The 57,671-nt window shown below is 42.2% G+C and carries 49 protein-coding genes and 1 riboswitch; of the genes, 24 read left to right on the forward strand and 25 right to left on the reverse strand.

Translation table 11 applies throughout. The annotated features are described in order from the left end of the window. The 4 genes from BSCG_RS02575 to BSCG_RS02560 form a co-directional block, all read left to right on the forward strand. On the forward strand, positions 1 to 463 hold a 463-nt coding region (locus tag BSCG_RS02575; RefSeq protein WP_032849821.1), incomplete at its 5' end, for a homoserine O-acetyltransferase/O-succinyltransferase family protein. Beyond that, on the forward strand, positions 460 to 2,289 hold the full coding sequence (locus BSCG_RS02570; RefSeq protein ID WP_008777367.1) for a peptidase U32 family protein: 1,830 nt from the start codon (positions 460 to 462) through the stop codon (positions 2,287 to 2,289). The genes BSCG_RS02575 and BSCG_RS02570, both read left to right, overlap by 4 nt. Next, positions 2,286 to 3,479, forward strand: coding sequence for a zinc ribbon domain-containing protein (locus tag BSCG_RS02565; RefSeq protein WP_175285339.1), 1,194 nt, complete (start codon positions 2,286 to 2,288; stop codon positions 3,477 to 3,479). Before BSCG_RS02570 ends, BSCG_RS02565 begins: the two co-directional genes overlap by 4 nt. A gap of 36 nt (positions 3,480 to 3,515) precedes the next feature. Continuing rightward, positions 3,516 to 4,034, forward strand: a complete 519-nt coding sequence (locus tag BSCG_RS02560) for a GNAT family N-acetyltransferase (protein WP_015531319.1) — start codon at positions 3,516 to 3,518, stop codon at positions 4,032 to 4,034. Positions 4,035 to 4,567: 533 nt separating this feature from the next. Here the strand turns inward: BSCG_RS02560 and BSCG_RS02555 are convergent. From BSCG_RS02555 to BSCG_RS02535, 5 genes are all read right to left on the reverse strand, one after another. Next, a complete protein-coding gene (locus tag BSCG_RS02555) occupies positions 4,568 to 7,033 on the reverse strand; it encodes a TonB-dependent receptor (protein WP_032849824.1) in 2,466 nt (821 codons plus the stop codon). Between the two features lie 90 nt (positions 7,034 to 7,123). Next, complete coding sequence (locus BSCG_RS02550; protein WP_004306407.1) at positions 7,124 to 7,726, reverse strand: response regulator transcription factor; 603 nt, start codon at positions 7,724 to 7,726, stop codon at positions 7,124 to 7,126. A 16-nt stretch (positions 7,727 to 7,742) separates the two neighbouring features. Next, positions 7,743 to 9,395, reverse strand: a complete 1,653-nt coding sequence (locus BSCG_RS02545; protein WP_008777371.1) for an NAD(P)/FAD-dependent oxidoreductase — start codon at positions 9,393 to 9,395, stop codon at positions 7,743 to 7,745. Between the two features lie 66 nt (positions 9,396 to 9,461). Beyond that, a complete protein-coding gene (radA, locus tag BSCG_RS02540) occupies positions 9,462 to 10,829 on the reverse strand; it encodes a DNA repair protein RadA (RefSeq protein ID WP_008777372.1) in 1,368 nt (455 codons plus the stop codon). A gap of 86 nt (positions 10,830 to 10,915) precedes the next feature. Next, positions 10,916 to 11,953: an asparaginase gene (locus BSCG_RS02535; RefSeq protein WP_008777373.1), complete on the reverse strand. Its 1,038-nt coding sequence runs from the start codon at positions 11,951 to 11,953 to the stop codon at positions 10,916 to 10,918. A 401-nt stretch (positions 11,954 to 12,354) separates the two neighbouring features. On the opposite strand from BSCG_RS02535, the gene thrA reads away from it, so the two are divergent. Genes thrA through thrC form a run of 3 tightly spaced genes read left to right on the forward strand, consistent with a single transcriptional unit; the run spans position 12,355 to position 17,321 of the window. Further along, positions 12,355 to 14,790: a bifunctional aspartate kinase/homoserine dehydrogenase I gene (thrA, locus tag BSCG_RS02530; RefSeq protein ID WP_008649997.1), complete on the forward strand. Its 2,436-nt coding sequence runs from the start codon at positions 12,355 to 12,357 to the stop codon at positions 14,788 to 14,790. Between the two features lie 7 nt (positions 14,791 to 14,797). Next, positions 14,798 to 16,006 (forward strand): cofactor-independent phosphoglycerate mutase, encoded by a 1,209-nt coding sequence (locus BSCG_RS02525; protein WP_004309068.1) that lies wholly within the window; start codon positions 14,798 to 14,800, stop codon positions 16,004 to 16,006. A 13-nt stretch (positions 16,007 to 16,019) separates the two neighbouring features. Beyond that, entirely contained in the window at positions 16,020 to 17,321 is a 1,302-nt protein-coding gene (gene thrC, locus BSCG_RS02520) for a threonine synthase (protein ID WP_008777374.1), read from the forward strand. A 132-nt stretch (positions 17,322 to 17,453) separates the two neighbouring features. Here thrC and BSCG_RS02515 read toward each other — a convergent pair whose 3' ends face one another. Genes BSCG_RS02515 through BSCG_RS02505 form a run of 3 tightly spaced genes read right to left on the reverse strand, consistent with a single transcriptional unit; the run spans position 17,454 to position 20,950 of the window. Beyond that, positions 17,454 to 18,080, reverse strand: coding sequence for a thiamine diphosphokinase (locus tag BSCG_RS02515; RefSeq protein ID WP_008649998.1), 627 nt, complete (start codon positions 18,078 to 18,080; stop codon positions 17,454 to 17,456). After that, positions 18,077 to 18,688, reverse strand: coding sequence for a nicotinamide riboside transporter PnuC (gene pnuC / locus BSCG_RS02510; RefSeq protein WP_004299130.1), 612 nt, complete (start codon positions 18,686 to 18,688; stop codon positions 18,077 to 18,079). The genes BSCG_RS02515 and pnuC overlap by 4 nt, the downstream gene beginning before the upstream one ends. 12 nt (positions 18,689 to 18,700) lie before the next feature. Further along, positions 18,701 to 20,950 (reverse strand): TonB-dependent receptor, encoded by a 2,250-nt coding sequence (locus tag BSCG_RS02505; RefSeq protein WP_008777375.1) that lies wholly within the window; start codon positions 20,948 to 20,950, stop codon positions 18,701 to 18,703. Between the two features lies 1 nt (position 20,951). Further along, positions 20,952 to 21,048, reverse strand: a riboswitch (TPP riboswitch). Between the two features lie 127 nt (positions 21,049 to 21,175). Between BSCG_RS02505 and BSCG_RS02500 the strand changes: the two genes are divergently transcribed. Next, a complete protein-coding gene (locus BSCG_RS02500) occupies positions 21,176 to 22,084 on the forward strand; it encodes a mechanosensitive ion channel family protein (protein WP_008777376.1) in 909 nt (302 codons plus the stop codon). A 107-nt stretch (positions 22,085 to 22,191) separates the two neighbouring features. Here BSCG_RS02500 and BSCG_RS02495 read toward each other — a convergent pair whose 3' ends face one another. Both BSCG_RS02495 and BSCG_RS02490 read right to left on the reverse strand, forming a co-directional pair. Beyond that, entirely contained in the window at positions 22,192 to 22,431 is a 240-nt protein-coding gene (locus tag BSCG_RS02495; RefSeq protein ID WP_004306417.1) for a hypothetical protein, read from the reverse strand. 68 nt (positions 22,432 to 22,499) lie between these two features. After that, on the reverse strand, positions 22,500 to 23,786 hold the full coding sequence (locus BSCG_RS02490) for an O-acetylhomoserine aminocarboxypropyltransferase/cysteine synthase family protein (RefSeq protein WP_004299135.1): 1,287 nt from the start codon (positions 23,784 to 23,786) through the stop codon (positions 22,500 to 22,502). 178 nt (positions 23,787 to 23,964) lie between these two features. Between BSCG_RS02490 and BSCG_RS02485 the strand changes: the two genes are divergently transcribed. The 6 genes from BSCG_RS02485 (at position 23,965) to BSCG_RS02460 (ending at position 29,054) form a co-directional block, all read left to right on the forward strand. Continuing rightward, positions 23,965 to 24,435, forward strand: coding sequence for an Lrp/AsnC family transcriptional regulator (locus BSCG_RS02485; protein WP_004299136.1), 471 nt, complete (start codon positions 23,965 to 23,967; stop codon positions 24,433 to 24,435). Between the two features lie 71 nt (positions 24,436 to 24,506). Next, entirely contained in the window at positions 24,507 to 25,133 is a 627-nt protein-coding gene (locus tag BSCG_RS02480; RefSeq protein ID WP_008777377.1) for a CatB-related O-acetyltransferase, read from the forward strand. Between the two features lie 13 nt (positions 25,134 to 25,146). Then, positions 25,147 to 25,677: a GNAT family N-acetyltransferase gene (locus BSCG_RS02475; protein ID WP_008777378.1), complete on the forward strand. Its 531-nt coding sequence runs from the start codon at positions 25,147 to 25,149 to the stop codon at positions 25,675 to 25,677. 80 nt (positions 25,678 to 25,757) lie between these two features. Next, on the forward strand, positions 25,758 to 26,492 hold the full coding sequence (locus BSCG_RS02470) for an alpha/beta hydrolase (RefSeq protein WP_004299138.1): 735 nt from the start codon (positions 25,758 to 25,760) through the stop codon (positions 26,490 to 26,492). 93 nt (positions 26,493 to 26,585) lie between these two features. Then, positions 26,586 to 27,959, forward strand: a complete 1,374-nt coding sequence (locus BSCG_RS02465) for an MATE family efflux transporter (protein ID WP_004299139.1) — start codon at positions 26,586 to 26,588, stop codon at positions 27,957 to 27,959. A gap of 138 nt (positions 27,960 to 28,097) precedes the next feature. Next, the gene (locus BSCG_RS02460) at positions 28,098 to 29,054 is read left to right on the forward strand and encodes a GNAT family N-acetyltransferase (RefSeq protein WP_004299140.1); all 957 of its coding nucleotides are present in this window, start codon (positions 28,098 to 28,100) and stop codon (positions 29,052 to 29,054) included. A gap of 47 nt (positions 29,055 to 29,101) precedes the next feature. Here BSCG_RS02460 and BSCG_RS02455 read toward each other — a convergent pair whose 3' ends face one another. Then, a complete protein-coding gene (locus BSCG_RS02455; RefSeq protein ID WP_004299141.1) occupies positions 29,102 to 29,320 on the reverse strand; it encodes a hypothetical protein in 219 nt (72 codons plus the stop codon). 249 nt (positions 29,321 to 29,569) lie between these two features. Between BSCG_RS02455 and BSCG_RS02450 the strand changes: the two genes are divergently transcribed. Further along, complete coding sequence (locus BSCG_RS02450; RefSeq protein ID WP_004306421.1) at positions 29,570 to 30,766, forward strand: PLP-dependent aminotransferase family protein; 1,197 nt, start codon at positions 29,570 to 29,572, stop codon at positions 30,764 to 30,766. Here the strand turns inward: BSCG_RS02450 and BSCG_RS02445 are convergent. The 4 genes from BSCG_RS02445 to BSCG_RS02430 all read right to left on the reverse strand — a co-directional run bounded on the left by BSCG_RS02445 (position 30,758) and on the right by BSCG_RS02430 (position 34,814). After that, positions 30,758 to 32,170: a PLP-dependent aminotransferase family protein gene (locus BSCG_RS02445; protein ID WP_008770674.1), complete on the reverse strand. Its 1,413-nt coding sequence runs from the start codon at positions 32,168 to 32,170 to the stop codon at positions 30,758 to 30,760. The two genes, BSCG_RS02450 and BSCG_RS02445, sit on opposite strands and share 9 nt — an antisense overlap. A gap of 598 nt (positions 32,171 to 32,768) precedes the next feature. Further along, positions 32,769 to 33,239 (reverse strand): GyrI-like domain-containing protein, encoded by a 471-nt coding sequence (locus BSCG_RS02440; protein ID WP_004306423.1) that lies wholly within the window; start codon positions 33,237 to 33,239, stop codon positions 32,769 to 32,771. Between the two features lie 31 nt (positions 33,240 to 33,270). Further along, complete coding sequence (locus BSCG_RS02435; protein ID WP_004306425.1) at positions 33,271 to 34,401, reverse strand: GyrI-like domain-containing protein; 1,131 nt, start codon at positions 34,399 to 34,401, stop codon at positions 33,271 to 33,273. After that, entirely contained in the window at positions 34,398 to 34,814 is a 417-nt protein-coding gene (locus BSCG_RS02430; protein WP_004306427.1) for a DUF3788 domain-containing protein, read from the reverse strand. Before BSCG_RS02430 ends, BSCG_RS02435 begins: the two co-directional genes overlap by 4 nt. A gap of 198 nt (positions 34,815 to 35,012) precedes the next feature. Between BSCG_RS02430 and BSCG_RS02425 the strand changes: the two genes are divergently transcribed. After that, positions 35,013 to 35,633, forward strand: a complete 621-nt coding sequence (locus tag BSCG_RS02425; RefSeq protein ID WP_008777379.1) for a hypothetical protein — start codon at positions 35,013 to 35,015, stop codon at positions 35,631 to 35,633. Positions 35,634 to 35,706: 73 nt separating this feature from the next. On the opposite strand, the gene BSCG_RS02420 is transcribed toward BSCG_RS02425, so the two are convergent. The 5 genes from BSCG_RS02420 to BSCG_RS02400 all read right to left on the reverse strand — a co-directional run bounded on the left by BSCG_RS02420 (position 35,707) and on the right by BSCG_RS02400 (position 40,591). After that, on the reverse strand, positions 35,707 to 36,552 hold the full coding sequence (locus tag BSCG_RS02420; RefSeq protein ID WP_004299151.1) for a 23S rRNA (adenine(2030)-N(6))-methyltransferase RlmJ: 846 nt from the start codon (positions 36,550 to 36,552) through the stop codon (positions 35,707 to 35,709). A 54-nt stretch (positions 36,553 to 36,606) separates the two neighbouring features. Beyond that, entirely contained in the window at positions 36,607 to 37,083 is a 477-nt protein-coding gene (locus tag BSCG_RS02415) for a DinB family protein (RefSeq protein ID WP_004299152.1), read from the reverse strand. 103 nt (positions 37,084 to 37,186) lie between these two features. Then, complete coding sequence (locus BSCG_RS02410) at positions 37,187 to 39,319, reverse strand: cation:proton antiporter (protein ID WP_008777380.1); 2,133 nt, start codon at positions 39,317 to 39,319, stop codon at positions 37,187 to 37,189. Positions 39,320 to 39,578: 259 nt separating this feature from the next. After that, positions 39,579 to 39,944 (reverse strand): MmcQ/YjbR family DNA-binding protein, encoded by a 366-nt coding sequence (locus BSCG_RS02405; RefSeq protein WP_008020106.1) that lies wholly within the window; start codon positions 39,942 to 39,944, stop codon positions 39,579 to 39,581. Between the two features lie 74 nt (positions 39,945 to 40,018). Beyond that, on the reverse strand, positions 40,019 to 40,591 hold the full coding sequence (locus tag BSCG_RS02400; protein ID WP_008640756.1) for a Crp/Fnr family transcriptional regulator: 573 nt from the start codon (positions 40,589 to 40,591) through the stop codon (positions 40,019 to 40,021). Positions 40,592 to 40,745: 154 nt separating this feature from the next. On the opposite strand from BSCG_RS02400, the gene BSCG_RS02395 reads away from it, so the two are divergent. From BSCG_RS02395 to BSCG_RS02385, 3 genes are all read left to right on the forward strand, one after another. Next, positions 40,746 to 41,066, forward strand: a complete 321-nt coding sequence (locus BSCG_RS02395; protein WP_004306435.1) for a DMT family transporter — start codon at positions 40,746 to 40,748, stop codon at positions 41,064 to 41,066. 299 nt (positions 41,067 to 41,365) lie between these two features. Further along, positions 41,366 to 43,078 (forward strand): GAF domain-containing sensor histidine kinase, encoded by a 1,713-nt coding sequence (locus BSCG_RS02390; protein WP_032849826.1) that lies wholly within the window; start codon positions 41,366 to 41,368, stop codon positions 43,076 to 43,078. A 167-nt stretch (positions 43,079 to 43,245) separates the two neighbouring features. Beyond that, positions 43,246 to 44,325 (forward strand): linear amide C-N hydrolase, encoded by a 1,080-nt coding sequence (locus BSCG_RS02385; protein ID WP_008777382.1) that lies wholly within the window; start codon positions 43,246 to 43,248, stop codon positions 44,323 to 44,325. Positions 44,326 to 44,538: 213 nt separating this feature from the next. Here BSCG_RS02385 and BSCG_RS02380 read toward each other — a convergent pair whose 3' ends face one another. Next, positions 44,539 to 45,189: an HU family DNA-binding protein gene (locus tag BSCG_RS02380; RefSeq protein WP_008640760.1), complete on the reverse strand. Its 651-nt coding sequence runs from the start codon at positions 45,187 to 45,189 to the stop codon at positions 44,539 to 44,541. Positions 45,190 to 45,536: 347 nt separating this feature from the next. On the opposite strand from BSCG_RS02380, the gene BSCG_RS02375 reads away from it, so the two are divergent. From BSCG_RS02375 to BSCG_RS02360, 4 genes are all read left to right on the forward strand, one after another. Further along, the gene (locus BSCG_RS02375) at positions 45,537 to 47,630 is read left to right on the forward strand and encodes a BT4734/BF3469 family protein (protein ID WP_008777383.1); all 2,094 of its coding nucleotides are present in this window, start codon (positions 45,537 to 45,539) and stop codon (positions 47,628 to 47,630) included. A gap of 497 nt (positions 47,631 to 48,127) precedes the next feature. Continuing rightward, a complete protein-coding gene (locus BSCG_RS02370; protein ID WP_008777384.1) occupies positions 48,128 to 48,658 on the forward strand; it encodes a methylated-DNA--[protein]-cysteine S-methyltransferase in 531 nt (176 codons plus the stop codon). Next, complete coding sequence (locus BSCG_RS02365) at positions 48,655 to 49,509, forward strand: methylated-DNA--[protein]-cysteine S-methyltransferase (protein ID WP_008777385.1); 855 nt, start codon at positions 48,655 to 48,657, stop codon at positions 49,507 to 49,509. The genes BSCG_RS02370 and BSCG_RS02365 overlap by 4 nt, the downstream gene beginning before the upstream one ends. 82 nt (positions 49,510 to 49,591) lie before the next feature. Beyond that, on the forward strand, positions 49,592 to 50,170 hold the full coding sequence (locus BSCG_RS02360; protein ID WP_008777386.1) for a DJ-1/PfpI family protein: 579 nt from the start codon (positions 49,592 to 49,594) through the stop codon (positions 50,168 to 50,170). Between the two features lie 54 nt (positions 50,171 to 50,224). Here BSCG_RS02360 and BSCG_RS02355 read toward each other — a convergent pair whose 3' ends face one another. Next, on the reverse strand, positions 50,225 to 50,590 hold the full coding sequence (locus BSCG_RS02355; protein ID WP_004309084.1) for a DUF6463 family protein: 366 nt from the start codon (positions 50,588 to 50,590) through the stop codon (positions 50,225 to 50,227). 334 nt (positions 50,591 to 50,924) lie between these two features. On the opposite strand from BSCG_RS02355, the gene BSCG_RS02350 reads away from it, so the two are divergent. Beyond that, positions 50,925 to 51,437: a GNAT family N-acetyltransferase gene (locus BSCG_RS02350; RefSeq protein ID WP_004309086.1), complete on the forward strand. Its 513-nt coding sequence runs from the start codon at positions 50,925 to 50,927 to the stop codon at positions 51,435 to 51,437. 90 nt (positions 51,438 to 51,527) lie between these two features. Here BSCG_RS02350 and BSCG_RS02345 read toward each other — a convergent pair whose 3' ends face one another. The 3 genes from BSCG_RS02345 to BSCG_RS02335 form a co-directional block, all read right to left on the reverse strand. Further along, complete coding sequence (locus BSCG_RS02345) at positions 51,528 to 52,013, reverse strand: flavodoxin domain-containing protein (RefSeq protein ID WP_008777387.1); 486 nt, start codon at positions 52,011 to 52,013, stop codon at positions 51,528 to 51,530. A 244-nt stretch (positions 52,014 to 52,257) separates the two neighbouring features. Beyond that, positions 52,258 to 54,096, reverse strand: coding sequence for a RagB/SusD family nutrient uptake outer membrane protein (locus tag BSCG_RS02340; protein ID WP_008777388.1), 1,839 nt, complete (start codon positions 54,094 to 54,096; stop codon positions 52,258 to 52,260). A gap of 15 nt (positions 54,097 to 54,111) precedes the next feature. Further along, positions 54,112 to 57,207, reverse strand: coding sequence for a SusC/RagA family TonB-linked outer membrane protein (locus BSCG_RS02335; RefSeq protein ID WP_008777389.1), 3,096 nt, complete (start codon positions 57,205 to 57,207; stop codon positions 54,112 to 54,114). Positions 57,208 to 57,671: the final 464 nt, after the last annotated feature.

Genomic DNA, 57,671 nt, shown 5'->3' on the forward strand with positions numbered 1-57,671 from the left:
TTATGGAGTTCCTAAATATCCGTTGAAAGAGAAGATGTTCGGTATCTTTGAACATCGGGTATTGGAACCTTTCCACTCCATCTTCCGTGGTTTTGATGATTGTTTCTATGTGCCGCATAGCCGTCATACAGAAGTACGCAGGGAAGACATTCTGAAAGTTCCGGAACTGACGTTGCTTTCCGAATCGGAAGATGCCGGTGTCTATATGGCAATGGCACGGGGCGGTCGTGAATTCTTTGTCACGGGACACTCCGAATATTCTCCGCTGACACTGGACACGGAATACCGTCGCGATCTCGATAAAGGCTTGCCGATAGAGATGCCCCGCAATTATTATATAGACAATGATCCTGAAAAAGGCCCGTTGGTACGTTGGCGTGCTCATGCCAATTTGTTGTTCTCCAATTGGCTGAACTACTTCGTTTATCAGGAAACACCTTACAACATCAACGATATTCAATGATAAAGCAGCGTAAAATAGAACTTCTCGCTCCGGCGAAAAATCTGGAATGTGGCATTGAAGCTATCAATCATGGGGCAGATGCTGTATATATCGGTGCTCCGAAGTTCGGTGCCCGTGCGGCGGCTGTGAACTCATTGGAAGATATTGAAGCATTGGTGCAGCATGCCCATTTGTATCATGCACGTATTTATGTCACGGTCAATACGATTCTGAAAGAAGAAGAGTTGAAAGAGACGGAGGGGATGATTCATGCACTTTATCGGATTGGCGTAGACGCGCTGATTGTGCAGGACATGGGGATCACGAAGTTGAATCTTCCTCCGATACCGCTTCATGCCAGTACACAAATGGACAACCGTACACCGGAAAAAGTAAAATTCCTTTGGAAGGCGGGTTTCCGGCAAGTAGTCCTGGCGCGGGAACTATCGTTGCGTGAAATAAAAAAGATACACGAAAATTGTCCGGAAGTGCCTTTAGAGGTATTCGTACATGGGGCACTTTGTGTCAGCTATAGCGGGCAGTGCTACGTCAGCCAAGCCTGTTTCGGCCGTAGTGCCAACCGGGGGGAATGTGCGCAATTCTGCCGGTTACCTTTTAGTCTGGTAGACGCGGACGGGAAAGTGATTGTCAAAGACAAACATCTGCTTTCCCTGAAAGATATGAATCAAAGTGACGAACTGGAGCAATTGCTGGATGCCGGAGCTTCCTCGTTCAAGATAGAAGGGCGGCTGAAAGACGTTTCTTACGTGAAGAATGTAACGGCCGCTTATCGTCAAAAGCTGGATGCCATCTTTGCCCGTCGTCCGGAATATGTAAGGGCTTCTTCGGGTACGTGCAATTTCGAGTTTAAGCCGCAACTGGATAAGAGTTTCAGCCGTGGATTCACACATTATTTCCTGCATGGACGTGACAAAGAGATTTTCTCTTTCGACACTCCCAAGTCGTTGGGCGAGGAGATGGGGACTGTGAAGGAGATTCGCGGCAATTATCTGACGGTTGCGGGACTTAAATCCTTTAACAATGGAGACGGTGTTTGTTATATCGACGAACAGGGACGTTTACAGGGATTCCGCATCAACCGGGTGGACAGCAACAAACTATATCCACAGGAAATGCCTCGCATCAAGCCTCGTACCACATTATATCGTAATTTCGACCAGGAATTTGAACGAGTGCTTTCCCGTAAGTCTGCCGAAAGGAAAATCGCAGTGCGAATGTTGCTTGCCGACCATCATTCCGGTTTCTCTTTGACATTGACTGACGAAGATGATAATAGAGTCACAATCACCCTTCCACGTGAAAAAGAGCCGGCCCGGACTCCGCAGACGGACAACCTGAAAACGCAACTGTCCAAATTGGGGAATACGCCTTTCGAAGCAAAAGAAATAGAAATCTCTTTTACCGACAACTGGTTTCTGCCGGCTTCGGTATTAGCCGATTTCCGCCGGCAGGCAATCGACCGGTTAATAACTGCCCGTCGAATCAATTACCGTCAGGAATTGTCGGTATGGAAGTCAACCAATCATGCTTTTCCACAAACGACGCTAACCTATCTGGGAAATGTCATGAATACTCGTGCAGCCTCTTTCTATCAGGAGCATGGGGTTCAACAGGTAGCAGCGGCTTACGAAAAAGAAGCGGTGGAAGATGCGGTACTGATGTTCTGCAAACATTGTTTGCGTTACAGTATGGGATGGTGTCCCATCCATCAACGGGTACGTTCACCTTATAAAGAACCCTATTACCTGGTGTCAAATGACGGCAAACGTTTTCGTCTGGAATTTGATTGTAAGAATTGTCAAATGAAAGTAAAAGCGGCTCAATGAGAATCATTATTCACAATTTTCACCACAGTTTTCACCACAGAGGACGCAGAGGACGCAGAGGACACAGAGGATATAGTGGAGGTAACATCTTCACTCATTCTTCTGATACAGACTGTTTGAGTGTTTTTTGGAAAAAGTGTAGAAAGTTTTTCTCTTTACCTTCTTTCCCCTTTTTACCCTCTTTATCCTTTTTATCCTCTGTGTCCTCTGCGTCCTCTGTGGTGAAAATAGTGATGAAAACAGTGATGAACCTCCTACTATGTTTACTTTTGCTCTCATCTTGTTATTATAAAGCACCGGCTTTGGATTCGGAAGAACTGTCGAAGAAGACGAAAGACTCGTTGACTTACTTGTACGAACGGCATTATACATGGAATACAAACTTGGAAGTAGTCGATGATTCCATCTCTTTGGAATGTCTTCCGATAAAAGATACTTTTATTCAGTTGAATAAAGGGGATAGGGTAGTGGTGGCAGAGTTTGCGGTTCACCCTGCCGATAGTGTAGACAGTGTTTGGGTGAAGCTGGCTCATACACAGGATGAACAGGGCTGGGTACGTGAAAAAGAACTCAAGAAGTCATTTGTGCCGACTGATAGTATTTCGCAGGCCATTCATCTTTTCAGTGATACGCATGCTTCTTATTTCATTATCATCTTCGCTTTATTCGTCGGTGTATATCTGTTTCGCGCTTTTCGTCGAAAGCAGTTGCAGATGGTCTATTTTAATGATATAGATAGTGTTTATCCGTTATTTCTCTGTTTGTTGATGGCCTTCAGTGCAACGATTTACGAATCGATGCAGGTCTTTGTGCCGGAAACGTGGGAGCATTTTTATTTCAATCCTACTTTGTCGCCGTTCAAAGTTCCTTTTATTCTCTCTGTCTTCTTGTTGAGTATTTGGCTGTTTTTGATAGTCGCTTTGGCGGTGCTGGATGATTTGTTCCGACAGTTGACTCCCGCTGCAGCTATCTTTTATCTGCTGGGGTTGATGTCTTGTTGTATTTTCTGCTATTTCTTCTTTATCCTGATGACACATATTTATATCGGTTATCTGTTCCTTGCCTTTTTTATGCTGGTTTTTGCGAAGAAAGTCCATCGGAACATTGGGTATAAGTATCGTTGTGGGCGTTGTGGGGAAAAGTTGAAGCAAAAAGGTGTATGCCCCCATTGTGGAGCTATCAATGAGTAATTTTATTATCTGTTTTATTCTTGAATAACTTTTCAAATGATGGAAATCAGATCTACCGAAATAAAAGATCTCCCTTTAGTGATGGAGATTTATGACTATGCCCGTGCCTTTATGCGTGCAACCGGAAATACTACTCAATGGATTGACGGTTATCCTTCTGAAGTATTGATTCGTCAGGAAATTGAAGATGGACATAGCTTTGTCTGCATAGATGAACAGGGAGAAATTTTGGGGACTTTTTGTTTTATCTTGGGAGACGACCCTACTTATCAACAGATTTATGAAGGAACATGGCTCAATAATGAACCTTATGGAGTGATTCATCGGCTGGCAACGAACGGAAAACAGAAGGGGGTATCGGAAACCTGCTTGAACTGGTGTTTCGAACGTTGGCCCAATCTCCGGGTAGATACTCATCGGGACAATAAAGTCATGCAGCATATATTGACGAAGTATGGCTTTCAACGTTGTGGTATCATTTATGTAAAGAACGGTACAGAGCGTATCGCTTATCAAATGACGCGTGTACCTGATGGAACAGAGAAACTTGCTTGATTGTGGTGGAGTGTAGTTGAAGTGTATTAGATGTAGACAAGATAATCTTAGATATAAGCAAACCAATAGGAAACTGTAGGTAAAGTAATGCCAGGACACCGGTATAGTTCCGTTAAGATGCCGGTATAGTTGTGTGAAGGTACCGCTATCTTTACCTTCCCACGGCCGTGGTGACTTCTTCCCACAGCCGTGACGAGATCTCTCCACGGCCGTGAAGAGAAGCTACCACAGCCATGGAAAGGTAAAGATAGCGTAAGGGTTAAGAGAACAATGCCTATTGGATTAATTAAGTATAACGGCTTTATAATGCATACTTCATAGAGGCATACGTTCTTCTATCACGTATTTTATGCCATCGATCTATAAGAGACAGGCTGACAATAAAAGTCCGAATCTTTTATTGTCAGCCTGTTTTTGGGTTATTGTCAGCACTTATTGTCAGGTGTCAATGGATTGATAATCATTGTTCTATATGGATAAAATCTTTAGCTGACAATAAAATGACTAAATAATATCTCTATGAGTGAAAATGATTAGAACCGGCAGCGGAGATCTACTCCAAATTGCATTGGGCGTCCTTTTTGCATAAAACCTTTGTTCATTGTTTCGAAATAGAAGGCGGCATATTCTTTATTCAAGAAGTTGCGTGCCCAGAAACTAATCATTGCGTCACCGATTTCCAGATTCGTTCTCCAGTTGAGTGTGCCATAGAAAGATTGGCTGACATCGTTTTGTTCAGTCCAGTAGATGCGTCCGGCAGCGTTATAATTAGCTTGGAATACAACCCGGTCGAAGATAGAGCGCGGACTGCAGGTGATGGCGTATTCTCCTCCGATATTCAGGGTATGTTTGGGAACAAAGGGAACATATTTGCCATTATAATCTGCAGTTACTTTAAAAGTGCCGTCTTTTTGCTCTTCGGTGATTACATAATCCGTAAAGGTGGCATACGTATATCCGTAACTGACGTTCAGGCTAAGTTCTTTTGTCACACTGGCACGAAGGGCTGCTTCTGCACCATAGCTACGGCTTTTTCCTGCATTGATAGTGATACGTCCCAGACCACTTTCCGCAAATTGGGAGAGTTGTTGGTCGCGGGTATCCATATAGAATGCTGCGACGTCGGCCCAAAGTCTGCCTTCCCATAAAGTAAGGTGGCTACCTGCTTCGTAGTTCCACGAATATTCGGGTTTGTAAGTAGTGGATGCTTTTACATCAATCTCTTTTGTAGGCACCATTTGGTCCATCATTTTAATAATGGTTGTTCCCCAGGTGGGGTCTTGCCCTATTGTCGGACTTTCTTTGATGGCATTCATCATCGAATTTTTCAATTCTGTTTGTGATAAGTCAGAGAACATTTGGATGTTATATCCTCCCGAACGATATCCCCGGGTGACGGTGGCATAAACGTTATTTTGATTCTTCCATTCATATTGAATAGCAAATTTGGGTAGAAGCTGTACATAATCAGTAGAGAGCTTGCCAACGAAAGAGGCCGGGGCTTTCATATTCTGATCGGACAGGTTGATTTGGGTGGGGCCCATTGCCATGTGAAAATCAAAACCAAAGTCGATAGGAGTGCTAAGAGAATTATACTTCATACTGATTTTCTCGTAATCGAGCCGGAGGCCGGCTGTAACGGACAGTCCTTCTATGAACAAGTTGTTGAAAGTAGACTGATGATAAAGTGCACCGCTAAGAGTCGGGGTATCGAAAGTTCCTCCTACGCTTAATGACGGGTTATGTACGGTCATTCCCATGGTGGGAGCTCCGGGTTTGGCAGATACTTCTTCAAAAGCTGCATTGGCGTTGTTTTCAATGACCGACTTCACTCCTTCTTCTTTAAACAGAACAGGACCTGTAGTATGCAGCCATTGATAGAATCCGAAAGCTCCCGTAGCCCACTGCCATCTTTTTCCGGGTTTGGCTTTCAACACAATCTCTTCGGAAATGGTGTTTGCACGTTGCTTTTGCTCAATATTGAAAATATCTCTTTCTGTGAAATCCTGATCGAGAAACATGCGGTCGTTCAGGTTCTGATAACCTGTCACGGCACTTAATATAAAGTTGTTGGCTTGATATTCGATGTTAACACCGGAGTTGAGCAATCCACGGCGGTAACTGCTGCGGTCGTTATATGAAATCTTACCGATATAATCTGCCCGGTCTTCTGTCATTTCTTTACCATTTTCTTTCGCTTTAGCTATCGCACTGGGGGTAATCCCGGTATAGTAATACGGATATCCGCCCTGATCGCTATATTCATAGCTAAGGGCCATATCTATTTTCAGGTTCGAACTAGGCAGGTAAATACCACGGAAACGTCCGCCACCGGCATTGCTCTTGTCTACCTTTTCGTTGTTTCTTGCCGAATTTTCAAAGAAGCCACCTGTGTGTTCGTAGAAACCTCCGGTAGAAAAAGCGAAGCGGTCGGATGTCCGGTGATAGTGGGTGAGTGACACATTATAATTATTGTAGGTCGCTGCTCCCATGCGGATATCAGTACCTTGATAAGTGAAAGGCGATTTTGTGTGCACTTTGATAAGTCCTCCCATCGTATTACGTCCGTAGAGAGTACCTTGTGGTCCTCGGAGAATGTCAATACGTTCGATATCAGCATAGTTGAAGTCGAAAGCGGATTTGTCGATATAAGGGATGTTGTCTACGTAAAGTCCTACGGACGGAGTGTTGATACGTGAGCCGATTCCGCGGATATAAATGGAAGTGGTCAGTTTGGAACCATAATCGGGGATAAACAGATTAGGGACGATGCCTGTCAGGTTTTTCACAGAGTTCACCTGATTGGCGCGCATATTATCTTGCGATAAAACAGTGGCTGCCACCGGTAATTCACGCAACTTACGATTCTCTTTCGGAGTGGCAATCACTACCACTTCTTCGATGTCTACTATTTTTAGTGAGTCTTTCGGGAAATCTTCCGCCCATGCTGTACCTGTCGTCAGGAGCGTGAGGGCAATCATAATATTCTTTGTCTTCATCTGCTGTTAATTTATCTGGTGCAAAGTAACGGCAAATATAGATGACGGTCAATCCTCATTTATTAGGATTATGACTTATTTTTTAAGAGGTCAGATTCGGTCAGCTTCGATATATCCGTTCATTACAGCATAAATAGTCAGCCCGGAGACGGACTTAATGCCTAATTTCTCCGTGATATTTTTTCGGTGAGTGATAACGGTAGTCAGGCTGATATTCAGTTTATCTGCTATTTCTTTGTTGATTAATCCTTTGGTTATCAGTACGAGCACTTCTATTTCACGGGCGGATAGAATTTCCTGATGAGGCTGCATCGGAGGCATGGGTGGCATATCTTTTACCGGATAACCGTCATGGTGAGCATGTTGGTGAAGTTTCAATATGTTTTTCACCAGCTCTTCTTCGGATTCGTGAATGTTGAGTACAGGTACGCCGGACAGTTGGAATTGCGGACTGTCGCTTGCCAATACAATCGTTTTTCGTTTCCGGGGGAGAAAGAAAGCATTGTGCTCCACGTAAATCTGTGCGGAAATGAAATAGTGGGCATACATATCGGGAGTATCGTCCATCAGTTCGCTGAAGTGATGAAAAGTCCGTATGGTTGCCATAGGAATCATTTCCTCCAGGATTCCTTTCAGACCGAGACAGGTCAATGTATTGGCTTCTACGATTGCTATTTCGGGTTGATAATTCATTTTAGTGTAAGTTTAATTAATGATTGAAATAGTTGGCTGCTGCTTCTGCACATCGTTCGCCGTCCACCCCGGCAGACACAATTCCTCCGGCATAGCCTGCGCCTTCTCCGCAAGGAAATAATCCGCGAACGGTGACATGTTGTAGAGTATCCTTATCGCGTATGATACGAACGGGGGAAGAAGTTCGTGTTTCCACACCAATCATTACTGCCTCATTTGTCAGGAATCCGTGACTGCTTCGTCCGAATTGTTGGAAACCAAGAGATAGCCTTTTGCTAATAAATGATGGCATCCAGAAATGAAGTGGAGACGAAATCAATCCCGGACTATAGGATGACTCGGGCAGATCGTAACTCAATTTCTTGCGGGTAAAATCCAGCATGCGTTGTGCCGGAGCAGTCTGTCGTCTGCCTCCCTGCAACCAGCATTGACGTTCCAATTCCTCTTGAAAGTGAAGAACAGATAGTAACTGTGAATTAATCTCTGAAAGTTGTGAACTTTTCAAATTCGGGTTTAGTGCCATCAGCTGTTCATCTTGTTGCGCAGCCAATTCTTTATTCCTCATTTTTAATTCTTCATTTCCCAAATCTTCCGGTTGAATTTCCACTACCATTCCCGAATTACTCCACCGTGACCCACGGTTGGCAGGAGACATGCCGTTTACTACCACTTGTTCCGGTCCGCTGGCGGCAGGAACGATGAAACCTCCGGGACACATACAGAAACTATATACTCCTCTGCCTTCTGCCTGTGTTACAAAGCTGTATTCAGCAGCGGGCAGGTATTTGCCCCGTCCATTCTTATTATGGTATTGTATTTGATCGATCAACATTGCCGGATGCTCCAAACGGACACCGACTGCAATGCCTTTCGCTTCAATCGCCACATGATTCGCAGCCAGCCAACGATATACATCTCTCGCCGAATGTCCGGTTGCCAGTATCACGGGTCCGAGAAAAGTCTTTCTTGTATTTGTTTCGATACCTTTGACTTCATCGTTCTCAATAATCAATGCATCCATTCGTATCTGGAAATGTACTTCTCCGCCACATTCGATAATGGTGTTCCGCATATTTTCAATGACACGTGGCAATTTGTCTGTTCCGATATGCGGATGCGCATCCACCAATATCGAAGTTGAAGCTCCATGCTGGCAAAATACGTTCAGAATCTTATCTACATTTCCTCTCTTCTTGCTCCGGGTATAGAGTTTCCCATCCGAGTAAGCTCCTGCACCTCCTTCTCCGAAACTGTAATTCGATTCTGGATCAACAGTGTGTTCCCTGCTGATTTGTGCCAGGTCTTTTTTACGTTCGCGCACGTCTTTTCCACGTTCGATGACGATAGGGCGTAATCCAAGTTCAACAAGGCGTAATGCAGCGAATAATCCGCCGGGACCTGCGCCAACGACAATCACTTGCGGTTTTCCTTCTACATTATTATATATAGTACGTTCGTACTCATCTTCTTGCGGCATTTCCTTGATGTATGCCCTTACCTTCAGATTGACGAAGATAGTCCGCTGGCGTGCATCAATACTCCGTTTCAAGATTCGGGTAGCGGTGATGTCACGTAAATTCAGACCTTTTTCTTTAGAAAGATATTCCTTTAATTTCTGTTCGTTTGCTGCGATTTCGGGAAGTATACGGAGTTGGTATTCTTGTGTCATTTAGTTATTATTGATATTGTTTTCGATTATCCAATTAGAAAAACGGGCTATTTATGCATCAGTGTCTTATCCGAATAAAGCCCTGAACGCCTCTTCTACTTTTCTCACCGGTACTAATTCTATCTTCAGTTTTTGGGTATCGATCCCTTGCAAGTTATATTTAGGTAGCAAGAAACGTTTGAAACCTAACTTTTCAGCTTCACCGATACGCTGTTCAATTCGATTCACAGGACGTATCTCTCCCGACAATCCGATTTCTCCCGCCATGCAAACTTCCGGCTCAATGGCTGCATCCATATTGGAAGAAAGGATTGCACTGATAACCGGCAGATCGATAGCCGGATCATTCACTTTCAATCCTCCGGCAATATTCAGGAACACATCTTTCTGTGCCAACTTAAATCCCACCCGCTTTTCGAGAACAGCTAGCAGCATATTCATTCTTCTCAAATCGAAACCGGTTGCCGAACGTTGCGGATTTCCGTAGACTGCAGAGCTTACCAAAGCCTGTGTCTCAATCAAAAACGGGCGAATCCCCTCAATGGCGGAGGCAATGGCTACCCCGCTCATCCCTTCATGATCCTGACTTAGCAAAAGTTCGGAAGGATTACTCACTTGGCGCAACCCATCCTGACGCATTTCATAAATACCTAATTCTGCCGTACTACCGAAACGATTCTTGATACTGCGTAGAATACGATACATATAATGTTGGTCGCCCTCAAATTGAAGAACAGTATCTACGATATGTTCCAGCACTTTAGGTCCTGCAATACTTCCTTCCTTATTAATATGTCCGATCAGCAATACAGGCGTATGCGTTTCTTTCGCAAAACGAAGAATAGACGCCGAACACTCTCTGACTTGCGCTATACTTCCGGGAGACGATTCGATACTTTCGGTGGAAATAGTCTGTATAGAGTCGATAATCACTAAATCGGGATTCGTATTCTTGATATGCACATAAATCTGTTCGAGTGAAGTCTCGCAAACGATGAGGCAATCGCTGGAAGTGTCAGAGAGACGGTCAGCACGAAGTTTCAGCTGTCGTGCACTCTCTTCACCGGATACATAAAGAATCTTCTTTTCCGGCATGTGCAGTACGGTCTGCATGACGAGCGTCGATTTACCGATTCCCGGTTCGCCGCCTATCAGGACAAGAGAACCCTGTACAAGTCCGCCTCCCAATACACGATTCAGTTCATCATCGTGCATATTGATACGTGGCTCGTCGTCTGCCTCTATATCGCTAAGTGCCAGTGGCTTGGGCTTTTGTGTTTCAATGCCCGACACCGGACGGCGGTTAGTGGGTTCTTTCCGTACGATTTCTTCAACATACGTATTCCATTCTCCACACGACGGACATTTACCCACCCATTTGGGTGAATCCTGTCCGCAATTACTGCATACATATACGGTTTTCTCTTTTGCCATCGAAATTCCTTTCTTCTTGTAGGGTACAAAAATAGGGATAATTTATTAGAAATAAGTTATCCCTGCCTAATAGAAATAGATGAAGCCTACAGAGTTATCTCTCCCGCTATCGAACGGTTCATCCGGTCGCGTACCTCATCCGGGGTATATCCATGTCCCAGTAAGAACATTAATTTAGTGACTGCCGATTCCGTTGTACTGTCATATCCGGAGACAACGCCTGCCTGCAATAACTGGTATCCCGTTTCGTAACGTTCCATTTCTACCATTCCTGCGCTGCATTGTGTTACGTTGACAATCACAATTCCACGTTCACTGGCCTGACAGAGCCGGCGTATAAACCATTCCTTTCGGGGAGCATTCCCCGAACCGTATGTTTCGAGCACAACCGCCTTTAAACCTTCAATCCCCAGAATGGTGGCAATTACATTTTCCTGGATGCCCGGAAAGAGCTTCAGTACCACTACATTGGTATCCAGCAAATAGTGCGGTTTCAATTCCCGTTCTTCACCATTTCCGTGAATTTGTACATTATTATATTTAATATGGATTCCCGCTTCCGCCAATACCGGATAATTGAAAGAACGGAATGCATTGAAGTTTTCTGCATTCATCTTTGTCGTACGGTTTCCCCGCATCAGGTGATTTTCAAAGAAGATGCATACTTCGGGCACCAGTGTCCTTCCTTCCTTGTTTTGTGCAATGGCAATCTCGATACTGGTCATCAGATTTTCCTTTCCGTCCGTGCGGAGTACGCCGATGGGAAGCTGTGAGCCTGTGAGAATGACGGGTTTGTCCAGTCCTTCCAGCATAAAACTTAGGGCGGAAGCGGTATAAGCCATCGTGTCCGTTCCGTGCAGGATGACGAAGCCGTGGTAACGATTGTAGTTGTCATGAATAATGCGTACCAGCTTCCGCCACATATCCGGTTCCATGTCCGACGAATCCATCGGAGGATCAAACTGATAGGTGTCAATTGGAAAATTGAACTTTTGCAGTTCGGGGATATACTTTTGCAGTTGCTCGAAGTTAAAGTTCTCCAGAGCACCTGTCGCGGCATTCTCAATCATACCAATTGTTCCACCGGTGTATATTAACAATACGGAAGTATTTAATGGGCTCATAAGCTGATTTTGTGCGATTGTTTTCGCAAATATAATAATAGATTTGATAAATAAGTAACAAAATGTCATAAAAGTGAAGGCGGATGACCGGATAAAGCGCAGGCGAAAGATTCTTTTTATCAGAAAAAAACCGAAAAAAGTGATAGATTGAACGTTTTTATTATTACTTTTGCGACACTTATCAAAAACAAGAGTAGAAACAAGGACTATGATGAAGTACTATCCACATACAGTCACATCCATGTGTACCATGACCCTTAGGGGTTAATGGATAGTTTTTGTGTATCTACGTGATTCACGCTTGTATAAGCAGGCAAAATTCAAATTCAATTTTATTCGTAAACAACCAATCGTTCTGTAAAAAGCAAACTGCAGGACATTGCATTTAAATAAGTATCTTCATGAAAGTAATGAAATTCGGCGGAACATCCGTAGGTTCCGTGAACAGCATTTTAAGCGTAAAGAGAATTGTAGAGTCGGCAAATGAGCCGGTAATTGTAGTTGTTTCCGCATTGGGAGGCATCACTGACAAATTGATAAATACATCGAAGATGGCGGCAGTGGGAGATTCAGCCTATGAGGGTGAGTTCCGCGAAATCGTTTACCGTCATGTGGAGATGATTAAGGAGGTGATTCCTGCCGGAGAAAAGCAAGTATCGTTGCAACGTCAGATTGGCGAACTACTGAACGAATTGAAGGATATCTTTCAGGGAATTTACCTGATTAAAGACCTTTCCCCGAAGACTTCGGATACAATCGTCAGCTATGGTGAACGCCTTTCATCGATCATCGTCACTGCACTGATTGAGGGAGCAAAATGGTTCGATTCGCGCACTTTTATCAAGACGGAAAGAAAGCATAGCAAGCACACGCTGGATACCGAATTGACTAATAAACTGGTGAAAGAGGCTTTCCAGTCTATTCCTAAAGTAGCGCTGGTGCCGGGATTCATCTCTTCGGATAAAACGACAGGGGATGTAACAAACCTCGGACGCGGTGGCTCGGACTATACGGCTGCCATTGTTGCTGCGGCGCTAGATGCGACAAGTCTGGAAATCTGGACGGACGTAGACGGATTTATGACGGCTGATCCGCGTGTCATTTCGACTGCTTATACGATTACGGAATTGAGTTACGTAGAAGCGACCGAACTTTGTAACTTCGGCGCAAAGGTGGTTTATCCGCCGACTATCTATCCCGTATGTCACAAGAATATTCCTATTATAATAAAGAATACATTCAACCCGGATGGAGTGGGAACGGTTATCAAACAAGAAGTTTCCAACCCGCAGAGCAAGGCTATCAAGGGGATTTCCTCCATCAACGACACAAGTCTGATTACTGTTCAGGGTCTTGGTATGGTAGGTGTGATCGGTGTAAACTACCGCATTTTTAAAGCATTGGCAAAGAATGGAATCAGCGTGTTCCTCGTCTCACAGGCTTCATCGGAAAACAGTACTTCTATCGGTGTGCGTAATGCCGATGCCGACCTGGCTTGTGAAGTGCTGAACGAAGAATTTGCGAAAGAAATAGAGATGGGGGAGATTTCTCCGATTTTGGCGGAAAGAAATCTGGCAACAGTGGCTATTGTAGGTGAGAATATGAAACATACACCGGGTATCGCAGGTAAACTTTTCGGTACACTGGGACGTAATGGTATCAACGTTATCGCTTGTGCACAGGGAGCTTCGGAAACTAATATCTCTTTTGTGGTCGATTCCAAATCCTTGCGTAAATCATTGAACGTAATCCACGACTCTTTCTTCCTCTCCGAATATCAGGTATTGAACCTCTTTATCTGTGGTGTCGGTACGGTAGGGGGTAGTCTGGTAGAACAGATTCGTTGCCAGCAACAAAAGCTGATGATGGAAAACGGACTGAAACTCCATGTAGTAGGCATCATTGATGCAGCCAAGGCAATGTTCAGCCGTGAAGGTTTCGACCTCGCCAACTTCCGTGAAGAACTGTTGGAAAAGGGTAAGGACAGCAGCTTGCAAACCATCCGCGACGAGATTATCGGAATGAATATCTTTAATTCTGTATTTGTAGACTGTACGGCCAGCGCTGACATCGCATCGCTTTACAAAGATTTCCTGCAACACAATATCTCTGTGGTAGCAGCCAATAAGATTGCGGCTTCTTCCGCTTATGAAAACTATCGTGAACTGAAAACGATTGCCCGCCAACGGGGTGTGAAGTATCTGTTCGAAACAAACGTAGGTGCAGGTCTTCCGATCATCAATACAATTAATGACCTGATTCATAGCGGTGACAAGATTCTGAAGATTGAAGCGGTGCTTTCCGGTACACTGAACTATATATTTAATAAAATCAGCGCCGATATTCCTTTCAGCCGTACCATCAAAATGGCACAGGAAGAACGCTACTCTGAACCGGACCCACGTATTGACTTGAGTGGAAAAGATGTGATCCGTAAACTGGTGATTCTGGCACGTGAAGCCGGATACCGTCTGGAACAGGAAGATGTTGAAAAGAACCTCTTTGTTCCGAATGACTTCTTCGAAGGTTCTCTGGAAGATTTCTGGAAACGTGTTCCAAGTCTCGACGCAGACTTTGAAGCCCGTCGCCAGGTATTGGAAAAAGAAAACAAGCACTGGCGTTTCGTCGCCAAACTGGAGAATGGAAAAGCCTCCGTCGGCCTGCAGGAAGTAGGAGCCAACCATCCGTTCTACGGCTTGGAAGGCAGCAACAATATTATCCTGCTCACTACGGAACGCTATAAAGAATATCCGATGATGATTCAAGGATACGGTGCCGGTGCCGGCGTAACGGCTGCCGGAGTATTTGCCGACATCATGAGCATCGCAAATGTTTAAACGCCTTATGAAACATATTATCATATTGGGAGACGGAATGGCCGATTGGCCAGTGAAGTCATTAGGGGACAAGACGCTCCTGCAATATGCAAAGACGCCTTATATGGATAAGCTAGCTCGCATGGGACGTAACGGCCGCCTGATTACTGTGGCGGAAGGTTTCCATCCGGGTAGTGAAGTTGCCAATATGTCCGTGTTGGGATATAATTTGCCAAAGGTATATGAAGGTCGCGGACCGCTGGAAGCTGCCAGTATTGGTGTGGATCTGAAACCGGGTGAGATGGCAATGCGCTGTAATTTGATTTGTGTGGAAGGAGATATTCTGAAGAATCACTCCTCCGGACATATATCTACGGAAGAAGCAGATGTATTGATTCAATATTTGCAAGAAAAACTGGGCAATGACCGCGTACGCTTTCATACAGGAGTTCAGTACCGCCATCTATTGGTTATCAAGGGAGGTAATAAAGAACTGGATTGTACACCTCCGCATGATGTACCTTTGAAACCTTTCCGTCCATTGATGGTGAAACCATTGGTTCCGGAAGCACAAGAAACGGCAGATCTGATTAACGACCTGATTCTGAAATCACAGGAACTGCTGAAAGATCATCCATTGAATCTGAAACGTATGGCAGAAGGTAAAGATCCTGCGAACAGTATTTGGCCCTGGAGCCCCGGTTACCGTCCGCAGATGCCTACTTTCTCCGAGACTTTCCCACAGGTAAAGAAAGGAGTAGTCATCTCGGCTGTCGATCTGATAAACGGAATCGGTTATTATGCTGATTTACGTCGCATCGCAGTAGAGGGAGCAACCGGACTTTATAATACGAACTATGAAAACAAAGTGACCGCTGCCTTGGAAGCATTGAAGACGGATGATTTTGTTTATCTGCATATCGAAGCCAGTGATGAGGCCGGACACGAAGGAGACATCGACTTGAAACTTCTCACTATCGAGAATCTTGATAAACGTGCCGTAGGTCCTATTTATGAAGCAGTGAAAGATTGGGACGAACCGGTAGCCATTGCTGTATTGCCCGATCATCCTACTCCCTGTGAGCTTCGTACTCATACATCTGATCCCATTCCGTTTCTTATCTGGTATCCGGGTATCGAGCCGGACGAGGTGCAGACGTATGATGAAATAGCCGCTTGCAACGGTAGTTACGGACTTCTGAAAGAAGACGAGTTTATAAAAGAATTCATGAAATAAGTCACCACAGATTATGAAATATTATAGTACGAATAAACAAGCACCTGTTGCCTCACTGCAAGAAGCGGTGGTAAAAGGGCTTGCTGCCGACAAAGGGCTGTTTATGCCTATGTCTATCAAACCTCTTCCACAGGACTTTTACGATACGATTGATAGTTTATCCTTTCAGGAAATTGCTTATCGCGTAGCCGATGCTTTCTTCGGTGAGGATATTCCTGCCGATACGCTGAAACAGATTGTATATGATACATTAAGTTTCGATGTACCTTTGTTTAAGGTGGCAGATAACATCTATTCACTTGAACTTTTCCACGGACCGACGTTAGCATTTAAAGATGTAGGCGGTCGTTTCATGGCGCGTCTTTTGGGATACTTCATTAAAAAAGAAGGACAAAAGAATGTCAATGTATTGGTAGCTACTTCCGGTGATACGGGAAGTGCTGTTGCCAACGGCTTTCTGGGTGTGGAAGGTATTCATGTGTATGTGCTTTATCCGAAAGGAAAAGTGAGCGAAATACAGGAGAAGCAATTCACTACGCTCGGACAGAATATTACTGCGCTTGAAGTGGACGGAACATTTGATGATTGTCAGGCATTGGTGAAATCTGCTTTCATGGATAAAGAATTGAATGAACACCTTTCGTTGACTTCTGCCAACTCCATCAATGTAGCCCGTTTCTTGCCGCAGGCATTCTATTATTTCTATGCTTATGCACAATTGAAACGTGCCGGAAAAGCTGATAATGCTGTAATCTGTGTACCTAGTGGAAACTTCGGAAATATCACCGCCGGATTGTTTGGCAAGAAGATGGGTTTACCCGTGAAGCGTTTCATTGCTGCTAATAACCGCAACGATATTTTCTATCAATATCTGCAGACAGGTAAATATAATCCCCGTCCGTCTATCGCAACGATTGCTAATGCTATGGACGTAGGCGATCCGAGTAACTTTGCCCGCGTACTCGATTTATATAGTGGTTCACATGCTGATATCTCTGCCGAGATTTCAGGAACAACTTATACCGATGAGCAAATCCGCGAAACGGTGAAGGAAACCTGGAAAGAACATCATTATCTCCTTGATCCTCATGGTGCTTGTGGATATCGTGCGTTGGTAGAAGGCTTGAAAGAGGGAGAAACAGGTGTATTCCTTGAAACGGCTCATCCTGCTAAGTTCCTCGAAACAGTGGAAAGCATTATTGGAGAAGCGGTAGAAATCCCTGCCAAATTGCAGGAATTTATGAAAGGCGAGAAAAAAAGCCTTCAAATGACAAAAGACTTTGCGGACTTCAAGAAGTATTTGTTGACGCTTTAATCCTCTTCTTCCTATGAATGAATTTGTGCCACCTTGTTGGCACGGTTGTGCCATCGAAGTGTCACGGTCGTGCCAACAAGGTGGCACAATTGTGACAATAGGGTGGCATAAACCGGATAATTGCAATATAGTTTATATAGAAGCTAAGAATACTAAATATTCTCCCGTACAATGAACAGTAAACTCATTTGCTGTTGCTTCATTAAGCGTTCCTTGCCACCAATTAGTAAAATCACTAAGAGGATAAACTAATCCCTCTCCTTGCAATCCTTTCGCTCCGAAATTGAAAATAGAAACTTGTTGCCCCGGATGAGAGGCGAAGGTTTGCGTGTCTTTGGCGGGGATAAACATACCATAATCGGTAATGGTACGTACCTCGATACCATCTTTCATGTAGTCGATCAGCAGACTGATGTTTCCTAACGTATGATCTTCCCGTTTGCCGGTGGCTCCGACGATGGCAATTCTCCGGAATCCTTTCTTTTGCAGGAAATGAACGGCTTTGGTTTGGTCGTTCGTTTCTTGATTCGCTATCTGATGTACAATAGGGGAGAAAAGTTCTTTATATTCCGGGGAAAGAGAATCCCCGTCACCGATAATTACATCGGGGGTATGCCCACGCAGGATATATTCATTGGCAGCCCCGTCACAGCAAACTACAAATTCTGCATTTTCCAGCATTTGCAGGGGAAGAGGATGGCTGGGATATTCGCCATTGGCAAGTATCACGGCTTCGGGAGTATAGTGTTCGTATTTCATTGTATGCTCATTAATTTTTTCCACTTAAAGTAGCCAAAGATAGCTATAATGGAGTAAAGTCCGTATAAAGCGGAAGTAAAATAAAGGTCTTTGTAGATATAAAGTCCGCAGCAGACAATATCCACAAAAATCCAGGCAAACCATTGCTCGACGTATTTGCGTGCCAGCATCCACATACCGACAATGCTCAATGCGGTAGTAAAGCTATCTAGCCAGGGAACATTGCTATCCGTATATGCTATCAGTATCCATGCAATACCGAGGAAAGAAACGACGAATACCAGAAAAAGAGGCAAGTAACATTTTCCCGGAGTATGTACGATAGGAAGATCTTTAGGGGTGTCACCGGTTGAAGCATCTGCTGTCGTCAGTTGACCTTTCTTTTTCCTGTGTCCCCACATCCAGAAGAACCAGCCGTAGATGGCAGCTATCAGGTAGTAGATATTGATGCCAAAGTCAGCATACAATCCGGCTTTGTAATATACGAAGATGTAGATGGCAGGCATCACAATACCCGCTATCCAAAGGTAGATACTTGCCCGGTATTCTAACCAAAGGTAGACTAGCCCGACAATCGTACCGAATATTTCCAGAAAATTCAATTCCATAACTCTGTGTGATTAAAAGCGGAAAGAAACATGTCCCATAACGTTTGTTCCTGCTTGAGCTGCATATCCGGCATAGTTTCCCCGATTTTCCAGCGTATCGGTGTAGTCACTTGATGCCCAGCCGTTGTTTTCATATTTTTCATTAAACAGATTGTATACAGTAAATCCTATGGTGACTTCTTTCAGTACTTTCTTGGGACGGAAGCTGTACGCCAGATTGAGGTTGCTGACAAAATACTTATCAAGAGTCAGTTCTTCAACTTCTGCGTTTGTCATATACTGTTTGCTCACGAACTGTGATTGCAGGGCAGCTTCGAATCCCTTATAATTGAATGAGAAACGATTGTTGAGTAAGAAGTCCGGTGAGAAAGCAATGTGAGTGTCTTTATGCTTTATCTGAATAGTCGGGAGAGAAGTAGAGCTACCGTCGTCATTATAGTGGTAGCCCGGCAGGCTCTCTACGAAATCCTGAATACGGTTTTTGCTCCATGTAGCGTTGATATCCCATTGAAACCATTTGCACGGTTTGATTCCCAGCATGATTTCGATTCCCATGCGATAACTGTCCGGCACGTTTTCGGTCAGTGCTTCACCTATATCGTTTAAGGCTCCGGTCAGAACCAGTTGGTCGGTATAGTCCATGTAGTAGAAGTTTGCACCTGCTGTCAGCCATTGGTTGGCGAAGGTATATCCTGCTTCATAGTCGAGCAGCTTTTCTGCTTTGGGGTACGAGTCCGGATCACCATCCGTATAATTGTTTCTTGTTGGCTCTTTTTGAGCAACCGAGAAAGAGGAATAGACACGATGGTTGGAAGTGATGTTCCAGTTTAATCCTACTTTCGGATTAAAGAAATCGAACTTTTTATCTACTGCCAGTGGACGCAGCGCATTCTTACTCCAGTCATATTTATCATTGTTTCCGTCGATGGTATAGTTGATGTGGCGATACTGGAGATCGGCATAAGCACTTAGTCCTCTAGTAAGATCGTAGTTCGCTTTCAGATAAATATTTCCATCGGTCTTCTTGGATTTGTTGCGGTAATATTCATGGTCGGGAGATAGAGAACCTACGTAGTTTTTCACCCAGGAAACTCTTCCGAAGTTATTGCCCCGGTATTGATTTAATCCGCCGCCCAGGGATGCACTTAGCCTGTTGGCTGTGTAATTGAGAGAAAAAACGCCGCCGCCGAATTTGTTGTCCATCTTCTTTTGACGGACTAAATCGCTTTTAGATACTTCGGTTCCATCTATTGTAAATGATTTTAAACCATATTCTATCAGGTATCTGCCGTCTTTGTACTCTTCGTAATAACCGTCACCTTTGGTATAATGTAAGGCAACGTTCAGATTCCAGGCTGTCGAGAAAGTATGATTGAAGAGAAGCTGATAATTCTTTTGCAGATAATTATCTGTTTGGTCGTCGTAATAATATTTTTTGCCGTTGGCATCAGTGTACATTTCCCCGCAAGGATTGTAGCGTCTGCCGAATTTTTCCATTTGCTCTTTTGTTGCGTATCCCCAAGCATGATATGTTTTTTCTTTTCCGGCAAATGCAATGAGCTTCACAGATGTGTTTTCTGCAAAATAACCTCCTTGCAGGTAGTAAGAGTTCAAGTCCACCGAAGCACGGTCTATGTATCCGTCCGTACCGATATTGGAAAGGCGGGCGTCAAACGTCCAGTGGTTATTGAGTAGGCCGGTTCCCACTTTCACTGTTTCCTTGTGCGTGTTGAACGAACCGTATGAACCATTGAATTCGGCGTATGGTTTCATAGATGCACCTTCGGTTTGCATATTGACACTGGCTCCGAAAGCACCTGCTCCGTTCGTCGATGTACCTGCTCCGCGCTGCACCTGCATATCTTTTACGGAAGAAGAAAAGTCGGGCATATTCACCCAGAACAGGTTATGGCTTTCGGCATCGTTCATCGGTATGCCGTTTACCGTGATGTTGATTCGTGTGCCATCGGTTCCACGTACGCGAAGTGTCGTATAGCCGATACCAGCTCCTGCATCCGATGTGGTCAGTGTGGAAGGAGTCATACTTAGCAGATAGGGGATATCCTGTCCGAAGTTTACCTTTTTGAGTTCTGCTTTGCCTATATTGGTGAATGCCACGGGAGTTTTGGCTGTGGCACGTGTGGACACTACCTGCACCTCTTGCAGGTTTACTACTCTCATACTATCCTTTGCACTCGTCTGTGCATGAACAGTGATACCTGCGCCCAATAAGGCGACGGCCATCCATACAATTCTTTTCATTTTTGCTTACTAATTAGTTCTCTACGCCGGCATTACCCGGATCAGATTCTATGGGTATGTTCTCAGCCCGTCATGTTAAGGCACCCCTACCAGTGAATCGGTGACAAAAATACTGCTTTTGCAGGAGGAAAGCAAAAAAAACTTTTAGATTCACTAAAAACAATATAACTTTGTAAATTGTTGAAATAACAAAACTGCATTTATTCACTTAATATATATTTAATTATGCTACTATTATTGCAAGCAACACAAGCTGCGGACTCTGTGCAAGTGGCTGCAGACGAATTAATGAAAGAGGCGATTGCCAATGCTGACGGATTGGATAAGCTTTCGCTGATTACTCAACAATTGATAGACTTCGGTATTCGTGCCGGAGAACGTATATTGATTGCGGTCCTTGTCTTTGTCGTCGGACGTTTCCTCATCTCGCTGCTCAACAAATTCATCAGGCGTCTGATGGATAAACGAAAAGTAGATGTAAGTATCAAAACTTTCGTTAGAAGTCTGGTCAATATTCTGTTGACAATCCTGTTAATCATTTCTGTTGTCGGTGCCTTGGGAGTTGAGACAACTTCATTTGCGGCTTTATTGGCTTCCGCCGGTGTCGCTGTCGGTATGGCTTTATCCGGCAATCTGCAGAACTTTGCCGGGGGACTGGTTATTCTTTTGTTCAAACCTTATAAGGTCGGTGACTGGATAGAAACACAGCAGGGATCAGCCGGTACAGTAAAAGAAATTCAGATATTTCATACCATCCTTACTACTGCGGATAATAAACTGATTTATATACCCAATGGTTCATTGAGCAGTGGGGTAGTTACCAACTACAGTCATCAGGAAACCCGCCGTGTAGAATGGATTATTGGTATAGATTATGGAGAAGATTATGAGAAAGTACAGAAAATCGTTTATGAAATTCTTGCTGCTGATAAACGCATCCTGAAAGAACCGGCTCCCTTTGTAGCTCTTCATGCGCTGGACGCCAGCAGTGTGAATGTAGTGGCACGTGTATGGGTAAATAGCGGAGATTACTGGGGTGTTTATTTCGATATAAATAAAGCGATTTACGAAACCTTCAATGAAAAAGGTATCAACTTCCCTTTCCCACAACTTACAGTACATCAGGGAAATTAATTATTATACGCTGATTATTCCAAAAAAAACGAGGGAGTTTCACATTGAGTGGAGCTCTCTCGTTTTTTGGAAAACTTGTCTGGTGTGATTGAATAAATTTCTTTCTTTTATTTAATGCCGAAATCTTCGGCTAGTTCATATCTATCTTCTTTGATTCCCAGTACATGATTGATCTTTCTTCTTTTCTCAAGATCTTTAAAGTAGTTTTCCACAACCTGATAGAGATCGAAATTAGTGGTTGAGCCTGCGGCTAAATCGAGTGATTCCACCATCTTTTCTACGGCTTGATGGATTTTCTCTGCGTCTATCAGATGCAGTTCGTTGCTGTGTATTAAATATTTTTCCATGACTGCAATGTTTTTAATGTTATATAGGTATAACATCTTGCAGTCATGGAAAGTTCAATGATTGAATGTTAGATTTTGGCAAGCGCCTGATCCAAATCCGCAATCAGGTCATCAATATGTTCCGTTCCAATTGATAAACGTACGGTGCCCGGATAAATCTCCTGTTCGGCGAGTTCCTGTGCATTGAGCTGTGAATGGGTAGTGCTTGCCGGGTGGATCACCAATGATTTCACATCGGCAACATTGGCAAGCAGGGAGAAAATCTCCAGGCTGTCGATGAAGCGGTGTGCTTCCTCTTGTCCGCCTTTTACCTCGAAAGTAAAAATGGAACCGGCACCATTCGGGAAGTAACGTTGATACAGTGCATGGTCAGGATGATTGGATAATGACGGATGGTTCACTTTCTTCACTTTCGGATGATTGTTTAAGAAATTCACTACCTTCAATGCATTTTCTACATGGCGTTCTACGCGCAAGGAAAGAGTTTCCAAGCCTTGCAACAGGATAAAAGCGTTGAATGGACTGATGGTGGCACCTGTGTCGCGCAGCAGAATAGCCCGGATACGGATGGCATAGGCAGCCGGACCGGCTGCATCAACGAAGCGTACGCCATGATAGCATGGATCAGGTTCGGTTAGTTGTGGAAATTTGCCGGAAGCTACCCAGTCGAATTTGCCCGAATCTACAATGACTCCTCCTAATGACGAACCGTGTCCGCCAATGAATTTTGTTGCGGAATGTACTACGATATCTGCTCCGTGTTCGATAGGGCGGATTAAATACGGGGTACCAAATGTGTTGTCAATAATCAAAGGTATTTTGTGGCGGTGGGCTATTTCAGCTACTGCCTCTATATCAATGATATTTGAGTTCGGATTTCCCAATGTCTCGATAAATACGGCTTTCGTATTTTCCTGAATGGCTTTTTCAAAGTTCGATAAATCACTTGGATCAACGAATGTTGTTGTGATGCCATAACTGGGTAAGGTATGAGCCAGTAAGTTATAGCTTCCTCCATAAATAGTTTTGGCTGCCACAATATGGTCGCCTGCACGAGTGATGTTCTCGAAAGCATAAGTGATAGCAGCGGCACCCGAAGCAACTGCCAGCCCTGCTACTCCTCCTTCAAGAGCGGCTACGCGTTGTTCAAAAACTCCTTGAGTGGAGTTGGTCAGACGACCGTAGATGTTTCCCGGGTCCTGCAGGCCGAAACGTGCGGCTGCGTGAGCGGAGTTGTGAAATACATAAGAAGTAGTCTGATAAATAGGTACTGCACGGGCATCTGTTGCCGGATCTGCTTGTTCTTGTCCTACATGAACTTGTAAAGTCTCGAAATGTAAATTCTTTGTTGCCATAATCGTATATTTTTTAAGTTTAATATTCTTTCTTTATTTTCTTGCAAAGTTATTGGATGAAGATATATCGAACAATATATATCTAAAATATAGAAAATAATGCTATTTTTGTGCCATTATATGGAATAATATAACTGTGCTATTCCTAGAAATCACCTTTTAGAAGAATATTTTTCTTATGGATACTTTTGATAAACTGGATAGAGTCGATTTGCAAATACTCCGTACTTTGCAAGAAAACGCCCGATTGACGACAAAAGAGTTGGCTGCACGGGTGAGCCTTTCTTCAACTCCTGTTTTTGAACGTCTTAAACGGTTGGAGAGTGGAGGATATATAAAGAAGTATATTGCCGTATTGGATGCGGAAAAGCTGAATCAGGGATTTGTCGTATTCTGCAGTGTGAAGCTTAGACGTCTGAACAGGGATATAGCAGCCGAGTTTACACGGATTATACAGGATATTCCTGAAGTAACCGAATGTTATAACATATCAGGAAGTTATGATTACCTGTTGAAGATTCATGCTCCCAATATGAAATACTATCAGGAGTTTATTCTGAATGTGTTGGGGACGATTGATAGCTTAGGATCACTGGAAAGCACGTTTGTAATGGCTGAAGTGAAGCATCAATATGGGATACATATTTAGTTCGTTGTGTGATAGTCTGAAATTTATCTTGTATATTTGCTATGTAATATAAATCCTCTTCTGCTGACACAATGAATTCAAAAACATATCCTCGCACCAATGATTTCCAGACTGTTTATCTGAATACAGTGATTAAGAATCCTGCCATTATGGTAGGTGATTATACAATATACAATGACTTTGTAAATGATCCTGTTCTTTTTGAGAAGAACAATGTATTATATCATTATCCGATTAATAAAGACCGATTGATAATTGGCAAATTCTGTTCCATTGCTTGTGGAGCCAAATTTCTTTTTAACAGCGCAAACCACACATTGGGTTCTTTATCCAATTATACGTTTCCTATCTTTTTTGAGGAATGGAATTTAGATAAAGGAGATGTAACTTCTGCTTGCGATAATAAAGGGGATATAGTAATAGGTAATGATGTCTGGATTGGATATGAAGCTGTTATCATGGCAGGAGTTCATATCGGAGATGGAGCGGTTATTGCGTCGCGGGCAGTGGTTACTAAAGATGTTCCTCCTTATACGATAGTAGGTGGGACACCAGCCAAAGAAATCCGGAAGCGTTTTGATGAGAATACGATTGTCCAATTGCAGAAATTGCAATGGTGGGATTGGAGTATTGAGAAGATATCCGAATGTATACCTTATATTACAGGTGGAAAGATTGAAGAACTGATAAAAAGATAAACAGTGTGTATATATGAAATTTACAATAGAGCCCGGAACTTCTGCTGATATAGATGAACTGGAAAAGCTGTATGATGAACTGAATGATTATCTGGCTGCTACGACTAATTATCCCGGGTGGATAAAAGGTGTTTATCCTGTTCGGGAAGATGCGGTTGCCGGTGTAAATGATGAAACGCTTTACGTAGCAAGATATGATGGAAGAATTGTCGGTTCAGTCATTTTAAATCATCAACCGGAAAAGGCTTATGAGAATGTCAAATGGAAAATAGAACTGGACTATAGCCATATCTTTGTGATACATACTTTTGTTGTATATCCTTCTTTTTTGAAAATAGGAGTAGGGCATGCATTAATGGATTATTCATTGGAATTGGCTCAAAGTTCGGGGATAAAGTCTGTGCGGTTAGATGTTTACGAGAAAAATCTTCCGGCTATTTCATTGTACGAAAAGTGTGGGTTCGAATACATTGATACCGTAGATTTAGGATTGGGTCATTACGGTTTAGAGTGGTTCAAACTTTATGAGAAAATCATTTTATAATCCCTTCCTTACATTATGCATTCATTGTTATAATTCAGTTGCTCTTAGATTTATAGAATAATAAATATCACATCATAGACATGAAGAAACTAATTATTGTATTTGTTCTTTTATTATCAGCACTCTCTTGTTTCTCACAAATAGAGTTTTCGACTTGCCTTTTTGATGCTTCAAGAAACAGAGTGATACCGCTAGCCGTCTATCAGCCGCACAAAGTGAATTCGAAAACAAAAGTCATTATATTTAGCCACGGCTACGATGGAAATAAAAATAATAAGTCCAATCAGACTTATGCCTATCTAACACGATTCCTTTCCCAGAAAGGCTTTTACGTAATAAGCATACAACATGAATTGGCAGATGATCCTCTTTTGGCCATGGAAGGTAATTTCATGGAAACACGCATGCCAAATTGGGAAAGGGGAGTGGCAAATATTCTTTTTACTATTCAGGAATTTAAGAAATTGAAGCCACAATTAAATTGGAATGACTTTATATTGATAGGACATTCCAATGGCGGAGATATGACCATGTTATTTGCTACCCGATATCCGCAGTTGATAAATAAAGCCATATCTATGGATCATCGCAGAATGATAATGCCTAGAACACGGAATCCTCGACTTTATACGTTAAGAGGATGCGATTATGATGCGGATTCAGGAGTATTACCCACTGAAAAGGAGCAGGAACAATTCCGGATGAAGGTTGTGAAATTGGACGGAATAACGCATAGTAATATGGGGGAGAATGGAACGGAAGAACAACACAACCTTATCAATCAGTATATCTATGGATTTCTTACACGGAGATAACTGATGTATTATATTTATTTTATCCAATGGTTTTAAATCGGAAGCCTGTTCTTCTTATAACTTTGCAACTGATTTTAGAAAAAGAAGTTTGGGATGATAAATAAATATGAAGAACGACTGGGGACAGAGCGCATGTTACCGCTTGTTTTTAAGATGGCACTTCCGGCTGTGGCAGCGCAATTTGTTAATTTGCTTTATAGCATGGTCGACCGTATTTATATTGGTCATATCCCTGGGATTGGTACGGATGCATTGGCGGGTGTAGGAGTAACGACTTCTCTTGTTATACTGATTTCTTCTTTTTCAGCGATAGTAGGAGGTGGCGGTGCGCCGTTAGCGGCTATCGCACTCGGACAGGGGGATCGTTCACGTGCCGGAAAAATTCTGGGTAATGGCTTTATCCTGTTAATACTATTTACCTTGTTTACTTCTCTCATCGCATATACCTTTATGGAGCCGATTCTACTCTTTACAGGAGCTTCAGAAAATACATTGGAGTATGCAGTCAACTATCTTTCTATCTATTTATTAGGAACTATCTTCGTAGAAATATCCACAGGATTAAATTCTTTTATCAATGCACAAGGGCGTCCTGCTATCGCCATGTACTCGGTATTAATAGGAGCACTGTTGAATATCGTCCTCGACCCGATTTTCATTTTTTGGCTCGATATGGGAGTAAAAGGTGCAGCTCTGGCTACAGTGCTTTCACAGGCATGTAGTGCAGTGTGGGTTTTAACTTTCCTTTTCTCCCGGCACGCCTCTCTCCCTTTAGAAAAACGTTATATGGCGTTGAACCGGGAAATAATACTTTCTATATTTGCTTTGGGCGTATCACCGTTTATTATGGCAAGTACCGAAAGCCTGGTCGGCTTTGTTCTGAACAGCAGCCTGAAAGATTTTGGAGATATTTATGTCAGCGCATTGACCATCTTGCAAAGTGCGATGCAATTTGCAAGTGTCCCATTAACAGGATTTGCGCAAGGGTTCGTTCCTATTGTGAGTTATAATTATGGGCACGGCGATAAACAACGCGTCAAAGACTGTTTCCGTGTCGCATTGATAACCATGTTCTCATTCAACTTACTGCTGATGTTGTTTATGATTCTTTTCCCCTCAACAGTAGCTTCCGCCTTTACGAGTGATGAAAGATTGATAGAAACAGTCCGCTGGGCAATGCCTGTTTTCTTGGGTGGTATGACTATTTTCGGATTGCAACGAGCCTGCCAAAATATGTTTGTAGCCTTGGGACAAGCAAAAATTTCTATTTTCATAGCCTTGTTGCGCAAAGCAATCCTATTGATCCCATTGGCATTAATATTGCCACATTTTATGGGAGTAGCCGGTGTATATGCGGCTGAAGCAATATCCGATGCGACAGCGGCAATTTGTTGTACTTTGTTGTTCTTCTGGCAGTTCCCCAAAATATTGGGAAAAATCCAAAGGAGCACTTTGCACATAAGCTAAATTTCCTGATGTTTATCCATAAATAGAACTAATTATGTAACGGCTTACGTATTTTTGCGAAAAATGTTTGTTCATATTATAAAAAGCTAATATATTTGCGTAATCAATTACGTATTTAGTGACGCAACTAATAAAAACATGGACTTTTTTAATCAGACAGGCAAATTAGCCATCGGTAGCAGATTACGCATGTTGACCGATAAAATAACAGTAGATGCAGCCGCCATCTATAAAATGTTTGGAGTAGACCTCAAACCGAAATGGTTTCCTGTATTTTTTGTATTATCACGTGGGGAGGCAAAAACCATTACGTCCATAGCCAAAGAGATTGGTCATTCTCATCCTTCCGTGAGTAATATTATTAAAGAAATGGTAGCTAAAGGATTAGTGAAGGAGACAAAGGACAAATCCGACGGGAGAAGAAACATGGTCATGTTATCTGCCAAAGGAAAAAGAATGTCCGACTCTTTTTCGGAACAGTGTATAGATGTTACGGCAGCTATTGAGCAAATCACGCAGCAAACCCGGAATGACCTTTGGGAGGCTATCGAAGAATGGGAGAATCTTTTGTTGGATAAATCCCTGTTGGAGCGGGTGAAGGAAGCGAAAAAGGAACGAGAGAGTAAGGACATCAAAATAGTTCCTTATGAACCTTGCTATCAATCTGCCTTCCGGACCCTTAACGAAGAGTGGATAACTGCTTATTTTCGGATGGAAGAGGCCGATTACAAGGCTTTGGATCATCCAAAGGAATATATTCTGGATAAGGGAGGAGCTATTTTGGTGGCTCTTTATAAAGATGAGCCGGTCGGTGTATGTGCTTTGTGTAAGATGGATCATCCGCTTTATGATTATGAGTTGGCCAAACTGGCTGTCAGCCCTAAGGTTCAGGGCAAAGGTATTGGAGTACTGCTTTGCGAAGCAGTTGTAAATAAAGCGAAGGAGCTTGGTGGTAAAAGAATCTTTATAGAGAGCAATACGCGTCTGAAACCGGCTATCCATATTTATCATAAGTTGGGCTTCAAGGAACTTCCCGAATATCACACGACTTATGAAAGAGGAGACATACAGATGGAATTAATGATTGAAGAGTGAAAATGAAAAAGGTGGATGGTGAATTTATTAAGGGGCGCATTGCCCCTTCATTCCAGTTCCTGCGCATAAATGTTGATAGCGCGTAATGCCTTTGATATTTCAGTCGGGGTGATTCCCTGACATTCTATTCTCAACACTTTTTCCCAGTCCTCCATATCTACATTCCATTTGTAGATTTGGGGACATAGGGTGAACAGCGCTGCGATATGTTTTATATCCCGTGCATTTCTAACCGAGGTTCGAAAAATGAGTATTTGCTCTTCCATAGTTACTATCAATTACTTTTGTTTTCAGTGCAAAGGTAGGTTTAAACAAGGTTCTGTATAGGATTATTCGACGAATGCCCTGATTACTCATGACGAAATAAGTAATCGGGGAGATTAACTTCATATACTTATCCTTTGAAAAGTCAGTCATCTGTACCTGTCAATATATAAAAAAGTGTATCTGTTCTCGTCTTTCTTTTTTGATTTACTTTGCAGTGTTGTTTTAATCTCCTAATATACTTAAAGGTTATGAAGTTGAATTTTGCTAAAAGAATGTCTTATATAAAGGCTTCGGAAATAAGAGAAATATTAAAAGTTACCGAACAGGAAGATGTGATTTCGTTTGCAGGTGGTCTGCCTGCTCCGGAACTTTTTCCGATAGATGAAATCAATGAGATCAATCAGATCGTATTGAAAGAGGCAGGTACGAAAGCGCTCCAATATACCACAACAGAAGGTTATGTCCCTTTGCGCGAATGGATTGCCAACCGGATGAACGAACGTTTGGGCACGACTTTCGATAAAGATAATATTCTGATTACCCATGGCTCGCAACAAGGATTGGACTTATCCGGAAAAGTTTTCCTGGACGAGGGAGACATCGTACTTTGCGAAAGCCCTACGTATTTGGCTGCAATCAGTGCATTCAAAGCGTATGGATGTAGCTTTATTGAACTTCCTACGGATGGGGACGGTATGATGATGGATGTTTTGGAAGATGTTTTGAGCAATACTCCTCATATAAAGCTGATATATGCAATACCTACTTTTCAAAATCCTACAGGAAAAACGTGGAGTTTGGAAAGACGCAGGAAGCTGGCTGAATTATCCGCAAAGTATGGTGTTGCGGTTATTGAAGACAATCCGTACGGCGAGTTAAGGTTTGAAGGAGAGTCTTTGCCATCTATAAAGTCTTTTGATGAGGCTGGAAATATCCTGTGTACAGGTAGTTTCTCGAAAATATTCTGTCCCGGTTTCCGGATTGGCTGGATTGCGGGGGATAAAGAGATTATCCGCAAATACGTATTGGTCAAGCAAGGTACGGATTTACAATGCAACACTATTGCCCAAATGACCATCGCCGAATACCTGAAGCGCTATGATATTGATAAACATATTGCCAAAATAGTAGAAGTATACAGAAAACGCAGAAATGTGGCGATTGAAAGTATAGAACGTTATTTTCCTGATACTATAAAGTTTACTCGTCCCGAAGGCGGATTATTTACATGGATAGAACTTCCCGAAGGGATTTCGGCACGTGATGTTTTAGTCAGAAGCCTGGAGAAAAAGATTGCTTTTGTTCCGGGAGGCTCCTTTTATCCGAACGGAAACAAGGAAAATACGCTTCGGATCAACTACTCTAATATGCCCGAAGACAAAATAGAGAAAGGACTTAAAACCCTCGGCGAAGTGGTAAAGGAGTATATCAGTCAATCAAAATGATTCTTTGATAATGTTTCCCAAAACCTGCAAGCGTTCTTCAATGAAAGCACTCCATTGCTGACCGAAACTCAAGCGCATACAGTTTCTGTACTGGTCGTGCAGAGTAAACATGCGTCCGGGAGCAATGCTGATCTTATGTTGCATCGCTTTGTAATATAGCTCCGTGGTATCAATCTTTTTATTCAGTTCCACCCAAAGCATAAAACCTCCTTGTGGAGTGATGATTTTAGTGTCTTCGGGAAAATAGTCGGTAATAGCTTGTGCCAAATGAAGACTATTGGAATGTAGCTCATGGCGCAACTTGCGTAAATGATTCTCATACCTGCCGTTCTCCATGAAGTTGGCAATGGCTTCTTGGTTGAGGGTAGGAGTGGATATTAAATGAATATGTTTCTGACGAATAATAGCATCCTTAAACTTACCGGGGGCAATCCAGCCTACCCGATAACCGGGAGCTAACGTCTTTGATACAGAACCACACCATAACACAAGTCCCTTTTCATCGAAAGCTTTGCATGGCTTAGGGCGTGAATGTCCGAAGAATACATCGCCGTATAAATCATCTTCAATCAGAGGAATATTGTGTTCCGCCAACATCTGTACTATCTCTTTCTTATGTTCATCGGGCATGCAACTCCCAAGCGGATTACTGAAATTACTGATAAGCAGGCATAGATTGATCTGCGGCAATACTTTTCTTAAAGCATCGGGTTCGATGCCTGTTACAGGATTGGTCGGCAGTTCCAGCACATGAAGCTCCATACTGTTGGCCAACTGTAATATCCCGAAATAAACAGGACTTTCAACAGCTATCGTGTCTCCTCTTTGAGCAATAACAGATAATGCTAAAGAGATGGAATTGGTTACTCCTGTGGTAGTAACAATATCATCTTCGGTCAGATTTCCATTCCAGCTATACGCAAAACGGGCAATATAGTTTCTCAAACGAATGTTTCCTTGAGGGTCTTCATACCTAGTGCCGTTCCCCGGAAGTGAATACATGGCCTTGGTCAGTTCTTTATTGAGTTTGGCAATAGGCAATAAAACATCTTCCGGTATTCCCAGCGAAAAACGGGTGATAGACGAATCTTCGATGGAATGATATACTTCCATGATTAAGTCTGCTTCTTCCTTTCCCGGAGATTGAGCGGAAGGCTGCGTTGTTGCCGGCGCAGACAAATTTAGTGGCTTATAATTGACAATGTACCCTGATTTGGGGCGGGAAATGATGAATCCTTCCTTTTCCAGTTCATAATATACCTGAATGGCTGTATTTAAACTTACGCCATATTCATTGCTGATAGTACGTAAAGAAGGTAATTTCTCGCCTGCTTTCCATATACCTGTTTTTATTTGCCAGGCGATAGTGCCGGCTATCTTTTGATATAGGATTTCTCTTTTCATGTTTATTCTGTACTTGGCAAAGATACAAAAATGATGTCTGTATCTGTTGTTGTTTGATTGCAAATAATTCATTCAGTCATTTTTTATAATTGCTTGCTATTCAGTTATAAATTTATTCCATATCATTATATTTTAGACATGACAAGATTATCATTGAAATATATTTCAACATATACATTCCTACGATAGAAGCGTCAAAAATAAAAGAGACGAACAATTTTCTTAATTTAAGTTTAGGACTTCAACAGTCGATTCGTTTCTCGGTGAGAAACACTTCGTTTCTCGGTGTCGAAAAGGTTGTTTCTCGGTGAGAAACGGGTTATTGGTTTTAAAGGAAAAGCCCGAATAGTAACCGCCTGGATAACAGTGTTTTACAAAATAACGTTATCTATCAGAAATACATAGGAGTTTTATTGACATTTTTTTTGCAATACCGTTTATTTCTATTGCATCTATTACTGTAATAATATTTACATTAGAACTAAAATATGGCATTTATAAAAGAATCTGTTTCATTCCTTTCCGTACCGTTTTGAATCAAATAACAATAATTGGAGCTTGGGAAGAATCTACATGATGAAGTAGATGAAATCAACATTTATAATAGTGGCATTTCTATTCTCGTCACCTGTTCTTCTTCGGGTACATTGGGATTGCTGTAATAATATTCAATGGATGTTCCCGAAAGTTTGTAACCGTTGGTTTTTATCCATTCCATCATTTCGTTGTACAGGACAGCCAATTCACTGTAAGTTCCTCTATGTAGACAGGAAACTATTTTTCTTTCCGGTATCGTTATGGAGCGTATATCCCCTTCACCCTGTAATTCTTTGGATGACTTTAGACCAATAATCATTTTGATATTGTGTTCCGTCAGACTTTCAAAGTTGGGATATTCAACGTAGGGGATGTCGGTAGTGACTTCACCCTGTTCCTTAAATAAAGAGTCTATTTTTACAAAGTTCTTTCCGATAGCTTCCGACATTCCGTTCATATCTGTTTGTACTTCAACAGCCAAAGCGGGCTGTTTCGGTTGCTTCAATAGCATGATTTCTGAAATTTTTCCCATAATACATTGTTTTTAGAGGGTTGATAATTAATTATTTCTTGATGACCGGAATATAGATGTCGGTAATTAGTTCTGTTCTAAGGGTGGAGGCAGGGCGGTTCATATACATTTCAAAGCTAAAGGTGCTTTGAGGACGATATTTACTTTCCGGGAACCACTCTTCATAAATAGTCCGGTAGAATTTATGCAATAAAGAGTAGTCACCGATATGCCTGAATATAGCATAACGACCACCGGGAACTTCTATCACTCCCGGCTGGAAATCATTTTCTTTGTTATCGATTATGACCCCGAGATAGAAGCGACATTTATCTATTGGGGTGATGGCCGGGTCGTCCATACTAAGGCTGACAAACTTATCATTCGACTTTTCTTCATTGCGCTGTCTAGCATAGTTGGTGAGCCTGTCCCATATTAATTTGTATCGGAGTTCATCCTTATACTTTTCACCCACCTCGATACAAAATACTTTCATCGGCAGAATCGACCGGATTTCAGGAGTGATAACCGCATGCTGTTCGTCATACATCGGCTTATACTTCTCCCTATATTGAGAGGTTGACACTCCAAAATGTTTTTTGAAGGCTTTTGCCAGACTGAATTTAGTCTGATAGTTTGTTTGCTCCGAAATCTGATTTAATGTAAAGTCGGTGGATACTAACAGATGTGCTATATGTTCGAGGCGCAAACGTTGTATGTAGCTTCCAATATTTTCTCCGGCAACGGTTTGAAACACTCTTCTGAAGTGATATTTGGAAAGTCCGCTTATCGTACTAAGTATATCTGCATCTAAACTATCGAATAAATGATTGTTGATGTAAACGACTATATCCTGAATCTTTTGGTGATGGATATTACTGGTTTCCAACTTCTGTTTCCATCGGTTCAGTTTGGGGAGCCGTTCGTTGAGTATTCGTCTAAGTTCCTTCGGCGAATAAGCGGTATCTGCATATTCATTGTACTTATCGGTGTATTTTATCCAGATATTAATCATTTCCGACATCGGAATGTCGACGATATATTTTCCATCTTTCAGGCAGTAGTAGCAATATTCATCACTTCGGGAACCGTCGGAGTTAGTACCCAGATATTTCTCTATATCAAAGCGGAGAGGCATCCCGCAACTTTGACAATACCTTTTATTTATATCTGATTCAATCATCGGTTGGGTTTTCGTTTGATGGATAGCAGTCGCTCCATATCATTAAATAAATAAGTGTCTTTCAATTCGAACATAAGCCACTTCCCATCGTGGAAAGTCGTCGTCTCATCGTATATCTTTTGAGTCTCATTGGAGAATACTTCTCGCAGAGATTCAAATTTGGCACGCTCATCTTTACCTAAAATGACCATGAAGCCAATCGTTTGTTCTTTGGCGTATAGGGCACACAGCGTTTTTCCGCCTTTGCGATATTTATATTCGTATATCCATTTTTTCCCTCCATGGTTCCATAGTTGTTCCATATTGTACTTTTGCTCGATAAGCTGGCAAAGTGAAGTCCATATATCATAAAGTTCCTTACCTATCAAGGCTTCCAGTGTTTCGGGAGTGGGAATCTGCAAAGTTTCTTTCATGGTATTCTGTATTTACTTTTGATTATCCATATCACAAAGGTAGGCTGATTTTCTAATAGATCGTTGTCCAATATAGGCATTTTGTGTGTAGCTGGTGAACAATCTGCCCGGAAATTAATTTATTTTGTAAAAGCGAAATATTGGCTGTATAACCTTTATCTTTGCATTAATTTTAAAACAAAGCCCCAATTAAAGAAAATGAAAACAATATTATTAGCAGTAGGTACGCTCTGCCTCATGGCAGGTTGCTCGTCAAAAGTGGCAAGCTCAAAAGGAATCGTTAGTGATGCAACCATGAATACGGTAACGATTGTTACTGATAAGAATGATACCCTTTCGTTCAGTACGATGGATGCAAATAAAGATGAAGTCAACGGTTTGCTTCTGAATGATACGCTGGAAGTGTTCTATACCGGAAAATATACACCGGGAATGCCGGCTTCTAAATTAGTTCAGTATCCGCAATCTCCGATTGTGGGAGGTGATCGGGATGAACATGGCTGTATCGGTTCTGCCGGATATGTATGGTGTGAAGTGCAAAAAGACTGTATCCGCTTGTTTGAGAAAGGAATCCGCACGGAATCGGTGGACGATAGCAATGCTTCTGCCTTTATTGTGTTTAGTCCTGACTCTACGCAACTGGAACTTTTCTTTTCCAATAATCAGCCCAATGAAATATTGGAGAGACGTGGCCTGCCTTCAGGAGGTTATGCATGGAACGTGGAAGATGACGATACGAAAAATGTACGGCTAATAGATGGTTTGTGGACAATCAGCCAAAGAAATAAGTTAATTTATAGCCAAAAGGCCGGAAACTGATTTTAAAAGCTCCGGCTTTCTGACGCTCTGTTTGTAGAGTAATGTTCTAGGTAATTAAATTAATAAGTGGATATCAAAGATGCTGAATATATAAACTTCCATCATAATCTTTGTATTTAGCATCTTTGTATATATCAACCAGTTTGTTACTGTAATCAAGAATGGTATCTTTGGAGATTTGTGATAAATTTGTAGCCAAAATACCACTTCCCAAAATGCCCGGATTACATAATATACTGTCTTTTCTTATTGAATTCATAGTAAGCTCTACACCTATGTAATCCTTGATACCTGCCTTTTCCAGACTGGATACAATATAGTTGTCCAAAGATTCTTTATCATCTTCGGTCATGAATCCATACCATAATAAACACTTCATTCCTAATTGAGTAGCCTGTATCAGGATATCGAGATAGGTTACTCCTGAATCTCCTTTCTTGTCTATTTCGTAAGGATCGATATGAATGAAAGAGGATGAAGGAAGTGAAGGCAATAGCTCTATGGTACCTCTCGAAGAGTCGGCATGATGCATCTCTACAGATGCACTTAATCCGACTTGTTTGGCATAGGTACCCACATTTTCCAACGCACTCTTTTCTAAATCAAAGAATACAAACCTTTTTGCTTGCTTCTCTAATACATTCATTGCCAGGGCAGGAGAACCCAGATAATTTCCTTTTGTCATTTCCGGGTTTTCCAGTTGGTAATAAATGGAATCTTTTAGAGATTTGTCATCATCTGCTTTCTCCAGGAAATGATAGATACCATATTGCTGCTCCGGAGTTTGCGTCATGGAGTAGATGGCACATGCGGAATTGGTTTCTACATATACTTGTGGGGCTTCATTTCTAAGAACTTCACAGAGTATCAGATGTTTCAGTACATCGGGTTGTTTTGCGAAATGAGTGTAAGTTGCCATGTGGGTACATCTTAATATTTATAGAATATAAAAGAACTGCAACCGCTATCCTTTTTAGGCATTCATTAATTCATGGATTTCATGAATATGCAGGTGCAAATGACTTAGATAACCTTCTATCATGTCTTGTAGCGTAACCTTTGTTCCTTCAAAATCACACCAGTAGCTATCCAGTTTTGTCTGGTCTACAGATTTTATAACCTGAATGATATGCAGGTTAAAAAACTTCCATAGTTGAATCAGGTTGTTCCAATCTTCATTTTGGTAATCTTGTAATGCTATCCACAGATCATTATCCTGACGGTAATCGGGAAAGAAAAGCAAATCTTTACTGTATTGCAATCTGACCATGCGTTGGTGATTGTTTGATGCCGAATCAATCAAATGTCCGAGAATCTGTTTGATGGTACGATTTTGTTTATTACGTTTCAACGTGATCGTATCATTTTGTAGCCCGGTTAGTATTTTCTCTTCAGTTTCTATCACATGATAGATTCCTTCTGTTATTTTGGAAAAATCGACGTTTGACATACCATTCTTTTCCTTTAGGTGTTTATAGCAAAATTGCTAATGGTACAAATATAGATAAATGTGTCGATATTTATAAATTAAACGGAACTTTTCAATTCTAATTTTATCCCTCTTTCTTAAACCACCTGTAAAACCATTTGCCCACCTTCTCATAATGTCGGGTTTCGGTATCAGTATATAGCTTGGAGAAGAAAGACGTATCCAACGGCTCTCCCGACTGGTTAGGATACAGCACGATGAAGCTATTGTTGGAGAAATATTTCCCGAGCTGTCTCGGTAACTTCTCAAAAGAACTGTCATACGAAAGAGTTCCTGGTCGTGCACTGATAATAACCAATAAATGATCGTAACTTACCTGTCCTGTCAATACCAGCAGGTCATTCCAGTCTTCTAAGAGAGAGAAATCGGTAAGCGTCTGTTTATGCCTTTTCTTTATCCACGCTTGTAGGCGGATGGTAGTCTTTTCATTGGCAAAGAAGTGTACGCGGCATCCAAGAGTGCTCCCCATGCGACAGAAGTGTTCCATCCAATGCGGAAAGCCGGATTCATATTCGGCTTTAGGAGGGACGGCAACGACAATCCGTTTGATTGTATGGACCGGTATCAGAAATTTAGAGATAATTATTTCACAGTTTAATCCGTTCAATAAGTGTTCGGCAAGTATTCCAAAGTATGAATCTGTGATGTTTTTCTTGCGGTGCAGGCCGGTGATAATACTCGTAATCTCATTCTCCTTGACTGAATGGATAATACCGGAAGCTATATTCAAATCATACCGGGTGACCTTTTTGAGTGGTACATTTGCTTCCGTTGCTGTCATTTCGGCTTTTTCCAGATAATGTTTGCTTCGAATTCGTAGATTATCAGAGTTATTATCGTCGTTGATGACATTTAATGCCAGGAGATTATCTTTCAATTTGGGGTCACGTATGACTAGAGAAAGATTCACCATGTCCTCGATAGTGTCCGGGTTGGCTATGGATATTAAAATCTTCTCTGTTTCTTTCGACGATTCATTTTCAGGTTGTGAATCATCCATTGCCATTTTTCTGGCTGCCCGTTCGGTAATCAGTGAACTCACTACGCAAGTAACCAGGATAAGCAAGACTGTTCCGTTTAGTACATCATCATTCAATAACCGTTCGCCGGTGGGCAGAATAATGTTGTATCCAACTAACACAGCCGCCAATGTGGCTGCCGCCTGTGCATTACTCAAACCATACATCAGATTTCGTTCAAGAACAGACATCTTATATATCTTTTGAGTGAGCCAGCAAGCAATCCATTTGCCTGTCAGCGCCATGGTTATCATCACGGCGGCAACTTTTAAGGCATCCCCCTCTCCGAAAAGAACACGTAAGTTGATTAACATTCCCACTCCGATAAGGAAATAAGGAATAAAAAGTGCATTACCAACGAACTCTAAATGATCCATCAATGGAGAGACGTGGGGGATGAGCCGGTTAAGTACCAATCCTGCGAGGAAAGCTCCCAAGATACCTTCCATACCAACAAGCTCCATCAACCCTGCTCCTAAAAAGACCATCGCAAGCACGAAAATAAATTGCATCACGTTGTCATTGTACCGGTGAAAGAACCAACGACCGATGCGCGGAAAGAAATAAATAATTAGTGCCCCTAGAAAGATTACTTTTACCACCAGCCAAATCCAAAACAACCCTCCGGTTTCTCCTTTGAACAATCCGCCTATAACAGCCAGTACCAGCAGCGTGAGTGTATCCGTAACGGCCGTTCCTCCTACGGCAATACTTACGCTACGATGGCGTGATATGCCGAAGCGGGTGACTATGGGGTAGGCCACGAGCGTATGGGAAGCATACATGCTGGCTAATAACACAGAGGTGATTATACCATATTTCAGATAAGATACATTTGCCACGAATCCAATCCCGATAGGAACGATAAAAGCCAGTAATCCCAGTACCAATGCTTTGTTTCGCGTCTCTTTGAAATCTCCCATATTCATTTCCAGACCAGCTAGGAACATGATGTAATAGAGTCCGACTTTCCCGAATAACTGAAAGCTGCTGTCTCGTGCCAAGATATTAAATCCATGTTCGCCAATAGCCAGTCCTGCCAGGATCATCCCGATAATATGAGGGATGCGCAGTTTATTCAATAATATCGGAGCAAACAATATAATTAGGAGTACAAGGAGAAATATCCATGTAGGGTCGGTGATAGGGAATGTTAAATCAAGGCCAATCCAATCCATAATTTGACGAGTTCGTGATATTTGTTCCGCAAAATAACCTAAAAAAATGCTTCTAAAAAAGCATTAGTTAATAAAATTCGTCATTTATTTTTTCTCCAGATTCATGATTGCCGGAATGAAGAATGCAAGTGTTCCTGGGACATACGTTTTTAAATATACGATGATTTTATCCGTGTGTGCGTTTTGGGGTGTATAGTGATTTTATCCGGCTCTACTTTTAGCAATAATAGTAGTGCCGGATATGTCTATTTTTCGAATCCTAAATCATGTTCTTGTATTCCTCTTGTTTTTTCTTGGGTAACTTCTTTAAAACTTCTTCTACCGAGTGGCTAATCAACTCCTTTATGAGTTTATCGGGAACATCTCCTTCCAAGTAAACGGTTATCCAATGTTTCTTATCCGAAAAAGGTCCCCAAAAAATGTCTTCGTATTGTTCTATGAGCTCTTCTGATTTATCAGGATTACATTTCATATCCGCCCAGAATCTTCCGTTTTTAGGACGTAATGTAGCAAAAGTGAACATTTTATCCATAACCTTGAAAACCAAAGTATGTTCATCAAACGGCATACATTCTGTTGCTCCTTTGACTGACAGGCAATATTCTCTATAATCTTCGATATTCATGACTTCTCTCTTTTGATTCATTCAAAACACAAATATATTACTTTCTGTTTGCTTTTGAAAAATATGTTTCTATCTCAAAGTACCCGTTTCAATTTCGCCCTTATCCGGCTTAAACTTACCGGAGTTATTCCCAGATAAGAAGCAAGACACTCCAATGGTATTCTCTGTAATAGCTCCGGATTATTTTGTATCAGCTTCATATACCGTTCGGACGCGGTGGTGAATAAGAGAGAAATAAGTCTTTCCTCTGCTTGCAGGAACTCTGATTCGGCAAACTTGCGCCCCCAGTTGGCAATATGGATATCTTCCTTGAATAATTCGTGTAAGTCTTTGCGCTTTAATAGATACAACACCGAGTTTTCCATCAGTTCCATTGACTCATACCCCTGTTGATTATTTACATAGCTTTTCAATGAGACAATGGTTGACCCTTCTTTCCCAATCCAGAACGTTACCTCTTTTCCGTCTACGGGAATATAAGCTCTGGCAATCCCTTTCTCGATGAAAAAGATATTCGTTTCAGTCTTGCCAGCCTCCAATATATGATAACCTTTGGGATATGTGACTTTTGACAGATGTTTGACCACCTTATCTGCTGAAGCCTCCGGCATCCGATATATCCTGTTTATAATCTCGTGTATATCCATATCGCATTGAATCATTATTCTGCAAAAATACAAAAAGTTATATTAGGAAAAGAAGAATTGATGATACTCTTACACTGTCATTTCTTATCAAATGTAAAGTGAAAGCTCCGGGCATCTTGTTAATTTTGCAGTCTAATATTAAAAATAGAAGGATATGAATTGGATTATATTGATTATTGCCGGACTGTTTGAGGTTGGTTTTACCTTTTGTCTAGGCAAGATTAAAGGAGCGACAGGCACCGATTTTTATTTGTGGGGAGCGGGATTTGTAATCTCTGTAACCTTAAGCATGTTCCTGCTGGCAAAGGCTGCGCAAACATTGCCTATCGGCACTGCGTATCCTGTTTGGACAGGGATAGGAGCGGTGGGGACTGTATTGATCGGTATCCTGTTCTTTCATGAACCGGCAACTTTGGGTCGTTTGTTTTTTATGACGACTCTGATTATTTCAATCGTAGGGTTGAAACTGATATAATCAGACGAATAGGATTTAGTTTTAATAGATAGAAAAGTGTGATAAGGACTTTTTCAGTGTAAGTCATATATTGTTGAAAAGATTCCATCCGGTATAATATTGGGGAAATTTGGAACTGATGAGGCCGATTATGTAATATATGCTTTCGTAATTCTGCGATTATTAGGCATTTATAAGAAGTCGTTTTGATGGGAAAAAGTTTGGTTTCTAAAATAAATGTATATATTTGCAGAATGTGGGACGCATCTCGTCCGGATTCGAAACTAAACTAAAATTCTATTTACTGTTATCTATTAAACATGAAATCCACTGATTCTGAACCTCAAGAGGGCGGTATGGAACTGGAACAGTACCGTACCAGCCTCGAACAGATGGTTGAAGAGAAATCTAAAGACTTGATCGCTATTCAGGAAAATCTCGAAGCAACCAACCGGCGGCAGGCATTATTTATCAAGGTACTGCAAATTCTGCAATTGGAACCGGATATACCTACTGCTATGAATATGGCACTGGCCGAAATTGGCCGTTATACTGGTGTCGACCGTTTGGCGACATGGGAAAACCACCTCGACGGAGTTACGTATGGCTGCACCAACGAATGGTGCAACGACGGTATAGAACCCGCTATCGATTACTTGCGGAGTATGACCATTGAAGCGGGAAAACCTTGGTTCGACATGCTGGAAGAAAACCATATCATTTGTACGTCCGATATTTATTCGCTCGATCCTTTTATTACTCAAATGCTCGAAGTGCAAGGCGTAAAAGCCATCGCTGTCTTTCCCCTGTCACAATTGGGAGTACATTTCGGCTTTCTTTCGTTCAACTTTTGTTGGAACAAACAATGGGATGAAAAAGATGTGGAACTGATGAGCCAGATATCGCAAATCGTATCTACTGCTACCAAACGCTGGCAAGTTGAAACATCGTTGCAACAGTCACAGCGAACCATGCAAAAGGTATTGGATAATATCAATGCCAATATTTTTGTGAGTGATTACGATACGTTGAAAGTGATTTTTGCCAATAAGCCTTTCAGAAAAGAAGCCGGGGAAGTCCCGGCAAATGCGGAATGTTGGAGAATGTTGAATGCAGGTCTGGAAAATGGGTGTAAACACTGCCCGAAGCCGAAGTTGCTCGATGCTAACCGTAAGTTTACAGGCGTTCATTTTTGGGAAGACTATAATCCGGTCACCAAACGTTGGTATACCATCCAGAGCATGGCAATAAAATGGCTCGACGGACGTTGGGCAATCATGGAACTGGCTACCGATATCACCACCCGCAAACAGGTGGAACTGGAGCTGATTCAAGCTAAAGAAAAAGCGGAAGAATCGGACAGGCTCAAATCAGCATTCCTTGCCAATATGAGCCATGAGATACGTACTCCTTTGAATGCCATCGTCGGTTTTTCCAGTCTGCTTGCCGAAACCGATGAGGCGGAGCTACGTCATGTATATATGTCTTTAGTGCAGGAGAACAATGAGCTGTTGCTCAACCTTATTTCCGACATTCTGGACATTTCCAAAATCGAAGCCGGTATGATAGATCTTGTTATGGGACGAGTGGATGTACCACAACTTTGCCGGGAAGTGATTGCTACCTTCTCACATAAAAAACGTGACAGTGCGGTCGAACTGCGGTTTGATGAAAATTCACCGCAGATTGTGATTGATGCTGATAAAAACCGAATCGTGCAAGTACTCTCTAATTTTCTGACTAATGCCTTGAAGTTTACCACTAAAGGCTCAATCACACTTTCCTATTTATTGGAAGATGAGAGTCAGGTACGTTTTTGTGTAACGGATACGGGCAAAGGGATTCCCGACGAACAAAAACATGAAATTTTTAATCGTTTTGTAAAATTGGACTCATTTGTACAAGGTGCCGGATTGGGATTATCCATCTGTCAAAGCCTGGTCAAAAGGATGGGCGGAAAGATTGGAGTCGAATCCCGTGAGGGGGAAGGGTCGTGCTTCTGGTTCACTCATCCGTATGTTCCCGGTGCTTAACCAAAAAAAAGAGATTGCATATTGAAGCAAACTACGTATATTGTTCCGCAAAGTACGGGACGAACAAAAAACAATAGTTTTCTTGAGAGAGGTGTCTGCAACTAAAATAACCTATATTTTGTTGTCTTTATACAGTATTGAGTTTTTAGCGAATAAATATATAAATAATGATGAAGATGACAAAGAACTTATTGCTAGGGATTGCTGCCGTATGTGGCAGCACTTTTCAGGCTGTAGCTTGTACGGGAATCTCGCTGACATCCCGTGACGGCAGTTATGTGCAAGCCCGTACGATTGAATGGGCGCGCGGTGTGTTGCAAAGCGAGTATGTGATTATTCCACGTGGTCAACAGCTCACGTCATTCACTCCTACAGGTGTCAACGGACTAACGTTTACGGCAAAATATGGAGTGGTTGGTCTGGCTGTTGTACAAAAAGAATTTATTGCCGAAGGAATCAATGAGGCCGGACTTTCGGCCGGACTATTTTTCTTTCCTCATTATGGGGGATATAAAACGTATGATGCTGCACAGAACCAGCGGACACTGGCAGACCTTCAAGTGACGGAGTGGCTGTTGTCGCAGTTTTCCACTATCGACGAGGTGAAGGCAGCCCTTTCTTCTGTATGTGTTGTAGGATTGGAAAAGACAGCGGTAGTACATTGGCGTATCGGTGAACCGTCGGGGCGTCAGGTTGTGTTGGAAATTGTAGGTGGTGTGCCGCATTTTTATGAGAATGAAGTAGGAGTATTGACGAATGCCCCCGGTTTTGAATGGCAACTTACAAATTTGAACAATTACGTCAATCTTCATCCGGGTGACGCTTCCGTGCAAAAATTGAGCGGTATTACGTTGCAACCTACTGGTGGCAACTCCGGTTTTCTCGGCATTCCGGGTGATGCCACGCCTCCTTCGCGGTTTGTGCGTGCGGCCTTTTACCGGGGGACAGCTCCGCAACGTGCCACAGGCTTTGATACCGTGCAGCAATGTTTCCACTTGCTTAATAATTTTGATATTCCTATTGGTATAGAACATTCACAGGGTGATATTCCGGATATTCCCAGTGCTACGCAATGGACCTCAGCTATCGACCTCACGAACCGGAAGGTTTATTATAAAACAGCTTATAACAATTCGATACGTTGCATTGACTTAAAAGCTATTGATTTCTCAAAGGTAAAATATCAATCACAACCGTTGGATAAGATACAGGAGCAGCCGGTTGAAATGGTTAAGATTCCCCGGTAAAATATGGAACGGTATGGAGGTGCTCTTGTATAATAGTTGCTCGCATTAAGAATGTTTTCAAATAAATGTTGGTGACGTTTTACCCTCACACCCTCACCCTTTGTGCTCAATCCATTTATTCATCGGGGTTACAGGTGTGAGGGTAAAGGTGAGAGTAGGTGAGGGTAACTTTTTACTCTCACTCTGTCTCGTCCTGATTTGAGTTGACCAATCTTATTCCGTTTTCACACTAACTTCTTTATTCTTACCATAATATCCACTTCCCGGCACATAAATCGGCTGCATGGCTCCACCCATATTTTTCAATTTACCCTCGTCGCGCAGACGTCGGATATGTCGCATGGCTGTACTTCTTGCCATTCCGCAAAGATATTGGAAGTCGTGTCTCCGCATAAATGGATGAGTACGGAAGTACTTAGTCAGTTGCAGGTCAATTTCCTCGTTCGTCAGTTGGGTGAAATCCAGTCCACCTTTGAGGTTTTTCACTTTAAGAACGCCGAATTCGTTTTTCAATGTCTGGTCGGCACGAAACTGAATGGCCTTTAGCTTCACTTTGGTCACTTTCCGTTTTGTGTCTACCGTTACAGGTTCCGTGGTCGTCAGGCAGGGATGGAAATAACCGATGCCGTCCAGATGAACTTGGCGTCCTTCCGCCAATTCCTGTCCCATGATGTGCGAAAGCGCATCAAGTACGGCTGTGACGTCTGTTTCTGTCAGTGAACAACGTTCTTGAATACGTCGGCGCAGTACGTCGGTCCCTGTGGAACCGTTGTATTTGATGCGCGGATGCAGGGTGTTTCCGTTTTCTCCCTGCTGTTTGTTTGAAGGCTTCGGGTCTTCATACCAATCGAATAATATTGCCATAGCTCTATATTTGTTTTAAATGAACTGTTCTTGTTATGTATTCTCTTAGATAGTAATACATTAATGCTTAATGTTTCTTTTGTTAAGCTCTAATGCTTTGCAAGGGCTCACCCATGTGAACAAGGCTGTTTACGTCTGTAGACGTTTTTATTTACAATTGATAGCCTGTTTGTTCACACGGGTGAGCCCTTGACAACTACTAAGCAAAGATACATAAATAATAAGGCAAATGCAAATAATATGCAGGTATTTATCGGATAAAATGCTTGTTTACCGGAAGATAAAAGCGTATCTTTACAGGAATTAAATAGGTAGATGTAATTGTAGAAAAAATAGACAAAAATAGGATGAAAATTACTTTAATCAGACAAGACAACGGGAGCGGAAAAGAGACTCTTAGCGTTTGTGAGGCAGGCACATTATTCGACAAAATGAAAACGGAAACAAAGGCGGGGCATATCACGGCTTTGCGGGGAATCATACCATTGCTGGAAGGTACGTATGCCCGATACGAACATATTGATAAATTGCCATACATCTATTCTGCTGTGGAATATACCCGTACCAAAGAGGGCGAACGGAAGATGAAGCGGTATAACGGATTGGTACAGTTGGAAGTGAGTAGGCTGGCGAGCGGCTCGGAAGTGGAATTTGTGAAGCGACAAGCGGCGCTTTTGCCACAGACTTTTGCTGCTTTTGGTGGTTCGAGCGGGCGTAGTGTGAAGATATGGGTGCGCTTCGCTTTGCCGGATGACGGAGGATTGCCGACCAAGGAAGCGGAGGCGGAATTATTTCATGTTCATGCTTATTGGCTGGCGGTGAAATGTTATCAGCCGATGTTGCCTTTCGATATTGACTTGAAAGAACCGGTTTTGGCACAGAGATGTCGGATGACGTTGGACGAATCTCCTTATTATAATCCGGATGCGGTGCCGTTCTGCCTGGAACAACCGCTTACGATGCCGGGAGAAGAGACTTTCCGTCAGCGGAAACTGGGAGAGAAAAATCCGTTATTACGGTTGCAGCCGGGATATGAGTCGGCGCAAACATTCACGAAGATTTATGAAGCGGCCTTGAACAGGGCACTTCAGGAAATGGAGGATTGGAAACGTGGGGACGACTTGCAGCCTTTATTGGTTCGCCTTGCCGAGCATTGTTTCAAAGCGGGGCTTCCCGAAGAGGAAGCGATACGGCAGACGATGATTCATTATTATCGCGAAGAAGAAGAGCAGGTGATCCGTTCGATATTGCATAATCTTTATCAGGAATGTAAGGGATTCGGCAAGAAAAGCAGTATCAGTAAAGAGCAGGAGACGGCTTTTCTGTTGGAAGAGTTTATGAAACGTCGGTATGAATTCCGTTACAATACGGTGCAGGACGATTTGGAATATCGGCAGCGCGATTCTGTTCACTTTTGCTTTAAGCCGGTGGATAAACGGGTGCGCAACAGTATTGCGATCAATGCTTTGAAGGAAGGCATCAGTGCGTGGGACCGTGATGTGGATCGTTTTCTGAATTCGGAATGTGTTCCTTTGTATAATCCTGTGGAGGAATATCTTTATGAGACAGGTCGCTGGGACGGGAAGGATCGTATCCGTGCATTGGCTGGTCTGGTGCCTTGTGATAATCCGCATTGGCAGGAATTATTTTACCGCTGGTTTCTTAGTATGGTGGCGCATTGGAGGGGAGTTGATCGGCAACATGGTAATAATACTTCGCCTTTATTGGTCGGTTCGCAGGGGTATCGCAAGTCAACATTCTGTCGTATTATTCTGCCGCCGGAGTTGCGTTTCGGCTATACGGACAGTATTGATTTTAAAAGTAAACAGGAGGCGGAACGCTATTTGGGACGTTTTTTTCTGATCAATATTGATGAGTTCGATCAGATTAATGTCAGTCAGCAGGGGTTCTTGAAGCATTTGTTGCAGAAGCCTGTGGCGAATCTGCGCAAACCATACGGTAATACGATTCGGGAAATGAGGCGTTATGCTTCTTTTATCGGTACCAGCAATCAGAAAGATTTGCTTACCGATCCTAGCGGTAGCCGCCGTTTTATTTGCATCGAGGTGACGGCTCCTATTCAAACGAACGTTACCATCAATTACAAACAGCTGTATGCTCAAGCAATGGAGGCGATTTATAAAGGGGAACGTTATTGGCTGAATGATGAGGATGAAAACATATTAAAACAGACTAACCGTGAGTTTGAACAGGTGAGTCCGCTGGAACAGCTGTTCCACTGCTATCTTAATCCCGTAGAAGAGGAAATGGAAGGCGAATGGCTGACTGCCATGCAGATTTTGAATTATTTACAGACGAAAACACGGGATAAACTGGCTATTAATAAGGTAGGACAGTTTGGGCGTGCACTTCAAAAACTGAATATTCCTTGCCGTAAGTCTCGTAAAGGGACGCTTTATCATTTGATGAAAGTAGAGTAATTGATAAAGGTGGTGTGAAAGGGGGCTTTGTCAACCAAAATCAGGACGAGACAGGGTGAGGGTAACTTTTTACCCTCACCTACCCTCACTCTTACCCTCATTACTGAAAGGACGATGAATAGGGGAATGCAGGGAAAGTGTGAGGGTGTGAGAGTAAATCATGTATAAAAAATAATTGGAGATTGAATTGAGGGATAGGTTTTCCCACTTTCTGCTTTATATCACTTTGTACGAGTATGAAGGCCAATGCTGTTCCTAAGAATTGTGTGGCGATCGGCAGTCCTTGCCGGGTAATAAAGTATATTGAGAACGATTGATTGTATGGAGGAGTGGGAGGGGAGATTGTCTTTTCTATGTAAGAATAGCAATTTTCGGGTCGTTTATCAGTGATGCGTGTAGTAATTTTGCGGCATTGGAAATAAGAGTGCGAGTATAAAAACGAAAATATTATTAGCTGTTATTTCAACTGTAAATATAATAAACGTATCTTTGGAAGTATGGAAGATAAAACGAATGTGATTAAGATACAGCGTTATCATTCTCCTTGTGGTGATTTGATGCTTGGCTCGCTGGAGGATAAGCTTTGTCTTTGTGACTGGGCGGCTGAAAGTCATAGGGATATCGTAGACAGGAGATTGCGGAAAGTGCTGAAAGCTGGTTATGAGGAAAGTACGTCAGATGTGATACAGGAGGCGATGAGCCAGTTAGATGAATATTTCAATGGCGAGCGGACTGTGTTTGAGGTGCCTTTGCTTTTTGTTGGTACGGAGTTTCAGAAGAGTGTATGGTATAAGTTGTTGGAGATTCCATACGGTTCGACTGTGTCATACGGTGAGCTGGCAAAACAACTCGATTTGCCGAAAGCTGTCCGTGCTGTTGCTGCCGCTAATGGGGCGAACGCTATTTCTATTTTTGCTCCGTGCCATCGTGTCATCGGTAGTAACCGCACGCTTGTTGGGTATGGAGGCGGATTGTCTGCCAAAAAGCGGTTGCTGGATTTGGAATTAAATGGCAAACCTCTGTTATGAATGAGCAAAAAACGCTTGACTATGCACGTATTGCGCAGGCAATCGGGTATATAAGGGAGAATTTTAAAAGGCAACCTGGATTGGATGAGATTGCCGGGGAGGTGGCGTTGAGTACAGCGCATTTCCAACGTATGTTTACGGAGTGGGCGGGAATTAGCCCTAAGAAGTTCTTGCAATATACTAGTATTGAATATGCCAAGAGAATCTTGAATGAAACTCATGCGTCTTTATTCGATGCGGCACAGGAAACAGGGCTTTCCGGTACGGGCAGATTGTATGACTTGTTTGTAAATATAGAAGGGATGACGCCGGGCGAATATAAAAACGGAGGTGAAAGTCTTTCTATCAATTATAGTTTTGCCAAAAGTCCTTTCGGTGAAATCTTCATTGCGTCTACCGATAAAGGTATTTGTTGTATGGAGTTTGCAGACGATCATGACGCGGCTTTTAACTCTTTACGGAAGAAGTTTCCTAATGCAAAGTTTACCTCGATTGTGGATGAAGTGCAGCAAAATGCTTTATTTATCTTCACGCAGGACTGGAGTAAACTCAAAGAAATAAAATTGCATCTGAAAGGTACTGACTTTCAACTAAAGGTATGGGAAACCTTACTGAAAATTCCTGTCGGTGGCTTGACTACTTACGGAGATATAGCCGTAGGAATCAATAATCCGAGAGCTTGCCGGGCTGTTGGAACGGCTGTCGGTGAGAATCCCGTAGCTTTCCTTATTCCGTGTCATCGGGTCATTCGTGCTTCCGGTGAGTTGGGAAATTACCATTGGGGAGAGATTCGCAAGACTGCAATGATTGGTTGGGAGGCTGCAAAAGGTGAGGTAAAGAGGGGATTATAGGGAAGAATGAAGGTGATTTTAGCTCATGTTTTTTTTAGGGCAATGCTGTTTCTTATATTATTAATATATAACTAATTTGATTATGAAATTATTGGTATTCCTTGCTAAAGGGTTTGAAACGATTGAGTTTAGTGCTTTTATAGATGTTATGGGATGGGCAAAGACGGATTTTGATTGTAAAATAGATGTTGTGACCTGTGGTTTGAATCAAAAAGTGATTAGTTCTTTCAATGTTCCTGTTTTGGTGGATAAAGTCATGGATGAAGTGTCTGCAGATGGATATGACGCGCTTGCGATACCCGGCGGATTTGAAGAATTCGGATTCTATGAGGAGGCATATAATGAACAACTTCTGGAATTGATACGACTGTTTGACTCACAAAAGAAATGGATCGCAACAGTCTGCGTGGGAGCTTTGCCTGTTGGGAAAAGTGGAGTGTTGAACGGTCGGAAAGCAACAACTTATCATCTTAGAGGTGCTCATAAACAGAAAGTGCTTCAGGGATTTGGAGCAACTATCGTAAATTCTCCCATCGTGGTGGATGATAATATCATAACTTCTTATTGTCCTCAAACATCATACGGGGTTGCATTGCTTTTATTAGAGAAGTTGACCTCTCATAAAGAAATGGTTTTAGTGAAAGATGCTATGGGATTTTAATAAGTTGCATTTAAGCACTGCACTCGGTTTTGAGTTCGCTATGGATGATGCTTCTCACTGCTTTTTCATGTTTGAATAAATAATAATAAGTGCTTGCGGTAAGAAAAGCCAGAAACCGGATATTGGTTCGACTATGCAACCGATTATGGTGAACAGTAGAATGAAGTAACCTAAAAATAAAGGTGCCGGTTTTTGTTCTTTTCTGATATAGTATTGAAGTGTCTCTCCCCAAAGAATAAGTATTATTCCGCAGATTAGGAACCAGAAAGCAAAGCCCAGGTTATGATTTTCTCCAATAGAGTCTATTAATCCATTGTTAAGCATTTCCGTAAAAGCTTCTTTTCCAAGAAATAACGCATAAATGGTATGAATGACTCCTGTTGCTGTTAAAAGTGTTCCACTATATTTCCAAAGTTTCATGTTCTTGCCTTTTTAGTATTTTATTGGGATGTACACTTCTACAGAATTTGAAATTTAATCCGTTTTAACATATCATCCGGTTCTTAATAAGTTGCTCGATAACGCAAATATAAGTAATCATGTACGATTCCCAACGTATGATTTCGACATTTGTGTTTGTTTTAGATTCTTTATACTTGGTCATTCGTTTTCTTGTTGTGATATCTGTGGACATGAGTTGCTTTATAAATATCCTTTAGTTCTTCTTTATTGTATTGAAAATTATATCTTTGTATTTCAGATAGTTGGATTTATGGAGTTTATAAAAGAGGCTGGCGTCTCACCACAAAAAAGTATGGATATTAAGAATGATAAGATCACAATAAAGCCTTTGCGTGATAAGGATGTAGACATTTTCAGTAAATGGTTGGCTAAAGAATATATTTATAAATGGTTCTGCCCTGACGGAGAAGAACATAAAATGGCTTGGTTGGATGAGGTAAATAATAGAAATACCCAATATCATTATATGAAACATTTCATTGTTTATTATAATGATAAAGCCATTGGCTTTTGTTTATACTTGGATTGTTATTTTGAAAAAGAATATATACCGGAACATTACGGAAAAACTGTCGATGAGAAAGAGACAGTCTTTGAAATAGGTTATCTCATAGGCGAAGAGGAATATTTGGGTAAGGGCATCGGGAAGATTATTGTAAAGAAGCTGATCGGGGAAATTGCCGAAATAGGAGGGAAAGAGATATTGGCTGACCCTGATGAGGCTAATGTTTTATCCATAAGAACATTGTTAAGTAATGGATTCGTAAAAGTAAAAGATTGCGATTATAGGTATTGTCTTAAATAGATAAGAAAACTTCTTTTGAAAGAAGTTTTCTTATACGGCCATTCTATTTATTATTTGAATACAAAGTTGCTCAATAGATAACTCAAGAAGTTACCATAAATGATTATCTTTTATCTGACTTGTAAACTCATTTATGGCATCATATCTCAGCTTCGAAACAGAAGAGTTTACTTTCGCTATTTTCTTCGTTAAAAACCTTTCGATGAAATTCATTTTGTCAAACTGAAACTCACCACCTAAAATGGCTTTGGGAATCGATAATCTCTGTAAGAACTCCGGGAAAGCCTTGTTCATTTCTTCCGCTTCTTGTTCTTCGTTCATACAACAGATGAACAACCCTATTACTTTTTGCTCTAATAACGGTTGGTTATTTTGACAGAATTGAGTAACTTTTCGGTTTGGAGAGCCCGCATAAATAGCTGTTCCGAGAATTATTCGATCGTAAGTTCGAATATCAGGTCTCGGACACTCTTTTAATGAGATGTAGTCAACTTTATTAGTCAACTTTTCTCCGATAAGGTGTGTTACTCGCTCGGTAGTTCCATGTTTTGAATAATATATGATAGCTGTTTTCATTTTCAACAGGCATAAGCGGTTTTAAATAGCCACTAATAAGTGACATGGTTATCCTTTGTAAAGGTAGAGACTTTATTCTGACTAGCAAACAGTTTTCGATATAATTAATCTATATCTTGTTTTTCTCATATTTGAAAAGTATGTTCCCCATCTCAAAACGAGATAGGGAGCATTTCTTAATATATAATTAATGTACAGGTGCCAAGATTGATTCCATAATACCTGTACATATTGAAATTCCTACTTAATATCCCGGATTTTGATACTCGCTGCCATTGGTGATTGTTGCAGTAAATGTAGTTGAAATGGGACGTAATGCATAATTCGGGTGAAAGAATTGTGCTAAGTCCGGATGAGTATTCTCCAGATACTCCGAGTTCTTAAACATTCCTGTCCGTTTCAAGTCGTAGAAGCGGCAATATTCTCCGCAAAGTTCACGGCCTCTTTCGTCTAAGATATCTCGTACTGTAATACTCCCTGTAAGCGGATTTGCTCCGGCACGTTCACGAACCTTGTTGATATAACCGGCTGCATTCGCACCACCATTCAGGTAAATATCAGCTTCTGCCGCAATCAAATAAACTTCTGCCATGCGCATGATAAACGTTGCATTCAGATTACCGTTTCTCTGTTTGGAAGCATTGGCTACATAATAATTGCTGCTGTTATGCTTATTCAGTGATGGATAATAGTAGCGGAATTGGTTCTCATTTGTGCCGTCATTTTTGTAATTGCCAGTGACGTTTGTATAAGCATAATTCATGTTCACATTATTATTGTCATCACTATATACATGATGATAATCAATTAGCAAATAATCAGAAATGTGTTCTTTTTGTTTCTCTGTCGCATAATCGATGTCCTGCGGCATGATGAATTTAATGGCTAAATCACCTTTATTCAGAGCTTTGCCAATGACGGTTTCTTCCTTGTCATACATGTGGACGGCACTTTCATCCCACGTGTAATTCTTGTTCGCGTTCCACTCTGTAGTGAACGATTCATGAAATCTGGGGTCCAATGTTCCGTCTTTCTGTACATATAAACTCAATAAATGCTGTGTGGGCATAAAGATACCGGTAATTGAGCCTTCCCAAGTAAGACGTGTTTCCTGATTATCTTCACGAGCACCGAACTTATTGATATTGCATAAGAAATACTCATCGTTGCGATTTAGCTTGTAATTTCCGTTGCTTGATCCGTGACCGTCTGCTCCTGCATACCAGCGATGTTTCCAGAGAGCTTCCTTGTTTTCCCAGTTATTGCTCTCTTTAAACACTTCGCTATACGATGGATACATATACGTATTGTATTTCCCACCGCCGGTTTCGCAATCGGTAATCAATTTCTTGGCTGTATCCAGAGCTTCCTGCAAATATTCGGTGCTTCCATATTCGTACGTCTGCAAGCAGGCTTTGGCCAGAAAACCGAGAGCGGCTTTCTTCGTCGGGGTGGTAGTAGTTGCATGCGTACCTGTTGGCAACCATTCGGATGCGAATCTTAAATCGGGCAGGATTACTTCCTGATAGATAGTCATCGGATCGGTGCGGGTGGGGGAGTAAGTCAGTGTTTCCGCTGTTATCGGTTCTGTGAGCATCGTCACTGCTCCGAATTGTTCCACTGCATTGAAATAATAGACAGCTCTAAGAAAACGGGCTTCCGCAATCTTGGCATTCCGCTCCTCTTCCGTGGTGTAGGGAGGTTTGTCTCCTAATGCGATAGCTTCGTTACAGGCTCCCACACCGTCGTATGTCCCGTTCCACCAATTATTGGTGTAAGTCGTATTGGGTGATGTTCCTGCGAAAAACCAGAACCACTGTGTGTAACTTGTTGATTCGTTGGCTTTATATGTCCAAAGATCGGTGTCACCTTCAGTCAGTGACATCCAGTCGGCAGCACCGTAATAAAATCTTTCCATGGCAAAATAACACTGGTTAATCAAGGTTTCATATCCATCGATGGAAGTAGCCAAAGCTTCTTTGGTAAATGCACCCGGGTTGTATTCGTCCAAAGTGCAGGAGTGTAGAGACAGGACCGAGAGCAGCACGCTACAAAATATGAATTTTATATATATACTTTTCATGATTATAATCTTTAGTTAGAATGTCAAATTAACGCCAAAAACAAATTGCCGGTAGGTAGGGAATGCATCCGAACCGTTGGTTTCGGGATCAGTATCTTTCAACTGCTTGTCTTTTACAAAGATGAACGGATTGTAGGCTGTGGCATAAATACGGCATTTCTCCATTAAAACTTTGCGGGAAATATTGACGGGTAGTGTATATCCCAGCGTGATATTTTTAATCTTAATGAAGGAGCCGTTGCGCACTCTTAATGAAGGATATACGGTTTTTTGTTCGTCTCCCGTTCCGGGACGGGGGAAATAGGCTCCTTGATTATCCTCTGTCCAGTAGTCTACGCCTGCCAGTTGGTTCTTGGTTACGCTCTGTTCGGCGGTATAATAACCGAGCAGGTCACTGTTGATTGTCTGTCCGTAACGCGCCATGGCAAAGACGGATAAATCAAAATTCTTGTAGGTGAAGGAATTGCTGAATCCGATGATCCAGTCCGGATTGGAATGTCCTAGAATTTGCCGGTCTTCCGTACTGTATTTATGCACACCTCCATCGCCTTTCTGGTCTAAGGTTTCTATCTTGATGAATCCGGGTTTTACGCCGTAGGCATCCAATGTCTCCTGCGGAGTATCGGTTCCCCAGATTCCGATATATTTATATCCGTAAATAGCTTTAATCGGTTCACCGACAAACAGGTTTTCGGCGATCAGATCACCGTCAGGCAGATCGTCTATTTGTTCCTTGTTCCAGGTGACGGATAAAGTGGTGTTCCAGGTGAAATCTTTATGCCGTATGTTGTGCGAAGTGATCGTTGCTTCCACACCTTGGTTACTGGTCTGGGCGATGTTTTGCCAGATAGCCAGAGGCGATCCCCATCCGGTCAGACCGCTGGTGATGGGCAATGTACGTTTGAATAATAATCCTTTGGTGGTTGTCTTGAACCATTCTACCGATCCGTCAATGCGACCGTTCAGGATACCGAAATCCAACCCCACATTCCAGTTGTATGACTTCTCCCAGCCGAGATCGGAACTACCGTAGGTACCGGAGTATTGCGTGAAAGGAACAATCTTCCCATTAATGGAAATTCCCGAAGCGGTATATACGTATGCTTGTGTTGTGGTGCTGTATGCGGTGGTTCCTCCCGAGTTACCCGTGATGCCGTAGCTCACTCTCAACTTCAGGTTGTCCAGCCAACTACGTGTCTTTTCCATAAAAGCCTCGTCCGATATTCTCCACGCCAGTGCGCCTGCGGGGAAAGCATCCCATTTATGTCCGGTGGAGAATTGTGAAACACCGTCCCACCGCGTAGAGAAATTAAATAGGTATTTGCCTTTGTATGAATAGTTCAGACGGAAGGCAAAAGACATTTTCTGCATCTGTGCGAAGTCGGATTCTACATGTTGGGAAGTACCCGATGTCAGTCGCCAGAAAGACCATTGATCTACCATCTGACCGCTGGCGGCAGCCATGCTACTTTCCGACTGGTTCTTATTCCAGGAAGTAATCAATGAACCTCCCAGATTATGGTCTTTGGCGATGGTTGTGTTGTATGCGAGAATATTTTCCCAAGTGTAATTCCAGGCATTGTTGTTGGTGATGGAAGCATGCGGTGAACCTGCATAAGACGGACGGTTGGCATTGCACTTCTCTCCCCAGTATTGCCCGCGGCGTGAGTGATTCAACGTACCATTGACACGACTGGTAAAAGTCAGGTCTTTGACGGGAGTTAGTTCGACATAGCCGCTCATATTCAGGTAGGTAGAACGTGTGTTGTCTACATACTGATTCTCTATAAAATCACTCATCGGGGAATATTGTCCCGTGATGTATTCGTGATTGATCTCCCCTTTTTCGGTATAAGCATCACCCAACGGGATGGCGGAGAGAGATTTGGTGAATGTGTTTTTCACGCCGGAGTTCAAGTCCCGGTAGACTAAATTGGAGGTAAAGCCCACCTTTGCCCATGAAAATATCTGCTGATCCAGATTGAGGCGTAACGAATATCTGTTCAGATTTTCGTTATTAAGTAAACCTTCCTCCCGGTTGTAGGAAGTCGAAGCAAATAATTTTGTCTTTTCAGTGCCACTGCTGACCGAAAGACTGTATTTCTGTGTGGTAGCCGTGTTGCCCGACACTTCATCTATCCAGTCTATCCATTCTATCCATTTGCCGTCGTTGTATGCATCTATAAAATCCTGTTTCCCCAGTAGGGCGGACATATCGGTAGGATAGTCACCGTTTTTATATTTATAGGCTTCTTGCTGGTAGGTGACCCATTCATCCCGCGTCATCCCATGTCTGTAGTTGGGTGAACCGCTGAATCCGTAATAAGCATCGAAGTTTACGGTCGCTTTTCCCTCTTTTCCTCTTTTGGTGGTGATGATTACAACGCCGTTTGCTCCTGCGGAACCATAAATGGCGGTGGAAGAAGCATCTTTCAACACATCTACACTCTCGATGTCCGACGGGCTGACCTGGCTATAACTGCCGGGGATTCCATCGATAATAAACAACGGTTCGTTGCTGCCATAAATAGATCGTGAACCACGTAACAGGATAGTGACATCACCTCCTACCTGTCCCGAAGTCTTGGTGATATCCATTCCGGGTATCTTGCCTTGAAGGGCTTCCATCACATTATTGGTAGGAGCGGCCAGTACTTCTGCACTTTTGACGGAGGTTACCGCCCCCGTCAAATCCCGTTTTTTGACCGATCCGTATCCTACCACCACTACTTCATCAATCAGTCTGGCATCTTCCGTCAGTATGATTTCCAGCTTGTTCTTGTTGCGTGTATTGACTTCCTGCTCCGTGTATCCCATATAAGATACCTTTAATATTGCATTGGGCGATACGTGCAGTGTGAACAGTCCGTCTACATTCGTAATCGTCCCGTTGCTGGTACCTTTTTCAACGATATTCGCTCCGATAATCGTCTCTCCTTGAGAGTTTTTCACTATACCCGAGATCGTTCTGCTCTGTTGGCAATAAGCCCGTGTTGATCCAAGTATCGATAATGAACCTATTAATAGGAATAATAGGTAAAAATTCATTCTATAAACAGTCTTTAGGGAATTATTCCACCCTATGTTTGTTTTATCAGAAAATGATTTCATGCTTTTTGTTTAATTGTATGTTTACTAATTTGTTTTTGGATAGCTAAATTTTCGGCCGATTTAAAGCTATGTCTCGATTGTAACGACTTTACTTACCCCATAGGCTATTAGATTTTATTGGTTTAATGATGATTGTTCAGAATGTCAATTGCACATCCTTCTGCACTGTTTTAAATGTGGCGCCACGATTCATGTCAGCTAAAAACTGACAGGGCAAAATTATGCATATAGAACTGGGGATTGAAAAATATAGAGTTGACTTTTATCAGAACTGAGTTGTTTCTTACTACCTGTTGTATATTTGATTTTATAAAGTAATATTGTTGTTGATTAAACCTTTACCCGTCGTAAACTTTACGGTAGTAAAGTTTTAGAAGTAGATAAAATGATAAAGACTGGGATAAAATAGATCTAATTAGGTTATATTTAAAAGAGAAACAGATAGAAAGCTGTCTTTTTCAAAG

Origin of the sequence: Bacteroides sp. 2_2_4, from assembly GCF_000157055.1 — a bacterium.
In the GTDB taxonomy this organism is placed as follows: domain Bacteria; phylum Bacteroidota; class Bacteroidia; order Bacteroidales; family Bacteroidaceae; genus Bacteroides; species Bacteroides ovatus.

Coding starts and splice junctions, on each gene's coding strand:
- BSCG_RS02365 (WP_008777385.1), top strand. CDS start 48,655: ATGAATGAGCAAAAAACGCTTGACTATGCACGTATTGCGCAGGCAATC.
- BSCG_RS02565 (WP_175285339.1), top strand. CDS start 2,286: ATGAGAATCATTATTCACAATTTTCACCACAGTTTTCACCACAGAGGA.
- BSCG_RS02535 (WP_008777373.1), bottom strand. CDS start 11,953: ATGAGCCCATTAAATACTTCCGTATTGTTAATATACACCGGTGGAACA.
- thrC (WP_008777374.1), top strand. CDS start 16,020: ATGAAATATTATAGTACGAATAAACAAGCACCTGTTGCCTCACTGCAA.
- BSCG_RS02515 (WP_008649998.1), bottom strand. CDS start 18,080: ATGAAATACGAACACTATACTCCCGAAGCCGTGATACTTGCCAATGGC.
- BSCG_RS02360 (WP_008777386.1), top strand. CDS start 49,592: ATGAAATTATTGGTATTCCTTGCTAAAGGGTTTGAAACGATTGAGTTT.
- BSCG_RS02470 (WP_004299138.1), top strand. CDS start 25,758: ATGAAGAAACTAATTATTGTATTTGTTCTTTTATTATCAGCACTCTCT.
- BSCG_RS02345 (WP_008777387.1), bottom strand. CDS start 52,013: ATGAAAACAGCTATCATATATTATTCAAAACATGGAACTACCGAGCGA.
- BSCG_RS02355 (WP_004309084.1), bottom strand. CDS start 50,590: ATGAAACTTTGGAAATATAGTGGAACACTTTTAACAGCAACAGGAGTC.
- BSCG_RS02400 (WP_008640756.1), bottom strand. CDS start 40,591: ATGGATATACACGAGATTATAAACAGGATATATCGGATGCCGGAGGCT.
- BSCG_RS02485 (WP_004299136.1), top strand. CDS start 23,965: ATGGATACTTTTGATAAACTGGATAGAGTCGATTTGCAAATACTCCGT.
- BSCG_RS02450 (WP_004306421.1), top strand. CDS start 29,570: ATGAAGTTGAATTTTGCTAAAAGAATGTCTTATATAAAGGCTTCGGAA.
- BSCG_RS02495 (WP_004306417.1), bottom strand. CDS start 22,431: ATGGAAAAATATTTAATACACAGCAACGAACTGCATCTGATAGACGCA.
- BSCG_RS02475 (WP_008777378.1), top strand. CDS start 25,147: ATGAAATTTACAATAGAGCCCGGAACTTCTGCTGATATAGATGAACTG.
- BSCG_RS02550 (WP_004306407.1), bottom strand. CDS start 7,726: ATGAATTATCAACCCGAAATAGCAATCGTAGAAGCCAATACATTGACC.
- BSCG_RS02445 (WP_008770674.1), bottom strand. CDS start 32,170: ATGAAAAGAGAAATCCTATATCAAAAGATAGCCGGCACTATCGCCTGG.
- BSCG_RS02500 (WP_008777376.1), top strand. CDS start 21,176: ATGCTACTATTATTGCAAGCAACACAAGCTGCGGACTCTGTGCAAGTG.
- BSCG_RS02505 (WP_008777375.1), bottom strand. CDS start 20,950: ATGAAAAGAATTGTATGGATGGCCGTCGCCTTATTGGGCGCAGGTATC.
- BSCG_RS02525 (WP_004309068.1), top strand. CDS start 14,798: ATGAAACATATTATCATATTGGGAGACGGAATGGCCGATTGGCCAGTG.
- BSCG_RS02545 (WP_008777371.1), bottom strand. CDS start 9,395: ATGACACAAGAATACCAACTCCGTATACTTCCCGAAATCGCAGCAAAC.
- BSCG_RS02420 (WP_004299151.1), bottom strand. CDS start 36,552: ATGGCAACTTACACTCATTTCGCAAAACAACCCGATGTACTGAAACAT.
- BSCG_RS02410 (WP_008777380.1), bottom strand. CDS start 39,319: ATGGATTGGATTGGCCTTGATTTAACATTCCCTATCACCGACCCTACA.
- BSCG_RS02395 (WP_004306435.1), top strand. CDS start 40,746: ATGAATTGGATTATATTGATTATTGCCGGACTGTTTGAGGTTGGTTTT.
- BSCG_RS02570 (WP_008777367.1), top strand. CDS start 460: ATGATAAAGCAGCGTAAAATAGAACTTCTCGCTCCGGCGAAAAATCTG.
- BSCG_RS02455 (WP_004299141.1), bottom strand. CDS start 29,320: ATGGAAGAGCAAATACTCATTTTTCGAACCTCGGTTAGAAATGCACGG.
- BSCG_RS02555 (WP_032849824.1), bottom strand. CDS start 7,033: ATGAAGACAAAGAATATTATGATTGCCCTCACGCTCCTGACGACAGGT.
- BSCG_RS02405 (WP_008020106.1), bottom strand. CDS start 39,944: ATGAATATCGAAGATTATAGAGAATATTGCCTGTCAGTCAAAGGAGCA.
- BSCG_RS02490 (WP_004299135.1), bottom strand. CDS start 23,786: ATGGCAACAAAGAATTTACATTTCGAGACTTTACAAGTTCATGTAGGA.
- thrA (WP_008649997.1), top strand. CDS start 12,355: ATGAAAGTAATGAAATTCGGCGGAACATCCGTAGGTTCCGTGAACAGC.
- BSCG_RS02375 (WP_008777383.1), top strand. CDS start 45,537: ATGAAAATTACTTTAATCAGACAAGACAACGGGAGCGGAAAAGAGACT.
- BSCG_RS02435 (WP_004306425.1), bottom strand. CDS start 34,401: ATGATTGAATCAGATATAAATAAAAGGTATTGTCAAAGTTGCGGGATG.
- BSCG_RS02560 (WP_015531319.1), top strand. CDS start 3,516: ATGATGGAAATCAGATCTACCGAAATAAAAGATCTCCCTTTAGTGATG.
- BSCG_RS02465 (WP_004299139.1), top strand. CDS start 26,586: ATGATAAATAAATATGAAGAACGACTGGGGACAGAGCGCATGTTACCG.
- BSCG_RS02380 (WP_008640760.1), bottom strand. CDS start 45,189: ATGGCAATATTATTCGATTGGTATGAAGACCCGAAGCCTTCAAACAAA.
- BSCG_RS02390 (WP_032849826.1), top strand. CDS start 41,366: ATGAAATCCACTGATTCTGAACCTCAAGAGGGCGGTATGGAACTGGAA.
- BSCG_RS02480 (WP_008777377.1), top strand. CDS start 24,507: ATGAATTCAAAAACATATCCTCGCACCAATGATTTCCAGACTGTTTAT.
- BSCG_RS02415 (WP_004299152.1), bottom strand. CDS start 37,083: ATGTCAAACGTCGATTTTTCCAAAATAACAGAAGGAATCTATCATGTG.
- BSCG_RS02385 (WP_008777382.1), top strand. CDS start 43,246: ATGATGAAGATGACAAAGAACTTATTGCTAGGGATTGCTGCCGTATGT.
- BSCG_RS02440 (WP_004306423.1), bottom strand. CDS start 33,239: ATGGGAAAAATTTCAGAAATCATGCTATTGAAGCAACCGAAACAGCCC.
- BSCG_RS02430 (WP_004306427.1), bottom strand. CDS start 34,814: ATGAAAGAAACTTTGCAGATTCCCACTCCCGAAACACTGGAAGCCTTG.
- BSCG_RS02350 (WP_004309086.1), top strand. CDS start 50,925: ATGGATATTAAGAATGATAAGATCACAATAAAGCCTTTGCGTGATAAG.
- BSCG_RS02335 (WP_008777389.1), bottom strand. CDS start 57,207: ATGAAATCATTTTCTGATAAAACAAACATAGGGTGGAATAATTCCCTA.
- BSCG_RS02370 (WP_008777384.1), top strand. CDS start 48,128: ATGGAAGATAAAACGAATGTGATTAAGATACAGCGTTATCATTCTCCT.
- BSCG_RS02425 (WP_008777379.1), top strand. CDS start 35,013: ATGAAAACAATATTATTAGCAGTAGGTACGCTCTGCCTCATGGCAGGT.
- pnuC (WP_004299130.1), bottom strand. CDS start 18,688: ATGGAATTGAATTTTCTGGAAATATTCGGTACGATTGTCGGGCTAGTC.
- radA (WP_008777372.1), bottom strand. CDS start 10,829: ATGGCAAAAGAGAAAACCGTATATGTATGCAGTAATTGCGGACAGGAT.
- BSCG_RS02340 (WP_008777388.1), bottom strand. CDS start 54,096: ATGAAAAGTATATATATAAAATTCATATTTTGTAGCGTGCTGCTCTCG.
- BSCG_RS02460 (WP_004299140.1), top strand. CDS start 28,098: ATGGACTTTTTTAATCAGACAGGCAAATTAGCCATCGGTAGCAGATTA.